Raw genomic sequence first — 57,671 nt, forward strand, 5'->3', positions numbered from 1 at the left:
ATTTTTTATATGTGTTTCAGGGCAACAAAGCTCCCTATGGGCCATAGGTGCTAACCAGTTCAGACTTTGAACTGGTCTACAGATTGGCGTAACTCTTCAGCTAAACGAGCCACTTCATGACTGGACTGAGAGGTTTGCTCTGCACCAGAGGCTGTTTGTTCAGCAATAGTGACTATGGATTCTAATAAGTGGCTGATTTCGTTTGATACCTGATTCTGCTCTTTTGCAGCATGAGATATTTGTTCGCTCATGTCATGAGCCAGATGCACCGCATTAGTGATAGATTCCAAGGCTTGTGCTGCCACTTCAGTTTGAGTCACACAGTTCTCTGCCTGCTTTTTGCCTTTGTTCATGGCTTCTACAGCCGCATGAGCACCGGTTTGCAAGACCTGAATCATGGCCTGAATTTCCTGAGTCGAAGCCTGAGTTTTGCTTGCTAATGAACGAACTTCATCAGCTACCACCGCAAAACCACGACCTTGCTCGCCAGCACGTGCTGCTTCGATAGCAGCGTTTAATGCCAGCAAGTTGGTTTGCTCAGCAATGCCACGAATAACATCAAGAATACTGCCGATTGAAGCACTGTCTTTATGTAATTTGTTGATCACGGTAGAAGCCTGATCCACTTCTTTAGACAACTGCAGTATGGTCTGTTTGTTGTTTTCAGAAATCACTTTGACGCGCTCAGCTTCACCGTCAGCATTTTTAATTTCAGCCAGAGCATCATTAGAGCTCTGCATCACGCCTTGGGAAGTGCTGCTCATCTCAGTGGTCGCTGTCGCGGCTTGAGTCACCTGAGACTTCTGCTCACGAATAGCAGCAGTGGTTTCTACTGTAATAGCCGATGTTTGTTCTGAAGCAGCTGCAAGCTGAGTAGAACGGGAAATAATGCCCTGAATTAACTGGCGTAAGTTGGTGATAACCTGATTACAGTTACGTGCCAGGTCGCCAAATTCGTCCTGAGCTTTATCATCCAGACGTTTGGTTAAGTCACCTGAAGCCACTACACCTAAAATTTCGTTCACTTTAGACAATGGAACTGTGATGCTGCGCACTGTTACCATGGCGATACCTACAGCCAAACCAATGGATATAAGCACTACAAGGAAAATGGTTGTAATAGCACCTGATACATCAGACTGAGCTCCGGCCTGGATCTCGCCAGCCACTGTGCGGGCTCTGGATAACAAGCGGTTTAAACCATCCAAGGCTGTTTTGTTATGACTTTCTGCCTGAGCCAGTAATTTTTGTGCTTCGGCAGAAGCTGCCAACATTTGTGATTTTAAGCCTAAGATACCTTCGTCACCAGCAAGTAACTCATTAATTGCAGTAACTTTTTCGTCTAAATCTGCGACCATATCAACAGTAGCACCAGCTTCAGTTCTGATAGCGTTCATCTGCTGATTTACGCCTTCTAAACGAGACGTTACTTCGTTAGAAATAGTCTCTGCCGTTGTTGCTGAGGTGGTACGGGTTAAATCAACCACTACGCTGACCAGAGTGTTTAAACCTGTTTCCAGTTCAGTTGCTGCTTTGCTCGCTTCAGGAAAACGACGGGTCACGTCTCTGACATCACTGAAATCCAATAGTAAAGAGGCTGAATCATCTGAATTTAATTCAACATCAGATAACTGAGAGGCAATTTGATCACGTAAGCTCAGACTTTTACTTAATTCAGCGAAAAGCTTTTTACTGATAGGAGTAAAGTCAGTGTAAGCGGCTGAAACTTCTTTAAAAGAGTTCGCCAGAGTCTCTTCTTCTGAAACTACAGTTTGTAATGCTTTTGCTGCAGTCTCATATAAAACCTGTTCTGCTCCGAACTGGTTCTCAAATTCTTTGACTTGTTTTACTTCAGTTGCATAAAAAGCCTGCAAACTGATCTTGCTCATTTTGACGAATTCACTTTGCAACACAGCACTATTCTCAAGTGCCGGTATAGAGATTTCATTTACTTGCGTGGTTGAGGCATTGATACTATTCAAGCTCATGTACGAGGTAATACCGATCACAAGCAGTAGTAGTGAAATAACACCAAAACCACCAATAATCCGAAGTGCTACCGTTAACTTCATAACTTTACTCCCAGTATCCAGGCTAAAAGGGCATCATTGACCCTGTCACCACACAATAAACAATTCAAAATAGAACATTTTGAAACAACGTCGCATTATAGCGTTATTTTTAGTCAGAAACACTATAACGCTGTGCCGTCTCAATACAATAGGCTGTTAAATAATTTCCCCAAACACAACCAGTATCCAGCGCATAAATTCCATTAACAGGGCTATATCCCATTAAGGCAGCCCAATGACCAAAAAAGATCTGTGGGTGTGGTTTGTGTTTCCAGAATTCATACCAAGGGATCAGCGTACTTACTTTTTCCGGATGGCGCTTTTCTTTGAGTTCAAGTGCTCCATTTGAAAGACAAAAACGCATTCGGGTACAACTGTTAATAGCGAAACGCCAGCGATCTTCATTGGTGCTAACTTCAGACCAAAGGGCTGGAGTATTGCCATACATAACTGCAAATAGTGTTTCGGGGCTTTCTCTTAACAGTTGGCTTACTTCTGCAGCTGTGTCCAATGCAGACTGTAAATCCCAATTCGGTGCCAACCCAGCGTGGACCAGCAAGAGATTCCGCTCTGGCTCAAAATGTAGCAGAGGCTGTTGCTGCAGCCAATCTACCAGTTCAGGCAGATCAGACGCCTGTAATAATTCGTCCAGTTGGTCTTTTGGATCTGTTGTAGCAAAACCATAAACGCAGGCCAAAAAGTGCAAATCATGATTTCCAAGCACTACTTTAGCTTTATCCCCCAAAGAACGAACGAAACGCAAGGTTGCTAATGAGTCTGGACCACGAGCCACCAAATCGCCACAAAACCATAATTCATCTAGCTTTGAATCAAACTGGATTTTAATTAACAGCGATTGCAACTGCTTAAAGCAGCCCTGAACATCTCCAATGACGTAACTTGCCATAAGATCAATTCAGAATATTGGGCAAAGCTAAACGAAACAAAGGTATGGCAGCTTTGAAGCTTAACTGGCTTTGGCTGGTCATTTCGTAATGACCTTGCATCGTGCCTACCGGAGTTTCCAGCACTGCACCACTGGTATAGCTGTAACTTGAACCTGGCGCCAGTTGAGGTTGCTCACCCACCACACCCTCACCATGTACTTCGGTTTCTTTGCCATTGGCGTCCGTGATAAGCCAATAACGTCTGAGTAACTGCACTGTTTCAGTGCTATGGTTTTTGATGGTAATGGTGTAAGCAAAAACATACCTGTTTAAAGCAGGATCCGATTGAGCGGCCACATAAAATGTCTCGACCGAGACAGGAATTTCAAAACTCAGACTCATAATTGTTGTTGCTCGTGCTGGTGCAGCCAACGGGCGATACCAATAAATTGCTCCACACTTAATTGTTCAGGGCGCAAGGTTGGATCTATTCCCATTTCGATAATTTGCTCCGCTGTTGCAAAGTTGCTAAAGCAGTTACGCAAAGTTTTACGGCGCTGGTTAAAGGCTTCCAGACAGACCCTGTTTAATACAGCAACAGGTACATCCTGGCGTTCTGAACTTGGTTTCGGGATAAGCCGCACCACGGCTGAATGCACTTTAGGAGCTGGTTTAAAGGCACCAGGACCCACTTCGACCACTGGCATTGCATGACAAAAAAACTGCGTCATGACAGATAAACGGCCATAAGTTTTGGAACCATGACCAGCGGTCATACGTTCGACCACTTCTTTTTGCAGCATAAAATGCATGTTCTCAATGTCGTCAGCATAGTCAAACAGATGAAACAACAGCGGAGTAGAGATGTTGTAAGGCAAATTACCGAATACTTTTAACTTCCTGCCAGGTTGTACTAACTGACGAAAATCAAATTTCATCGCATCAGCCTGATGGATAGTCAGCTTATCTGCCAGCACAGGGTGTTCCTGTAAACGCTGGGCCAGATCTCTGTCTAATTCAATTACGGTCAAATGTCCGGATTTTTCGACAACAGGCTCAGTGATCGCACCTAAACCCGGGCCGATTTCGACCAGTAGGTCCGTTGGTTTTGGGCTTATGGCTTTCACAATACGTTCAATGACGACAGGGTCGTGTAAGAAGTTCTGACCAAAACGTTTTCGGGCTGTGTGTCCCAGGTGTACTTTATCTGTCATGTGATAACTTGGCTCTTTGCGCTAAATAAATGGCTTGTTCCAGGGCATGGAATAAACTTCCGGGGTCGGCTTTTCCTGTGCCGGCTAAATCCAGCGCAGTGCCATGGTCGACTGATGTTCTGATTAAGGGTAAACCAAGGCTGATATTCACCGAACGGCCAAAGCCTTTATGTTTCAGCACAGGTAAACCCTGATCATGGTACATAGCTAAGACTGCGTCGGCATGGTCCAGATATTTAGCCTGAAACAAGGTATCGGCAGGCAAGGGACCTATCAGGTTCATGCCTTGTAAACGTAATTCTTCCAAAGCCGGGCTGATGATATCTATTTCTTCGCGGCCCAGATGCCCGTCTTCCCCGGCGTGCGGATTTAAACCGCAGACATAAATAACGGGAGAGGCGATGGCAAACTTGTTTTGTAAGTCGTGATGCAACACCGAAATCACTTTGTGCAAGCGTTCTTTAGTGATGGCTTTGGCTACATAGGCCAGTGGTATATGGGTTGTGGCCAGCGCAACTCGCAAACCTTCAGTGGCCAGCATCATCACTACATAAGGCGTATTCGACAGATGAGCGAAGTATTCGGTGTGACCGCTAAAGGGGATGCCTGCTTTATTAATAATACCTTTATGCACAGGGCCTGTGACTATGGCATCAAATTCGCCAGACATGGCCTTTTCACCTACGTATCTTAAGGTGTCTACCACATAACGCCCATTGGCTTCATTTAACTGTCCAGCGACCACCGCTGCTTCTGGCGTGAAATCAACACAAGTCAGAGTGCCAGCTTGCTGCGGCTGTGGGGATTGATTTGGCTCATAAGGTAAAAGCTGAAGCGGCAGGTTTAATGCTGCCGCTCTTTGTTGTAAAACTTCTGCGTTCGCACAGACGACCAGTTGCACTGGCCAGTCTTTTTGCGCCAACATCACCACCAGATCAGGGCCTATACCGGCCGGCTCACCTGGGGTGATTGCTATCCTTAATGTCATTCAGTGTCTGCCAATACTTCGATATAGGCCTGATCACGCAGTTCGCGCAAAAAATTGGCCTGTTCTTCGTTAAAACGGCGGTTAAACAACATGCGATACACTTGATCCTGCTTTTTCTCTGCAGTCATGTCTACCACACGTTTTTCTAATAATTGCACTACGTGCCAGCCATGTTCGGTGCGGAAAGGTTCGCTAACTTCCTGTAATTGCAGGTTGTTTAACGTATCGCGAAAAGCCGGAACGTACATAGCCGGATCAGCCCAACCTAAATCGCCCCCTTTTAACTTGGAACCCGGGTCTTCAGAGTTTGCGCTGGCGAACTCGGCGAAATCCGCTTTGCCTGCTTTAAAGTCGACAACAAATTGCTTCAAAGTGTCACGGGCTTTTTCTTCACTCATGATAATGGATGGTTTGATCAAGACATGGCGTGATTTCACTTCGTTCGCTTCAGCAACGTTAGCGCCACGAATATCAAAAATAGTCAGAATATGAAAACCAGCACCAGAGCGTAAAGGACCTATTACGTCAGTTTTCTTTTTGCCACGAATCGCATCGGAGAACAATGTTGGCATTTCGTTGATATTCATCCAGCCCATATCACCACCGTCCAGCGCAGTGCTGTCAGACGATGACGCTATAGCCAGTCTTTTGAAATCACTGCCTTCACGTAACAGCTTCATCACTTTGTCGGCGCGATCTTTGGCATCGGTAATTTCTTCAGTGCTGCCCTGATTTGGAATAGAAATCAGAATATGACCTATATTGTATTGCTCATTGGATGCGCCTTGTTCTTCCATCACTTTCATCAGGCTGTCTATTTCCTGTGGACTGATGTAGATACGGCGTTGCACGTTGGCTCGTAATACTTCACCTGTGGTGATTTCTTCACGGAAACGTTCACGGAATTGCTGATAGTCACCTTCTTCAGCCACTATGCGCTGACGAAATTGTTCCATCGTCAGATTTTCGCCGCGGGCAACGTTTTCCAGCGCCTGATCCAATTGTGGGTCTGTGATTTGCAGGCCCATACGGCTAGCCATTTGCATCTGTAAGCTATTGCTGATTAACCGTTCCAGTGCCTGAGTGCGTAAAGCCCGGTCTGAAGGTAAGGTCTGACCCTGGCTTTGCGCATTGCGCTTCACCTTGTTGACCATGTCTGTCACTTCAGTATCCAATACGACACCGTTGTTGACTATGGCTGCAACACCGTCGATCTTTTGTTCTGCCGCCTGGCTCGAAAAGACCAGAAATGCGGCCACAGAGCTGGCAATCAAAAGTTGTAACTTCATAGGTTCCTACATTAATTATTTAGTAAATATGGGCGTCTATAACCAAAAATTCCGTTCGATAACATGTCGTTGACTGAGAAACCAGCACCCTCACCAAAACCTTTTAATACAAATTGTACGGCTATACCGTTATCAAAAGTAGGAGGTTGGGACAAATCATTCAGTGCCAATTCAAGGTTGGTATTGATTTGGCGCTTAGCAACCACTCGAATTGCCCAGCAACAGGACTCATATTGCAAACCAAGGTTAGCTTCTATCATATGATGCTTGTTGATGTCACGATAATAACTGGCAATCAGTTTCCATTTATCATCAATGGGTGTGGTCCCCAAAAAGCCCAGCTGTGCAATTTCGTAGTCTGAGACCTCCCGACTATAGCGGTGGTTCAATTGGATCAGACTTTTATCATCTGCTATGTAATCCAAAGTGACGTTGCTTTTCACCATACGCTCATTGCTCGAATCATACTGCAATGCGGTATTTAAGTACCAGCCTTCACTCCAGTTCCACAATAGTTCAGAGGCCAGTACCGAATCAGCAGGTTGTTTGGCGTCCGGCAGTAAATTGTCTATGGGCTGCGGATCATCCAGAAATACAATCTGACCCAGACTGAAACGGAACAACTCTGTATCCTGTGAGTCATACAAACGAGTTGTCCAGCCTATAGTCAATTGATTGGTATCGGCAATTCTGTCGAGACCCGAATATCTGTTTTCACGGAATAAGCCATAATAATCGTCTTGCAAAGGTGCTGTGTCATACAGTCCAATCATCGATTGATCGCGATAGGGGATATAGAGGTATTGTATTTGAGGTTCAAAGGTTTGCAATGAATTTGCTTTTTTCCAGCTCAACTCCCTTTCCATATTCAGTTTGGCATTGATCTGGACTTTGGGCACTGTTCTGCTGATTTCTTTTTGAACCAATAAATTATCTTGGTCGGTATTCTGCTGATAACGGGTATGCAGCAAACTGGTTTCTGCGACTAACTCGACCGCTGGTGTGATTAAAGGCCAACGGATACTGGGTTCAAGATGTAAACGGTCTGCACTGTTGATCAGAGCACTGTCATTGCGAAAATGGGCGTATTGGCTGTGCCAGTTAAATTCAAAACCTGCAGCTAAATCCATTGGAGCAGCAGAGCTCAGGTCGATTTGTGGCAAGGCGGCGTAAGAGGGCAGATAGTTTCCAAGAATTTCAAAACCTTGCAGGCGAATTTCTGAGTTCAGATACTCACCGAAATAATTAAGGCTGGCTTGCCGGTAAAGTTGGGTATCGCTTTGGTTGTTGTAGTCAGACCCTAATTCAGACAAGTAAGCATCGTCGCTGACATCAGTAAAATCTACACTGGCACGCCAACGGTCTGACAAGTCACCACTGTGGCTGAAGTGGGTTAAATAGCGACTACCAAAGCCTGCGGGTTTGTCGTTATCATCGGGTAAAATTTCAAGTTGTAACCGGCCATTGTGATCTTCGGTAAGATAACGGAATTCGGTATTTAACTGAGCTCCTCTTTTACTCATAAAACGAGGGCTGATAGTGGCATCATAGTTGCTGGCCAGATTCAGGTAATAAGGAGTCTCAAAATCCACGCCTAATTTCTGTGAACTGCCAATCTTAGGAAACAAAAAACCACTTTTGCGTTTATCACTGACAGGGAAGGTCATGTACGGCAAATAGAAAACGGGTACATCCTGAATTTTAATGACCGAATGCCAGGCTTCACCCCAGCCATCATCGGCATTAATATTAATTTCATCAGCATGCAATGCCCAACTGCTGTCGTTGTATGGGCAGGTGGTAAAGCTGGCTTCGGTCAGATTGATTTGTTGTTTATCTGCGCTCATTTCTTTAGCAAAACCGCGACCAGACTGGCTGACCAACTGATAATCTGCTTCACCTAATATGGCTTTGTCTTCTTTGAGGTGAGCAGTGAAATGGCTACTGCTGACTTTTAAATCCGGGCTGTAGTACTGAATGCCGCCACTGGCCAGCAACGTCTGATTTTTCTGACTGACCTGTGCATTAGCGGCGTTTAACATAGTGTCGCGATAAATGATTTCTATATTGCCATCAAATAATGCAGTTTGGTCCTGCATCATGCGAATTCGGTCAGACAATATTTGCAGTCTGTTGTCTTTTGCTGATAGCTGACTCAACTTGGCCGGGATCTCCACAGCACTATAACATTGCTGAATAGGTTGAGGTGTTTGCTCTTCTGCATGGGCAAGATAAGGAATACCAAGCGCCATGATAATAAGGCGATAGATCAGAGAATGAGTCATGCAACCTACTTAATACAATACGTGAAACAGGTGAAAAGGACCAGAACACCTAGCCCGCTATAATAAATCAATTTTCCGGATCCTGCTAATCCGTTATAGTGCTGACTTTGACCAGTTGACGGGGTTTGAAGTGCCAGCTCGAATGCAGTTAATTCAAAGTTTTTTGACGGCGTGTTTTCCTGATGAGGTTATTCACCTCGATCCTATTACCGGAGATGCCAGTTTCAGGCGTTATTTTCGTTTTTCAGTAGCACAAAACAGCTACATTTTGATGGATGCTCCCACACCAGCGGAAGACTGTGGCCGTTTTGTTGCCACGCAGCAAGCATTTGTACAGGCGGGTTTACAGGTTCCCCGAATTATTGCCCAGGATCTTGAGCAGGGCTTATTACTGCTCAGTGATTTGGGCGACACTTTGTTGTTGTCTGAATTAACGCAGCATACGGTCAGCGACTTCTATCGTCAGGCATTGGCTCAATTGGCTCAGGTTCGCACCATCAGTGCTACAAGTGCAGGGCCTTTACCTGTTTTTGATCAAGCTTTTTTACTGCGTGAAATGCAGATTTTTATTGATTGGTTTTTACTTGAGCATTTGCAGCTGACACTGAATGAACAAGAGCAGGCTATGTTACAAAGGCATTTCCAGTTGCTGGCTGACACAGCGTTGCAGCAACCTCAGGCCGGTATGCACCGGGATTACCATGCCCGTAATTTGATGTTACAACAGGACGGCAGTCTGGCCGTGATTGATTTTCAGGATCTGGTTACGGGCCCTGTGACTTATGACGCCGTGTCTTTGCTGAAGGATTGTTATGTCAAATGGCCTCTTGAGCTTGTACAGTCATTAAGCCAGGAGTTTTACCACCACCTCAAAGCCACTCATGAGTTGCCTGCCAAGGTCAGTGCTGAGCAGTTTCAGCTTTGGTTTGATTGGATGGGATTACAACGGCATATTAAAGTCTGTGGTATTTTCTGCCGCTTGTACCACCGTGACGGAAAGTCGGGTTATCTCGCTGATTTACCTCGTGTCTTTGAGTATGTACTTGAGGTTACTCAGCATTACCCAGAGTTGTATGAGTTGGATCTGTGGCTGAAAAATAAAGTACAACCAGCACTGGAGGCTAAGGCCTGAGATGAAAGCAATGATACTGGCAGCTGGTCGTGGTGAGCGGATGCGACCTTTAACGGATCTGTTACCTAAACCCTTGTTAACTGTGGCTGGTAAAGCATTGATCCACTACCATCTGGAAGCGCTCCGTGCCGCCGCAGTGCAGGATATTGTCATTAATTCTGCATGGCTAGGACATTTGTTGCCAGAGCATTTAGGCACTGGTCAGCAGTTTGGTGTGAAGATCCGTTACTCAAACGAAGGTGCCGAAGGCCTTGAAACCGCTGGCGGTATCAAAAAAGCCTTGCCGCTGTTGGGGGATGAACCTTTTATGGTCATCAACGGCGATATATTCAGTGATTATCCTTATCAGCAACTGATGGGTAAATTAGCTCCTGACAGTCTTGCTCATCTGGTGTTAGTGCCTAATCCGCCACAGCATCCCAAGGGCGATTTTGGTATCGGTGAAACAGGTTTGGCTTTGGCTGAAGCAGCTCAGTGTTTTACTTTCAGTGGCATAGCGGTTTACCGCCCTGAGTTTTTTAGTCTGGTGGCTGAAGGTAAGCAAAAATTAGCGCCTTATTTACGCGATGCGATGGCACAACATCAAGTGACGGCAGAGCTTTATCAGGGGGTATGGCACGACATTGGTACTGTGCAGCGACTGACTGAATTATCGGCGCAACTGGAGTCTGAACATGTGGGGTAAAATTCTTGGTGCCTTGTTTGGCATGGCTCTGCTGAAGATCCCCGGTTTATTTATTGGTTTACTGATAGGTCACTGGTTCGATAAATCCTATGGCGGAGCATTCGCCAGTCGTGGTGGTTTTAACGGTTTTTCCCGCGACAAGTCTGAGGCTCAGGGGATTTTCCGTTACAACACTTTTGCAGTGATGGGCCATATCGCTAAATCAAATGGGGTAGTCACTAAGTCCCATATTCAGCAAGCTACTGTTTTTATGGACCAATTAGGTTTAACTGCAACACAGAAGCAAGAGGCGCAGGCCGCATTTAGGGATGGTAAGCAGGCGGATTTTCCGTTGTTGGAACAACTGGCTGAATTCAGGTCTGTTTATCGCTCCAGGTCAGATGTACTGCTGATGTTTTTAGAAATTCAAATCAGTACTGCTTATGTCGATTTGTATTTAAGCAGTGCAGAACAAAAGATATTGACTCAGGTGGCATCTGCATTAGGCATCAATGCGGTTCAGTTTGAACAGATGCTCAGTCGTTATGAAGCTGAAGCCCGTTTTGCTAAAAACAGTAGCAACGGACCTGGGGATGCAGGAAGCCGTTTGACGGATGCTTATAAAATTTTAGGGATCAGCGCCGACAGTTCAGAGGTGCAGTTAAAAAAGACTTATAAAAAGCTGATGGCACAACATCATCCGGATAAACTGATGTCGCAGGGTTTGCCGCCAGAACTGATGGATGTGGCTAAACAAAAAACTCAGGATATTCAAGCGGCTTACGAGTTAATTCGTAAACAGCGTGGCTAATCGCGGAAAAACATGAAATACACAGCGCCCAGCAGACACAAGCCAGCATAGACATAATTCCATTTAAAAGGCTCTCTCATATAGAACACTGCGAATGGAATAAAAACACTCAAAGTGATGACTTCCTGCAGAATTTTCAGCTGAGCCAGACTCAGCACCTGGTGACCTATCCGGTTGGCTGGCACCATCAGCATATATTCAAATAAGGCTATACCCCAGGATACGGCGATCGCTACATACAAAGCTGAGCTTTTAAAGTGCTTGAGATGGCCATACCAGGCAAAAGTCATAAAAATATTACTGGCGGTCAGCAACAAGACCGTCTGGAGCAGAGGCGACATAATCTGGTGTCTCCGGTGAAAAGGCTGGGAATAGCGGTGGTGAGTAGTTTAATAGATTTTTATCAGTGGAAAAATTAATTTAATAACCCTGATAGCTTAACCAGCCATAAATCTCTTTGAATACACGCTGTTGGGTTTCAGCCTGTGCGATTAGCCCACTGATTTCCCGCTGGCGGTACAATAATTTCTGCTGTTGCCTGGCCAGTTGTTTACGTAGTTTCCACTGCGCTGCCACTTGCTGATTACCTTGTTGTTGCATCAAGTCCAGAGTGGGAACCTGCTGTTTTGCTATCGCCAGAGGTAAGCTGCGTTGTTGATCTGCCGCAGGCAAATAGGCTTCGAGCAAAATCAGTGACTGAGGTTCCTGCAGTTTTTTATCGGCATAAAGCTGACTGATCAAAGCTGCGCTGCTGCCCTGGGCCACAACGATCACCGTACTGTTTTCTGCCATAGCGCTGGTCATTGCAACTTCAATGCGTTGTTGTAACTGGTTTTTGTAGTTTTCTAAGTCTTGTGTATCATCGCTTAAAGGAGCGTCGGGCACTGCTATTGCCAAAGTGTCCCAACCATAGTCATTAAACTCTTTTCGTAACAAATTCAGATTTTTAGGGCTAGACGCATGTTGTGACCAATCAGGAATAAACAACATAGTGCCTTTAACTTTTGCCGTAAATGCTGCTCTTTTTAATGCCAGAAAGCTTTTGTCACCAGCCAGCAGCTCTGTGATTTCATCTGCAGGTAATTGCCAACTCAGATCGGCCTTATGCCAGTCTTCCATAGACACAGCTTCAGTGACCTGAGCATACAGACTGAGTAACAGCAAAAAAGCTAACATTTTCGATGACATAAGACGTTACTCTGAAAGTCGGAACCTGAGCAGGGTATCGGCAAAGTGCGACTAAACTTTATCGGACAGACTGAGTTATAGCTGCAAAAGATGAGAATCAACCAAAAAAAAACCGCCTTGCGGCGGTTTTTCGAAGCGGAAGAGATTAACGCTCTACTTTTTCTTTGACAGTTGCGGTTACAACAGCTTCAATGCGGCGGTTAGCAGCGTGAGCAGCTGGAGTGTTACCTTCAACTTTTGGACGTGAAACACCGTAACCTTTTACTGTTACACGATTAGCACTGATGCCATGTTCGTTTAACAATACTTTAGCTACTGCATCAGCACGACGCTCTGATAATTTCAGGTTGTATGCAGCGCCACCTACGTTAGAAGCGTGGCCACCGATTTCAACATCAGTACCAGGGAAACGCTTCAGGAAAGCTGCTAAGTCAGCGATTTCTGAGCTGTATTCTGGTTTGATTTCAGCTGAGTCATTAGCAAACTGCGCTTTTAACGTGAAGTTCACTTCTTTTTCAGTGAAGATTGAGCAACCATTTGCATCTACTTTATCAGTAGACGGAGTGCCCGGGCACAGGTCGCTTGAATCAGGAACACCGTCGTTATCACTGTCAGCAACAACTACTACAGGAGCCTGTACTGGCTCCGGAGCCGGAGTAGGTTCTGCAACTGCTGGCGCTGAGCCAAACAGCATAGAAACACCAAGCTTGATGTTTGCATCGCCATAGCTGTCGTTAGTCAGACCCTGGAAACGGTTCATTTCAGCAAATAAAGACACACGTTCGCCAACATAGTGACGGTAACCGACACCAATGTTTACAGCCTGAGTGTCACGGCTGCCTTCAACTTCAAAATGCTTCAAACCACCAACAAGGTACATACCAGTGCCAGCGATGTTGTATAACGCATCTACACCAAAACGGTCTGCATCAAACTTGTTGTCAGAAATTAACTGTTCCAGACGGTCTCTTGCGTATTCAAAACGCACAGCCCAGGTTTCGTCGATGTTGTAGCCAAGCTCGAAACCGTAACCGAAACCCTTATCCAGGTAGTTCCATTCAAGAGATTCAGTCTTGTCACCGTCTGGCAGGTAGTATTCAGCGAAAACTGAACCAAAAGCACGGTCAGTTACAACTGGCTTTGAACTATTTGCTAAAACAGTGGTCGATAATAAAGTTGCCATAATGGCAATTGCGCTAGTACTTAGTTTCATCCATATCTCCTAAGAGTCAATTTCGGCGGCCATTCTGTTTGCTTAAAAAATTTAAGCAAAGTTAGTCGCTCGTTATTACAAGTTTTTGTCCGATATCCATCGGTTTACTCACATCGGTACCAAGTTTACCTTAAAAAACTGAACCTTAGGTTAACAGTTTTCTTCATTGCCTTTTTATCCTGATGCTAAAACGGGCAATCAACCTCAAAATATAGCTCAGTTCCTGAAGTGGGGTGTCTTAGCTTCAGAGAACTGGCATGTAATTGAAGTCGGGCTACTGAACATTTTCCTTGTTCAGTTCCATAAAACTTATCCCCAAGTATCGGATGTCCCAACCATAACATATGCACCCGCAGCTGATGCGAACGTCCTGTAATGGGAGTAAGTTCTACTTTCGTTTGGTGTGAAGTACGCTCCAGCACCTTAAAATACGTTAAAGAAGGCTTACCGGATCCAAAGTGCACCATTTGTTTGGGCCGGTTGGGCCAGTCACAGATTAAAGGCAAATCAACAACACCTGAATCGACTGAAACCTGACCTTCTAATCGGGCTAAATAGCGTTTTTTCGTCTGACGTAATTCAAACTGCCTGTTTAAATCACGCTGACTCTGAGCATGCATTGCCATTACAACCAGACCTGAAGTTGCCATATCCAACCTGTGCACTATTCGTGCTTGCGGCCAAACCAGACGTACGCGGTACTCGAGGCTGTCTTTATGTTCAGGCGCCTTGCCCGGCACTGTCAGCAAACCACTGGGTTTATTCAGGAGTAAAATATCATCATCCTGATACACTATGTCCAGATAAGGTTCTGTTGGTGGTTTATACTCAAGCAACATTATATTCACTTTTAGTCATGGCTGACAACCACGACCCTCAGCGCATCAAATTTTAACCTGGCTTTACTGATGTAATCTGTTAATTCTTGTTGCTGTTGTTGTAAATGTGCAATTTCTTCCGGCCGCACAGACGGATTCAGCTTCTGCAGTGCCTGTAAACGCTCTATTTGAGCCTTTAATTTCTGCTGCATTAATTCCTGGGCTTGTTGCTGTACTTCGATAAGGCGCACAGTGGCCTGCTCCACAGCTTTACCTATCAAAGGGTGAATAAAGCTTTGTAAAGCTTTCACCATCTTGGCTGCAGGTTGTCTGCCTACAGGCTTGAGTTGCTTATTAAACTGTTCAAAACCCACATTTGCAGCCAGATTTTTCCCATTTTTTTCCAACAACAAACGCACAGGAGTGACAGGTAAATAACGACCCAGTTGCAGCTCTTTTGGCGCGCTGGCTTCTACGATAAAGATGAATTCAACAAAATAAGTACCGGCAGGCAAAGCTTTATTTGGTAATAAAGCCACAGAGCTGTTGCCCATTTGCTCATTGGTCAGGATATCTAAAGTGCCTTGAACCATAGGGTGATCCCAGCTTAAAAACTGAATATCTTCCTGTGCCAAAGCAGTGGCCCGGTCAAAGGTAACGCTGACTCCATCGTCGTCCAGCATAGGGTAGTGGCTGTGTAAGTGTTCTGACATGGTCAGCACCATACTGTTTTCACCGCGGTCGTCCTGATTCACACCCAGCACATCCCATGCCCGCAACATAAACATCGGCAGGCGGGTTTCATCATCCAGAGTGGCAATAGCACTGGCCAGCTCGTCGGCTTTACCACGACCCGAACTATTGATTTCCAGCAGCTTGTCACGGCCTTGTTCCAGCTTTTGTTTGAGTTGCTGGTTCAACTCAGCACTTTTTGCGATTAGCGCCTGAACTGCTTCCTTGTCCATAACGTTGGCAGAGAGGCGTTCAAACAGTTCAGTGGATAGATGTTCAAACACTGAGCGACCAGTTTGACAGGTCTGGCTTAATGCTTGTAAACCTTGCTGATACCAGTCCAGCAGCACTTGCTGCGGATGATCGGCAAAATAAGGGATATGGATTTGAATATCCTGCGTCTGACCTATACGGTCCAGGCGACCTATTCGTTGCTCCAGTAAATCCGGGTTCAGTGGTAAATCAAATAACACCAGATGATGAGCAAACTGGAAGTTACGGCCTTCACTACCAATTTCTGAACAAATCAGCATTTGAGCGCTGTTATCTTCCTGAGCAAAATAAGCGGCAGCCATATCCCGCTCGACAATAGTCATGCCTTCATGAAATACCGATGCGCGAATACCTTCACGAACCCGAACTGCCTCTTCCAGTGCGATAGCTGTATCAGCATGAGCACAGATCAATAAAAATTTGCTGCGTTTATGTTGTTTCAGTAACGCAATCAGGTGGTCAACCCTTGGATCAAACTGCCACCAACTGCTGGCTTTGCCTTCAAACTCCTGAAATACCCGCTCAGGGAATAAACTGGCTTTGGCTTTTTGCTCGAGGCTTTGTTGTTTATTAAAGGCTTGCTGTACTTTTAACGCGTTTTTATATTGCTCAGGCAGTTCCATCGCAACGGTTTGCGGCTGGCGCTGTGGAAAGCCTGAAATAGCACTGCGACTATTGCGGAACAAAATCCGGCCTGTGCCATGACGGTCCAGTAATTGATTTAACAGCTGTTGCTTCGCCTGCTCTGTTTCATCTGGAGTACTGGCAGAGTTTTGTAATGTGACTAACGCCGCCTTAATATCACTTTCCGCCAACAAATGACTTAGAGCTTTAGCAGATATATCACTCAATGGATTTTGATCCAGTACAGCAGCAGCTAAATCAGCGATATGTTTGTAGCTTTGCTCTTGTGCAATAAACGCCTGATAGTCATGGAAACGATTCGGGTCTAACAAGCGTAAGCGGGCAAAATGGCTTTGATGGCCCAACTGATCCGGAGTGGCCGTTAGCAAAATTAAACCTGCGGTGCCTTCAGCCAGTTCTTCAATACGCTGGTATTCGGTGCTGGATGCTTCTTCGCTCCACTGCAAATGGTGGGCTTCATCCACCACTAATAAGTCCCAATCGGCGTCCACAGCTTTTTGATGATGGCTGCGTTTTTTCACCAGAAACTCAAGGCTGGTTAATACCAGTTGCTCGGTTTCAAACGGATTGCCGCCATCCAGAGAGGATTCAACACAACGTTCATCATCAAAAATAGAAAACTTCAGGTTAAAACGACGCAACATTTCCACCAGCCACTGATGTTGAAGTGACTCAGGCACAACGACCAGCACTCGTTTGGCTAAACCAGCCAGTACCTGCTGGTGAATAATCAAACCTGCTTCAATGGTCTTACCTAAACCCACTTCGTCAGCCAGCAGTACTCGGGGGGCATGACGTTTGGCTACTTCTTCAGCGATATAAAGCTGGTGTGGAATAAGGCTCATCCGGCCGCCCACTAAGCCTTGCAAGGTGCTTTGTTGTTGCTGGTGTAAATGTTGCCAGCTTTGAAAACGCAAAGGGAAAGTTTCAAAACGGTCGACCTGACCGGCAAATAAACGGTCCTGAGGCTGACTGAAACTGATGAAATGATCGAGGAATAATTCACGCAAAGCCACTGTTTCCTCTGTGTCAGTGCGGGTGCCATGATAGATAAAGCAGTCGTTTTTGCTTTCCACTTCACTGATTAATACTGAGAAACCTTCGGCACTTTTGACTGTATCGCCCGGGTTAAACTGTACACGGGTCAGCGGCGCTTCCAAAATAGAGTACAGACGGTTTTCACCACTGGCCGGGAACAGCAAAGTCAGCATCCTGCCTTCCTGCCCAATCACAGTACCTAAACCTAAATCCGACTCACTGTCGCTGATCCAACGTTGACCCAAAGCAAATTTTATCATCTTGTCCTCACTGCAGAAAATGGCGCGCCATGGTACAGCGAAATGCCTGAGACCGCATCAGCTGTGATGACGTATTTTTTCCATAGATTAAAAATCGTCATCTATTGGTCATACAGACAGTGCATTTTTGCTCTAAGCTTAGATCAAATGAACAAAAGCACTGACATCTTCCTTCCCACTGAACCAAAACATCAGGGAGCCAGTCAGAGTTGAAGTAAGGATTGTTGTATTTTGCCATGTACTTTCATGGTTTTTATTGTTGCTAAGGAGCTGCTTATGGCGCGAAGAAGAGCTAAAGATAAAAAAATATACGTTCTGGACACCAACATTCTGCTGCATGAACCTTTCGCCTTCTTAAACTTTCAGGAACACGACGTTGTCATCCCGATGACAGTGCTCGAAGAATTAGACCATATCAAAGACAAACACAAAGACGTCAGCCGTGAAGCCCGTATTGCCATTCGTGCGCTGGAAGATGTACTCAAAGACGCTTCACCTGAAGAGATGCTGCTGGGGGTTGCTTTACCTTGCCATCTTGAAGAAAAAAATGCCGGTCATTTGTTTATTATCAACGACCATCATATCAGTGACCAAATTCCAGGCTTGCCTGGTGGCGAAAACGATCATCTGATTATTAATACCGCCTTATTTTTACAAAGGGAAAAAGCGCCAACCAAAGTCATACTGGTGACCAAAGACATTAATATGCGCCTGAAAGCGAAAGGGGCAGGGCTGAAGCTGGTTGAAGATTACCGTACTGACCAGTTGATTGACGATGTGCGGTTTTTATACAAAGGCTATTACAAGTTTTCTGGCGATTTTTGGTCTGTAGTCAAAGATTGCCGCACCCACAACGAAGGTCGTGATACCTACCATTTTGTGCCTCGCTCCGTATTGCCTAATGCGTACCTGAATGAATACCTGATTGATGAAGCCGAAACTTTTGCGGGCCGTGTGCTGGAAATTAACGAACAGGAAATCAAAATTCTCGATTTAGGTTTTGAACGCCTGATGCACAAACACGCCTGGGGTATCCACCCGAAAAATATTTATCAGGCGATGGCGCTGAACGCTCTGCTGGACCCGGATATGGATCTAGTGATCCTGACCGGGCCTGCAGGTTGTGGTAAAACTCTGATTGCTTTGGCTGCCGCGCTGGAACTGGTGATTGAAAAGGGGCTGTACGACAAAGTGATAGTCACCCGTAATACACCGGAAATAGCTGAATCTATAGGCTTTTTACCCGGAACTGAAGAAGAGAAAATGGCACCTTGGCTGGCTGCTATTACCGATTCATTGGAAGTGTTGCATAAAACCGATGAGCACCCTCATGCCAGTGTGCAATACATTATGGACAAGGCTAATATCCAGTTTAAGTCAGTGAACTTTATGCGCGGCCGAAGTATTCAGAACGCGATAGTACTGTTGGATGAATGTCAGAACTTAAGTGCGGCTCAGCTGAAAACCATCATCACCCGTTGTGGTGAAGGCACTAAGCTGATTTGTTCGGGTAACCTGTCACAAATAGACAGCAACTACCTGACTGCCGTAACTTCCGGTTTAACTTACATCGTAGAGCGTTTCAAAAACTTTGAGGGCAGCACAACTGTTAATCTGAATGGGGTAGTGCGAAGCAGGTTGGCATCTTTTGCTGAGGCTAATTTGTAAAGGATTTAAAAAAGCCCCGCTTTGTTGCGGGGCTATTCTTTATTAAACGACTTTAAGTTTGCGCCTGCTCAGAGCTATACCAACCAATGCCACCAGACTTAACCAGCCCAGACTGCCGCTGTCTTCTTTGATTATCACAACTTGTGGTTTGTCATAAGAATAATCTTCCAGCGGAAGTTCTGCTAAAGCGGGTTCGTCGAATCCCGAAATTTCGGCTAACAAATCGTTGTAATCCGCATCATAAATCCGGATCACCAGATCGTAATAGGCTGGTGGCAGGCTATGCAGTAGCTCACTTTCTATCGCAAACCAGTCGTCTGCACTGGTGCCGTATAAAGTAAATACCGAACTGGTATGAATAATAACTTCCGGGGCTCCGGCGCGTTTCAGTGCAAAATGGGCATAGACAGGCACAGAGTTGTAGTTAGTGTCGGCGTCAAAGCGGACATAGAGGCTATGATAAAAGCCGTTATCATTTAAATCTGCATCAAACGAAATATCTATGCTATCAAACCATACATTGTTTTCGACACGTTGAATTAAGGCGCCGCTGCTGCGCAGTGTCGCTTTAGGTTTGGCTGTCGCCGCCACTTGTGATGGCAGCTTAAATGACTCTTTAGTGGATGCGACTTCTGCAGGCGCGGCCAAAGTAACAAAGGGCATTACAGCAAATAAACTGACCAGAAAAAATTTACGCATACACAGAGCCTCCTTAGCTTTGGTATCATTACAGGCCAAGGGCCATGAATACTGGCTGAACTCTTTTTTAAGTGAAAATATTTTGAAACTGACAAAAAAGCTCCAAATCACCGAAGCACAACAAGCTATTGAAGCTTTGGTTGCGGCTGCGCCACAACTAAGTAAAGGCCGGCTGAAAGACGCAATGAACAAAGGTGCAGTGTTGTGGCGCCGGGGTAAACAAAATAAAAGAATGCGGCGTGCTCAGGCCGATTTATTACCAGGTGACAGTCTGGAGCTGAATTACGACGAACAATTGCTGCAGCGCAGCTGTGATCCTGCAGTTCTTATTCACGAAGCTCGTGGTTACAGTGTTTGGTTTAAGCCAGCAGGTATGTTGTCGCAAGGCAATGAATGGGGAGACCATCTGGCTTTACTGCGCTTTGCAGAGCTGCACTGGCAAGGCAAACGTCAGGTGTTTTTATTACACAGGCTGGACCGTGAAGCCAGTGGTTTAGTCTTGATTGCTCATACCAAACAAGCCGCTGCAGCTTTTAGTCTGATGATACAACAGCATAAAATTGAGAAAGAGTATCGGATTGAAGTCAAAGGTCAGCTTTCAGATGAACTGCTGGCAGCAGGTCAATTAACTGCAGTATTGGATGACAAAGCCTGTACCACTGAATTTGAACTCGAATCTTATTCAGAAGAACGTCGCAGCAGCATCATCAGGGTAAAACTTATCACGGGTCGTAAACACCAGATCCGCCGTCATTTTGCACTTGCAGGGCACCCTGTGATGGGCGACCCGGCTTATGGTTCCGGCAACAAAAACGAACAAGGTTTGATGCTGCAGGCGGTGAAGCTGAAGTTTATTTGTCCATTTCGAAAAACTACCATGGAGTTTGAACTGCCAGCACACTTAGTACAGCTTTAAATCTGCGCCAGTTGCTGCTGTAGTTTGTCACTTAATGAAATGCCGTTCGCCTGAACTTCCAGTAAGCCCAGGCTGATGGCATTAAATAAATCCTGTCGCAGGTTATCTGTTTGCCAGGCGCAAGGTCGATTCTGATTGCACTGGTAGTGGAATTCCAACGCGCCTTGCAGCCCTTGTTGTTGTGCCAAAAACAGGCTGTACCAAATCAGTTCCCGCAGTGCATCTAAGTCCTGCTCGCAAATACGTTGAGACAATAAAGCATGCAGCGGTAAAACTGCAGAATAAGGCTGATAGTCGGAGGGCAAGCTCTGCAACAATTGCTGTTGCACCTCATAAGCGCTCTGCTCTGAAGCATAATACATCCAGAACTCTTGGTCCTGCTCAACCCAAAATAACGCCTGATCCAAAACGGCCCTGAATTGAACAAGATCTGTGTTGACTTGTTGTATACCTTTGTTCATCAGCGCTGTAGCTTGCGCCGGAATAACCACCAGCAAATGTCCCTGAGTTTTAACCCTATGATGATGCGTTAGTAGTTCAGTAAAACTGCGCCATTGAGGTTGCTGCACTATGCTACCGGTACGACTTTTTTTCTGTTTGCTCCATGACAGAATTAAACCAAAAAGTGCAATAGCTAACAGGGCTAAACTAATCAGCAGCCATTGCTGCAATTGTTTATGCCGGGCTATATGCAACTGCTGTTGTTTTTCTTGCTGCATCTGCAGCTCAAGGCTGCTTTGCAGACTGTCCAGCTGTATTTTGCTGTCGTCGTTTAATTGAGCTATTTCCAGTTGATTGGCCGACTTCTCTAACTGATAGGCTTGTTGCCATTGTTGTTCCAGGGCTGCCAATTCAGCGCTTAAAGTTAAGTGTTTGTATTTCAGATAACCTGGAAGTTTATCCGGTTGTGGCGCCGCTTCATCCAGCAATTGTTTTGCGGCACTGTAGTTTTGTTTTTTGATAAACACATTAACAAGGAACAACGCGGTTTCGGATTTGATGGACTGTGCTGAGACCTGACTGGCTAGCTGATGGGCTTTGATCAGCAATTGCTCGGATTGATCCAGATCGTTTTGCTCTAATGCCAGCTCTGACAAACTGACATAAGCTGAGATCAACATGTGGGGATCCTGACTATCCATTGCTAATTTCAGAGCATTGGTGTAGGTGACTTTCGCTTTATCTATTTGTTTCAGCACCAGCTGGCTGTCGCCAATATTAATCAGAGCGTTTACCTGGCTGCTTAGGCTATCTGACTGCTGATAAAGCCTGCCTGCTTCTTCAAAGTGCTGCAACGCCCGCTCGTGTTGTCCAAGCTTTTGATAGGCCATACCCAAACGCATATTGATCGAGGCAATGGCTTGTTGATCCGCCAATTCAATAGCAAGCGGCAAGGCCGATTTAAAATGCTGATAGGCTTTAGTCAAATGATTGTTTTGTAAATGCAGGCGGCCCAACATGATCATGGAATCCAACTGACGCTGTTTATCTGCTGCCTGGGTCGCAAGAGTCAGACTTTTTGCAGCGGCTTCCATCGCTAACTCTGTTTTCCCTTGCTGATTGTAAGCTTGCGAAAAACTTTCCAGAATGTCCATCCGTAAGGCCAGCAGCATAGGGCTATTTTCCTCGGGCAAAATAGCCTGTGCCAGTTTTAGTTTTTCAACCGCAAGGGCTGTGTCACGATAAAACACACCAAAAGTTAAAGCCTGCATTAATAAAATACGAGCTGCAAGCTCAGCGTCAGGCTCTAAAGTCAGAGCTTTATTACTGAACTCTAACGCAGCTTCTTTATTTTTCAGCACATAATGGCTGTAAGCTAACAGGAAATACTCTGTCGCAGTGCTTGCAGCTTTAGTTTGCTGTGCAGCGATCCGGGCCTGGGGGTTGGCTTTGGTTTGCTCCAGTAATTGGGTTAGATCCGCCGCATAAGTGCTGGTCGCAAATAACAGCAGAAAAAAGCAGAAAGCAAAGCGCATGCGGAAGTTCTCCAAAAAATAGTCAACGCAGTGTAACTGAAAGAAAATCAGACAGCCAGACGAAAACGACGAGGTGCTTAGTGACTGAAAATGTTAGCAATTTATGGCTAAAACAGTGGCTTTTTTATAGCCTGAAAGCTCAAATGGTTAGCCAGATTTTAACAAATAAACAGCTCAGCAGATTAAGTCATCTGCAACCGTCAACGCCTTTCATTATAGGCATCAGTGGTGCTCAGGGCAGTGGAAAAAGCAGTCTGGCAGTCGCTTTGCAACAGTTATGGTCAGGATTGGGTGTTCAGGCTGAAGTGGTGTCTTTGGATGATTATTATCTCGAACCTGCCCAAAGGCTGAAGCGGGCCGGACTCTGGCATCCACTTTTTGCCGAACGTGGAGTACCTGGTACTCATGACACTGAACTGTTGTTATCACAGTTGCAGGGATTTAAACGAGCAGAACCGCAGCACTGGCGTCGTTATGACAAAGGTCTGGATAAAGTGGCTACAGCAACATCTGCAACAGAGGCACGATTGCTGATCCTGGAAGGCTGGTGTATCGGGCTGAAACCACAGTCGGATACCGAACTGCAACAGAGTATCAATGAGTTGGAACAACAGCAGGACCCTGATGCTTTATGGCGGTATAAGGTGAATCAACAACTGGCTGGGGATTATCAATTGGTCTGGCAGGAGCTGGATCATCTGATTTGGCTGAATGCACCGGATTGGCAGGCTGTTTGTCGCTGGCGGGCCTGGCAGGAACAGCCTTTGCAACAGTTGGGCAGAGGAAAAAGCCCTGCACAACTGGAAGGGTTTATGTTGTACTTCCAACGTTTGACGCAAGAGAGCTGGCGACAACTACCACAGTGTGCAGATTTTATTCTGGAGCTGGACTTGCAGCATAACTTTATCCGTCTCACACCTGACGAACAGGTTGTTGACGGATAAAGGCCTGTAGGTTATCCGATAGTTGCCCCACCAGACGTTGCATCGCCTGACGGCTGGCCCAGGCCACATGTGGCGTCACAATCAGATTAGGAATGTGCTTGTTTAGCAGCACATGGCTGGCAGTTGGTGGTTCAACACTGAGCACATCCAAAGCGGCTCCGGCCAGACGGCCTGTTGTTAAAGCGTCAGCCAGTGCTTTTTCGTCAATCAGCCCACCCCGGGCAGTGTTTATCAACAATGCTGTGGGTTTCATCCAGCTTAAGGTGTTGGTATTCATCAGCTTTTCTGTAGCTGCATTAAGCGGGCAATGCAAAGACAACACATCGGCCTGGCGAACTGCGTTTTCAAAGGCGGTTCGGCCCGGGCGTATTTCTGTGGCATTTGGCCGTTCAGCAATCAATACCTTCATACCAAAAGCTTCTGCCAGACGAGCTGTGGCCTGACCTAAATCACCATAACCCACCAGAGTCATGGTTTTTGCAGCCAATTCTTCTATAGGGTGCAGATGCAGGCAGAATTGCGAGCTCTGACTCCACAGCCCTTGTTGTACAGCCTGATTATATGACTGGATATGGTTGGTCAGTTGTAGCAATAATGCAAAAACCTGTTGGGGTACTGCGGTGCCCGCATAACCCTGAACATTACAGACCACTATGCCCGCTGCTTTGGCCGCAATTAAATCGACCATATTCACACCTGTGGCTGCCACAAGAATACAGCGTAGTTCTGGCAAAGCCGCTATAGCTTTCGCATCCAGAGGCACTTTATTGCTGATCAGCACCTGAGCGTCTCTGGCATGAGTTAACAATTGTTCAGTGCTGGTTTGAGGATAAAGGGTCAGAGTGACATCAGGCAGCTGTAAAGGGCTCAGATCGGTTGCTGCCATAGTGGCTGCATCAAGAAACACTACCCTGGTCATCAGCGATACACTACGTCTTTGTACATAGGAGCTAACATAGCCAGAAATTCATTCTGGGCTTCGATAGCCACATTTTGCTGCTGCATAGCGGTAATCAGATGATTGACCAGTGCATCAAAGTGCGCCTGAGTGATCTGAAAACCTGTATGGCTTTCCTGCATGGAGACGCCGCTGTATTTGCAGGGCCCGCCTGAGAGTTCACAAAACTGCTCTATCAGCAAACGACGAAATCTGGGGATGTCGGTGTCGGCAAAATGGTGCACTATGCTTTGATCATGTTCGATGCCATACAAAACACCATCGACAATTTTTTCAACGCCGGTTTCTGCACCTAAACGTTGGTACAAGCTGGTTTCCGGCTTTTGCTGGCAGGCGGTTAAGGTTAAGGTCGCTATTAGCAACAGGTACTTCACCATGTGCCCTCCACTGATAGATAAAAGCCCGTCTGTTCTGTAAGGCCCGCTATATCACCTAAGTCGACATAACCCAAAACCACAGATGCATTTTTATTAATAAACCAGGCGGCGAATAAATCCCGCCAATGTTGTTCGTCAGCAAAACCCAGTTGGTTGGGTTTTTGTTTAAATTCAGTGCCAACAGCAAGATTGTAATTCAGCAGCAAAACGGCTGAGCTTTCAAACATCAGTTTATGACCAAGGCCCTGACCACCAAAACCCAATAACCCTGTTTGATGCGCATCCGTAGAGCGCACTGTGGCGTTGAGTAACAAGTTACGGCCTGCTACAGCATCAAAAAATACTTTGGTGGCGGCAATATAAAACTCATAACCTGAATCATCGCCAGCACCTACTGCCGAAGGTAAAGCAAAATCACGGTTTTTCTTAAACTGCAGACCCAGACTGATTTGCGGCATAGCGGTATACAATAATTCGCCTGCCACTTTGTATTTTATGCCCAGAATGTCCTGCCGCAGTTCACCGCCTATGGTGTCGAGACCTAGCTTTTGACGCGCAAATGACAGTTCCCACTGGTTATTAAAACTGGCACCCACACCATAACTGTCCAGCGTAAAATCATCCACGCCCACTCTGGCTGCAAAGGTATTAACTGACCATTCATCACTGCTGCCGTAGCCGTTGATAGTTGCCCATGGCACTATGCCGCCCCCCGAATTTCCTTCGATGTTAGTGGCGCCTCCTGTGGCTATAACTTTAGAACCAGCCATCAGACTACCGCTGGCTAACAATAAGCACAGTGCAGTTAAAATTGTTTTCATTGGCTTATCTCTTGTTCGAACCACTGCTGGCTCTGTTCTTCAAACTGTTGAAGCCATTCGCTGAAGTGCTCGCATGTTAAAGGCTTGGAGAAAAAGTAGCCTTGCACCTTATCACAATGATATTGCTGCAACTTCGCAAGTCCAGCTCTGTTCTCCAAACCTTCGGCTGTTACTTTTAAACCTAAACTATGGGCCAGCTGAGTGGTCGCGCTGACAATTAAAGCGTCATCCTGATTGTGCTCAATGTCTTTAATAAAAGCCCGGTCAATTTTTACTTCGTGCACTGGCAGTTGTTTTAAATACGCCAGAGACGACTGGCCTGTACCAAAGTCATCAATCGCCAATTCTATTCCCATAGTACGAAGTTCAGTGAGTATCTGGATCACCTGTTTTGGATCCTGCATCACTGCACCTTCCGTAACTTCGAGCGCTAAAACTGAAGCCGGCAGCTGATGGCGTTTTAAAAGAGCGGCAATGTCTGAGGGTAACTGTGGATTGGTTAAGTCATGGGCCGACAGGTTAACGGCCACAGTAATATGTTTACCTTGTTGATACCAAAGGGCCAATTGAGCAGCCACAGTGTCGAGTATCCATTCGGTAACCAGCGCTATATTGCCAGAATGCTCAGCCAACTTAATAAACTCATCCGGGGGCACAAAGCCCAGTTCCGGATGTACCCAGCGTATTAATGCTTCGGCCGAACTGCACTTTCTTTGGCCCAGTTCTACTTTGGGCTGATACACCACAAAGAGCTGGTTTTGCTGCAAGGCTGTTGGCAAGTCGCGCAGAATAGTCAGCTCACGCTGATGGCTCTCATCCTGACCTTGCTGATAAAAGGCAAGCATTCCTGGCAGCTCTTTAGCATGGCTTAACGCAATATCCAGCCGTCGAATCGCATCGTTGGCATGTACGCTGCCAGGTGCAATGTTATAGGCGCCCACTGACACTTTTAAACTCAAAGGTGAATCAGCCAATAAATAACCTGAATGCAGTTGCAGCCTCAACTCTTCTACTTGCGAGGCATTCAGATGCTGGTTGTACAGCAATAAAAACTCATCTCCACCCAAACGGGCGGCAAGCAAAGGGGGTGGAGTAAGCTGAGCCAGACGATGTGCCATTTGCTGCAATAAAGAGTCTCCATTGGCAAAACCTAAAGCATCATTAATATGGCGAAAGTTTTTTATATTCAGCAGCAGTAAGCCCACATCTTCAGTGGGCAGAAGCTCGGCCAGCTTGCGTTCGGCAGCACCGCGGTTTTTTAACGCTGTCAGGGAATCATGTTCAGCCTGATACAGCAGTTCAGCTTCACGGCTGCGTATATCCAGTTGCATCTTATGTAAGGTGTTTCCCAGTACCCCTATTTCGCCTTTGGCTGCTGGTACATCTGCAGTGGTCAGGCCCTGGCCTATCTGGCTGGCAAAGTCGGATAATAAACGTAATGGCTGAGTAATGCTGCGGGCTATCACAAAAGCCAATAACAGAGCAAGTGTTAAACTTACACCAAAAATGAATAACAATTGATGGCGGATTTGCTGGTAACTCTCCTGCCAGCGGGCACTGGGATAATGCAGCACGGCCCATAGCATTTGCTGTTGATCTAAGGCTAAAGCTAAAGACAAAAACTCACCTTCATTACTGCTGAAGGGTTGTTGAGCTGTGCCTGCCAGATTAGGCAATAAAGGCAACAGGCTCTGTTGTGTTGCTGCTGACAGAGTGGAATGTAAGGTCTGATTGCCTCTGTCGCTGTTGGTGGTAAAACTGATATCAAGGCCCGTAATGCCTTTGATTTGTTCAGCCAGTTCCTTGTTTAAGCTAAAGCCCATACCTACCCAGGCTATGGTTTGTGGAGCCCTGACAGGGACTAATACTAATTGATAGGAATTACCAGCTAATACAAGAATATCGTTTAATGTGCTGGACTGACTGGCTTTGCTTTGTAAAAACACAGGTTTCACATCGGCACTGTCTAAATCTGTGCTGGTACTGGCCAATAAATCTCCGTCAGGAGATAAAAGCAACACCAAATCGGCATTGACTCTGCTGCCATGGTTTTCCAGTACGGATAAAATCGTTTCCTGCTCAGCTGTTGCTACAGCACGACGAAAACCAAAGTCGCTCGCCAGAATGCTGACAGAGTTAGTGAGCTGACTGGCTCTGTTTTCCAGCGCCTGTAAAAACACATTAGCTGCAACCCTTAATACTTGTTGGGCTTGCTGCTCACTGTCTTTTTTCATCGCATTTAACGTTGCCAAACCACTGGCTAAAGCCAGAACAGTTAACAAGCTAACCAGCGATACCACCAGACGACTACGCAATGATTCGAACATTTGACCTCGTTGTGGCAGCGAATTGTGAATGCTGTCATAGTAGATAAATAAGAAAAGTATCAGAGCCGGAGTGTCGGCAGCTTCAAAAATATCAATGAATACTGAAAGCCCGGACAAGCGTGATGAAACCTTAGCAACAACTCGGAAAGGACTCAACTCTAAAGCGTTAAAACCAAAAAATAACCCGATTATTCAACTTTGTATTTAATGATATTTGTAGTGACGGAAGAGTAAAACAGAGGAGCTGTGCATGAAGGCAAAGTGGGGACTGTGGATTGTTGTACTTTTGTTCAGTGAGCTGTTGTTTGCCGCAGAGTCTGAAGTCACAGGGCAGGAGCCTTGTGCCAGAGTCAAAAACCGGCCTTGTATTGCTTTAGTTTTAGGGGGGGGCGGTGCTCGTGGCGGTGCTCATCTTGGTGTGATCCGGCAACTGGAACAGCAAGGTATACCTGTGGACCTCATAGTAGGTACCAGCATAGGTGCCTTTATTGGTGGTTTGTATGCTACAGGTCACAGTCCGGATGAAATCCAGACGATCCTCGATCATTTGGAATGGAGTACAGGCTTTCGCGATAAAGTGCATCGTGATGAAATGCCTGTGCGACGCAAACAGCAGCAGGATCAGTATCCTATCCGGCTGGGTCTGGGCTTAGGTCGCTCAGGCGTGAAAATCCCTAAAGGTGTGTTGTTAGGTCAGGCTATGGCTGAGCTGATTTTAGAAGCTTATGGTGCCCAGTTAAATCATAGTCATTTTGACCAGTTGCCAATTCCATTTCGTGCTGTGGCTGCAGACTTAACCAACAGAGAAACTGTGGTCATGAGTCAGGGCAGCTTGTTACAAGCCGTGCAGGCTTCTATGTCGATCCCCGGAGTAGTGCGGCCTATGGAACTTAACGGCCGGGTGTTGGTGGATGGTGGTGTGGCAAACAACTTACCTGTCAGCATTGCAAAAAGTCTGGGCGCAGACAGAGTCATAGCCGTCGCTATTGATGCTCCCTTGCTAAGTAAAGAACAGTTGGATTCTGCTTTTGCCGTGACTGATCAGTTAACCAATTTTTTAGTGCGTCAGGTGGTTGACCAACAAATTGCTTTGTTAGGACCAGAGGATTTATTGCTCCATCCGGATGTAGCAACCATTGGTACTCTGGATTTTGATAAGTTACCCCAATCCGTCGAAGCTGGCCTATTGAGTGCACAACAGCAAGCCGAAGCATTAGCCGGTTTTTCCTATCCAGAACATTTTCCGGTGTGGCTGGCGGCTCACAGAGCAAAACAAGCAACCAGCGTTCAGGTTGATCGGATTGAGCTGGATAATCAAAGCCTGTTGTCCGATCAGGTGTTGTTACACAGGCTGGCGTTAAAAGAAGGCCAAAGTTACAACAGTAAAAAACTCAAAGAAGGTCTGCGACAGGTGTATGGCGTCGATACGCTGGAGCGGGTGTCTTTGCAGTTGGAGCAAAATAAACAAGGTGAAGACACCAGATTAAAAGTTCGGGCTGTGGAAAAAGGCTGGGGGCCTGGTTACCTGAATTTCCGTTTTACTATGGAAGATGACTTCCGTAATAAAAGATATTACCAACTGGCGGCGTCCTATACCTACACTAATATTTCTGAGCTGGGTGCAGAGTGGCACAATGAATTGGCGCTGGGTACAGATAAACTGATTAGTTCAGAGTTGTATTGGCCCATCTTTACCCCTGCCACTTTTGTCAGTGCACAAATAATGCGCGATACCACTATTTTGGCTTTGGAGGATAGGGAAGGATTATCTCTGGGGGATTTATCCAATAAAGAAACTACAGTGACAGCCAAAGCGGGCTGGAACTTGTCTGATCATGCCAGATTAAGTTCGGGCTGGACTGACAAAGATGGCTACTTCCGTATTCCAGTGTCAGGGGTGGAAGAGTTAGGTTTTAGCAAGCTGGGGTATCAACGTGAGGGACCAGTGTTGGATTTTGTCTGGGATAGATTAGATAACCCGGCTTTTCCAAGCAGGGGTTTTCGTATTAGTGCCAACTGGCAGTGGCTGGATGACAGCGCTTTTGGACAGACCTACCGCAGCCGAAGTCATGCTGTTGAATTTCTGGCGGCCCGTAGTTTCTTTGAACGCCATATTTTGCGCACCCGTTGGCGTCATGAAAGTTATAAGCCTGGCGATCCTGATGTGGCAATGGAACAGTTTTCGTTGGGTGGTTTATTAAACCTGTCTGGTTATCCGAAAAACTATCTGTTTGGCAGCGAAGTGAAATTTGGCAGCCTGGTGTACTTGTATAAAATGAGTGAAAACAGATTCAGTATCATTAATTCACCTTTTTATCTGGGCGCTTCACTGGAAAAAGGTTTGGTGCATGGCAATATGATCCAGCTCGAACGCCTTGCCAATGAAACCGACTGGATTTGGGCCGGCAGTATATTTGCAGGCTGGGATAGTCCTTTTGGCCCTGTCTATCTGGGGTACGGTCGGGCGGAAGACGATACGAATGGCAGGGCGTATCGCTACTACTTATCTTTGGGGCACAATTTCTGAGCAGGGTGGAATAATGAATAAGATCAGTGGCTGGTTAGTGGTGCTTTTGTGTTCTTTTCCTTGCCTGGCAAGCTCAGTGCAAACAGAGTTGAGGGTCGGTTTGAGTCAAAACACCGCACCACAAAAACAAGGCAACACCCTGCATTTTGAAACTGAATTGTTTCGACAGTTACTGAATGAGCTTGGCTATCGGGTGAAGTTTGTTGCCGTTCCACACGCCAGACTCAGCCGCATGTTACAAAATAACCAACTGGATATGGCAGCACGACAAAGTGAAAAGCCTGTTACCGGGATGTTTTATAGTCAGCCTTATCTGGAGTTTCATAACCTGGTATTTGCGTTGTCCGATTTTCCAGACTCGCTGCAGAATATGCATGAGATGAGTCGTTATTCTGTGGTCAGTTTTCATAATGCGGCCACAATTCTCGGTACTGAATTTAATCAGGTGATTCAGAATTCACCTTCTTATAGAGAAGTGGTGGATCAGGAACAGGCCATTGACATGCTGCTGCAACAGCGCACTGCGTTGCTGGTGCTGGATAAGGTGACGTTTTATCGGCGCTGGGCCGAGAGAGGCTTGGCTGTCAATCAGGTGAAAAGTTTTGATTTATTTCCAAAAGCCGAGTATCACATTGGTTTTACTGATCAGAAGTTACAACAACAGGTGAGCCAACTTCTGCAAAAATGGCAGGATTCTGGCCGGGTTGAACAACTGCAAAAACAAACCCGGCAGTTGAGTCAGTCTTTGAATTAGCCTTGTTCTGTCAGCTTTTTCGCACTTTCTTTGATCAGTTGTTCTTTTTGTTTTTGCAGTATTTCCAGCTGAGTTTTCTCAGCTTGCGTCAGTTCGCCTTCTTTACTGAGCAGCGCTTCAATTTTCTTTTCTATTTCTTCCAGTTTTTTCCTGTCTATGCCCATTTTGGCATCCAGCACTTGCAACATCAAAGTATCGAGCCTGTCCGGCTCTTCTTTATCAGGCTTGTTATTGGTTTCATTATTTTTTTGAGTTGTGCCCTCTGATGCAGGGGTTCTGTTGCGTGTTGCCAGATGTTGATAGGTCATATCCGGAACGGGTTTGCCAGCCGATAGACTGACTTTGTCGGTAGAAGGCTCTTCACTAAATATTCTGTCTTTGCCAAAAGAGGGGGACTTCACCAGTTGACTATCCAGTCCAGGCGACTGTGTTACACCGGAAATACCGAACATGCTAATCTCCTGAGCTTTATGCCGGGTCATCTGAAGCGACCTGTTGCTTAAACAGGAGCAAATTTGGTGCCATAGTTGTGTGGTATAAAAACGCAGGAAAATAGCGGATTATGGCTCGAATTACGGCAAAATCTGGCCGTTTTTCACATCTTTTTACATGAAACTTGCCGTCAGCTATGCCGCAGCTTACAACTGATTGCAGCTGAATTGGCGTTGATACTGACGGGGGCTTAACCCTAATTGCTTTTGAAACTGCTGACGCAGGTTCAATGCTGAACCAAAACCTGTCAGATCACTAATTTGTTCTATCGAATGTTGACCTTGTTCCAGATAATGCTGCACCAGCTGTAATCGCTGCTGCACTAACCACTGCAGTGGGCTTAACCCTGTACTGGCTTTAAAATGCCGATCAAAACTGCGTCTGGACATACCCGCTTGATCGGCCATTTGCTCAATAGCTATAGGTTGATCCAGATGTAATAAAGCCCAGTCCATGGTGGTGCTGAGTAAATTGGTTTTTTTCTGTAGCGGTTGTGCGACAAATTGCGCTTGTCCACCTTGGCGATGAGCGGAAATGACCGCTCTTTTGGCCACCTGATTGGCGATTTCAAAGCCAAAATCCCGCCGGATCACGGCCAGGCCTAAATCCAGAGCCGCCGCACTGCCCGCCGAGCAACCTATCTGGCCATCAAAGCAATAGAGCACATTTTGCTGATACCTGCTGTCGGGGTAACGCCGTTGAAATTCATCGGCATAGCGCCAGTGGGTCGTGGCCGCTTTGTCTTTAAGTACACCAAGTTCTGCCAGCAAAAATGCGCCTGAACAAAACGAAATCAGCCGGACACCCCGCTTATAAGCTGCAATTAACTGACTGCGCAGCACAGCTGGGGGTTCAGGCTGCGACACGGACCAGTTTGGGATCAAAATCGTATCGTAGCCTGTTAAATCCTGCACCTGAGGTACCAGCAATTGCAGGCCACCTGTTGCCATGAAAGGCCCCTGATGAAAACTGATGATATCGGTCTGATACCAGTTTGGGTATTCAGGCCGGCTTAATGCAAACAACTCTGAAGCGCAACCCAACTCAAAAGTAGCTACTGCAGGGCCTAATAAAATAGCAACTTTATGCATGAGAGCGCTCCGAAGCAGCTTGAACACCAGATTTGGCTTAATACTATCTTATTGTGTCTTTTCAGCCAATGGTGTTGGCTGTGCCTGCGGACTAGAGTACTGCTGAACATCATCAAGGCTTTGATACAAAGCATTTCATACAGGAATCATACTTATGTCATCTATGGTATCCAGACCAACAGCAGCAGGATCTGAGCAGGCTGTGGCCCATTTTAGCGCTTTATTACAGTTTGAAACCGATTGTTGGGATCTGCACCATGCCATCAGCAATAAGCGGCAGGATTTTATATTGCTGGATGTGCGGGGAGAGGCGGCTTATCAGCAAGGCCATTTGCCTGAAGCTGTGTCCTTTCCACATAGCCGGATTTCTGCTGAAAGCCTTGCGCTTTATCCGGCTGATACCTTGTTTGTTGTCTATTGCGCTGGGCCACATTGTAATGGTGCAGACAAAGCGGCGTTAAAACTGGCTCAATTACAGAGGCCTGTTAAAAAGATGATAGGTGGAGTGACGGGGTGGTTTGATGAAGGTTTTGAGTTGGTCTGTTAAATAGACCACCAGTACAGCAGGTGACAGATCACAACCACAGTCGTCAACTGATTTCTCAATCTGTGATAGGCAGGGCTGTAATTTAACAGGCTGCCTTGTCTGAGCTCAATCAGCCGCACTGCGATATAAGCAGCAGCAAGAACCAGAAGTTGGTGTTGTGGTAACAGCAGGCTACTAAACCAGCCAACCAGAGCGATACTCACCACCCAAACAGGCAAAGTGAGTCCGGATTGCCGATAAAACACAGGCCAGAGTACCCCAGCCATAAAGGCCAGGATAATCTGGCTATAACTTTGGAATGCAGTAAAGGGCAAGCTGAACGCTAAAAGTTGAGGCCATAGCTGTAAAGAAGTCAGGCCGATAAAAGGCAGCAAGCCTGCATAACCTAGAATGTGGATCAGTCGCATGAAAAAGTACCAATAAAGAAATGAACTTCTTATACGCAGCAAAAGATGTTATGGATGAAAAGCAAAAAAAAGAGGGAGAACCACAGGGGTTTCCCTCATAAAAATCCAGGACAATCCAGAGAGTTAAAGCAACACGTTGACAGGGTTCGCACTTAACTGGGGCTCATTATCCGGCTGAACCGTGGCATTTTTATGACAAGTTGATAAAGCTTTCGCGACACTTGCCAAGCCGCTTGCTTTACGGTTCACTGCTAGCAGAAGCAAGCCAAAGCTGCAGTAGGAGCGTGAATGTTAAAGAAATACCTGCAACAAATTCGTCAGGGCAAGCCTGTGCATTATGGTCGTATGCTGGAATTGCTGCCGCCGCTGTTTTATCAGAAAAAGTCAGAAATCTTTAAAGTGCGACAGTTAGGCTCGGGTCGCTGGCAGGTGAGTATTGTATCTGAAACCTTATTTCGCCAGCTTGAACTGCAGGCGCTGCAGCCTGCATCACGCAAAGAAGCGGCTCAGACTGGCAACTCGCATCAGGTGAATACCTCTTTTGGTTATCAATTGGTGTATCACCAGTTGTGTCAGAACCGGCAACCTGAAGTGGTGGTGCTGGATGGCACTGATCACTATCAGAGTTATCAGGTGAAACCGACCTTGCTGCTGATTGAAAATGAAGAATGTTTTTTCCGTTACCAGCAGTTACTTCCGGTCTGTGGTCAGATGCTGGCGCTGGATTTTTCTCTGCACAACACTGATATTGGTTTTGCCTCTGGCAGCAAAGCCAGCAGTGCTTTGCTGATGCCCTTTTATCAGCAATACCAGCAAATTTATTGCGCTTTTGATTTTGATGCTGCCGCTTTAGAGCTTTTTGATTTATTAAAACAGCGGCTGGGTGACAAACTGATTTTTGTCACTCCAGCAGATTTCAGCCCCTGGATGGCCTTGTTTAACAATAAACCCAGGCATCCAAATCAGTTGGCCAAAGCCATAGAACTGGCTGAAAAACACCACTTTTATGGCTTACTGGACGCCTTGCAACAAAAAGGCTGTTTTTTAGAGCAAGAGGCACTGTTAAGCTGAGGCTGCCTTGTTTTGTGGCTAAGTGGTTGTTTCAGCTCGTTGTAAACGCTGAAACAGCCAGCCAAGTAACACCAGACTCAAACCTAACCCGATAAAAGACAGGGCTCTGAGTACCCCTGTTAAGTCGTTTAAATCCACCACAAAAACTTTCAGCACCACAACACTTAACAATACAAAACCTGCTTTGCGGGCTCTGGCTTTGTTTTGCCATTGCGCCAGTAAGACAGTGGTGATGGCAATGACTAAAAACACCAGCGAATAACTGTATTGTTCTGCGACTGACGTTGGCAAACTCAGCAGTAGTTGCCCATCTTGCCAGAAATGCCGGATAGAGCCCGTCAGATACAAAGTTGCAGTGCCAACCGCTGTGTATAAGGCAGATGTGGTCAGGCGAGCGGATAACGGTAAGCGACTAAAAGCCCAGAATATCAAAGCCGGTAAACCCCATATCAACAGCAACAGGTTCAGCAGGGGGAATGAGCCCAGAGGCGCTGCATGCCAGAACGGGTTTTGTGCCAGACTGAGCTGCAGATGCGCCAGCGCAACCAATACCACTAAAGTTGAAGCCGCAATACGATAAAGAGAAGCTGTGCTGCCAGCCCTGCTACTGCGCCACTGGTATACCCAGGCCAGTAATAGCCAGTTAAAGGCCTGAATACTCAGGGTCTTGAAGTTCATGTCGGTGAAATCAACCACAGCATCATTGAGCCAGAATTGGGTTTGTACTGTGATAAACACTGCAACTAAATGCAATAAAGCCCCTTCCAGATAACTGCGAAGTGTAGTCGAAAACCATAAATACCAACTCAGTGCAAAACAGAAAAGGGCAACAGGGTAGACCACAAAAGACCAGTGCAATCCCAGTAAAAACTCATTCTCATAGCGCCCCATCAGAGGTGCTGTGGTCAGACGAATTAACACTGCAGCACCAATCAGCTTCATCAACCAGTGTGGCACCGGCATCCTGAGCTTGATGCCAAGAAGAGTCAGCAGCACCAGTTGAGCCGCTATAGCTAAAGTTAAAGCGGCATCGGCAAGCCATAAGGTAAAACATAAGGTCAACGCAAAATTGGCACCAGCCATCTGAATAAAAGCAGCAGCTTTATGGCTGGTTTTAAGCGCCATAGCACTTTGAGCTGCAACCAGCACCAAGGCCAGTACAGTCCAGAATAATTGGATCTGTTGTTGCACTTCAGGCTTTGCCTGGCCGTGACTTAAACCCAATAACAACACGGGCAGGGCTGCCAAAACGCTGCTCCATTGCAGACGCTCTGGCCACTTCAGCGCGACACTGACCATTGGCACTGTAAATACAGCCACCAGCAGCAAATGTTGATTTAGGCTGGTGCTGCTCAGCACATAAGGGTCTGCAGATAAGGTCAAAGGCTCCAGTAAAAGCCAGCACAAGGCGGGTATAAAACTAAGCCAAAGCAGTAGTTCTGATTTGCTGTCCGTGGCGGCGCAGCACTGCAGTAGCAAAATGAACAGCAGCATGCCGCTAAAACTGATGAGATCTGCGGTATGAAGCAGGGCACAGCACGCCAATAGCAGCAACGCCAGAGCCAGTATCAGCTCGCGGCTGAAGGGCCACCACTGGCGCATCGGCTGAGGGCTCAATTCCAGATGCTGTGCTTTAAAGCCGATACGGGGTAACCAGACGAGCAACACAAAGCTGCCACAAAGTACCAGCCAGAAGGCCCATAACTGATCCGAAGTCGCAATCCAGATAGCAGCAAAAAGCCACAAAAGATGGGCCGACATGGGTAGCCACCAAAGCCATGGTCTTTTTACTTTCTGCTCGACCAGCACCGAAGAGGCCGTCACCAGCGAAATATAAGCCAGTAAAGCCGGTACATTGCCCGAGTCTGTGGATACCAGCACAGGCACAACATAAGCGCCAACAATACCAATGAACGCCAATAAAGGCCCTTGCCGCAAGGACAACCAGGATGCAGCTAAAGCAATAATAGCTAAGAATGGAAAAGCAACGGCAGGGCTAATCAACTGATACCAGTCGAGAGCAACCAGCACAGCAGCGTAAAGGCTGATAAAACCACCGCTGGACAAAGCAGCTGGCGCATAGTTGTTCAGCGCATGCCCCTGACTGCGTTTATGCAGCCATTCGCTGCCGATAATTAAAGCCAGACCAAAAGCCATGCCGGAGGCAATACGTAAAGAAGGGGATAACCAGCCAGCGTCCAATGAATGTTTGACTAAAAAGATACCACCTAAAGCCAGGGCTAAAGCACCAAGCCAGACCATACCTCTTTTAATCAGTTGTTGTTCTATCCAGCCCGATACAGAGGAGAAAAAATCATCAGAAGGCGATGCTGTGTGTTTTTCTGTTAGTGGAGCAGGCCGGGCTTGAGGCATAACAGCTAAGGGGTTGAGTGGATTCAAAGCTGCTGCAACGACTGGCTGACCCATAGATGGTGCCGCCACAACGGGTGCTATTGCAACAGACTCTGGATCCTGTTTTATCTCAGAGGTGGATGGGGTTTTGCCATTGAGCTGCTTTTTCAGTGCTGCCAGTTCAGCTTTGATTTGGTTGAGCTGCAGCAGGGCGCCGATACCACAAAGTGCACCAATAATGACAATAATACTGACTAAAAAAAGCAGACTTGTCATACATCAGCCCTGAACATGGATAGATGAAAAGCCATCCGGACACTCCATTGTATAAGTGATTAACATCAAAGAAACATCAGCTTAAACCAGCTGGAACAGAAAAGGAATGCAAAGGCGGGATAGTCAATGGACAGGCCGCGACTGAATGCCGCGGCCTGAACAGAGTATTAGGGCGTGTTGACGTTTCGAGATTAAATTTTGTTCGTTCTGGCGCCGCTTTGAGCGCGAAAGGAGGAGCGAAGTTTAGTTATTCTAAATGAGCGACGAGTGACAAAGCTCAGGGCGCCGCCAGACGAACCTGGAGGGCAGCGCCTGGACGGCCTTTCTGCTGCGTTAGCACTCGTTTGTGTAGAATAACTACACCGCACTCGCGCTGCCTTGCATAAAAACCGGCCAGACTGCTGCAAAAATAACCCTGAAACGTCAACACGCCCTAGTGGTTACGTTGTTTCAGCTCTTCTCTTAACGCTTTCAACTCTTGCTGAATATCAGCCAGTTGCTGGTGCATCAGTTGTTGTTCGGCCAGCTCAGCTTTTTTGTCTTCAGCCCGTTCGGCTGCATGCTCCTGATCGGTAAAGGTTTGCATGGTGTTGACGATAATGGCGATAAAAAGGTTCAGCATAGTAAAAGTGGCGATTAAGATAAAAGGCACAAAAAAGGCCCAGGCATAAGGGAACTGCTCCATCACAGGACGGGAAATACCCATAGACCAACTCTCCAGGGTCATCACCTGAAACAGCGTATAAAAGGAAGCCCCGATAGAGCCAAACCATTCAGGGAAAGCGGCGCTGAATAACTTAGTGGCAATGACAGCAAAGACGTAATAAATCAGCAGCAACACCATAGCGATGGAGCCTAAACCCGGTAAAGAGCCTAACAGAGCTGAAACTACGCGGCGCATCGATGGAACTATCGACAGCAAACGTAAAACCCGCAGCACCCTTAAAGCCCGCAGTACCGAGAACTGACCAGTCGCCGGCATCAAAGCTATAGCCACTACGGCAAAATCAAACAAACTCCAGGAGTCTTTAAAAAAACTCATGCGGTAGGCAAAGATTCGCAGCAGCAGTTCGATGACAAAAATCGTCAGCAAAACTTTATCCGCCAGCAGTATCACTGAGCCAAAATCCTGCATCAGTGAAGCCGAGGTTTCCAGGCCTAATAAAATAGCGTTGATTAAAATCAGCACTAAAATACCGTGGTTAAACCAAGGTGTCTCGACCAGCTGCAGCACTTTTTGTTGCATATTGTGTGGTTTCATTTTTCTCTCATAACTGGAGCAACTAAAAAATTTGCCGCATTGTAGCTGCGTTCAGATGAACTTGGTAGCTGTCCTTAAACCGGCGTAACAGAGCTGTCAAAGGAATGACTTTTAGCGCTGGCCTGTATCTTGCTTTGGTACGACTTGAGTCAAAGAGGGCAAGGAATAAAGGACATAGTTTATGAAGCTGGATAACAGCAATCTTTTTGAGACATTAAGCCAAATACGCTCAAACCAGTATTCAGCTTTGTATACAGCTGTGGCGAAAAAAGAACCCCAATCCGCCACCGGAACAGTGGAAAAACCCGCAGAGGGCAGTGCTGAGCAGACTGCGCAACCCAAAACTTTAGCTTTTGACCATATGAGCCGTAAGCAATTATCTGACTGGCTGAGCAAGGGGCTGGACAGCGGAAAAATTCCGGCAGAGCAGGAACAGGCATTTCGGGTATTGTTGTATTCAGGTAAAACCGAAAGCTCAGACGAGCAAGCTACTACGGATAACCAGGCCATAGATTTTACTGCAAAAGCCAAAGATGCTTTAAGTAGCGCAGTGCAGCGTAATGATAAAAGCTCAATCCTGTTTTGGGCCAATGCGATGGCCACTATGAATCAGTTTCAGGGCAAAGAAAAATAAGGCAGCAGCTACTGCCTTATTAGTTTTCTACTCAAAGGGTGACAATAAAGTCCGCAGTGCAGGGCGCAGAGCCAGTAATATGGTGTCTTTTTGTAACTCCGGGTATAAAGTCCGGCGCATCGCCAGGCCACCTATCATGGCAAAAATAACATTGATACGGGCATCCAGTTCTTTGTCTGTTGCATCTTTCACCAGACTACGTTCAGCTGTCAGTAGACGTCTCATTCGGGCTCTGGCATGGGTGTCTGACTCTTGCATCAAAAAGGCGACTTTTTGATTGCGGGCAGCTTCTGCCAACATTTCCAGATCCAGTGCGTTCTTTTCTTTATCTGTATGGCGTTCAACACCTTGATCCGCACCATCGAGCATAGTGGTTAAAAGATCGCCCGGGTGATCTTCAAACTGCTGAAATATAGAAAACATTTCTTCCATATTTTGCTGAATAATAGCTTCGATAATGGCTTCTTTGCTGTCGAAATAATTGTAAATATGACCAGCACTCATCCCTGCAGTTTTTGAGATCTCAGCCATGCCAGCACCATGGTACCCTTTGCGACGGAAGCAATCTGCTGCCGCGGTCAGGACCTGGTTTCTGCGTGCTTCTGCTAAAGCCGGATCTGTATGTCGTTTTTGTTTTTCTGTCATAGGGCACTCCAACGCCGGGCTTTCAGGCCCGGCGACTGCTTGTTATTCCACAGGACTGGTGTTGCTCTGCCAACCACCGCCGAGCACTTTATACAAACTAATCTGGCTGGCAAGCAAAGCTTGTTGGCCGCTGATCAGTTGTTGTTGTGCGCTGTACCAGGAACGCTGAGCGTCCAGTACCTGCAGATAGCTGTCAACACCTTGCTTAAAGCGTGCTTCGGACAAGGTAAAACTTTGTTGGTTGCTGTTCGCTAAGTCTTGCTGCGCCTGCAACTGAGCTGCATAACCTTCACGATCCGCTAAAGCATCAGAGACTTCACGAAAGGCCTGCTGAATTTTTTGCTGATAAGTGACTAAAGCCACTTGTTGTTGTGTTTCTGCCACATCCAGATTGGCCTGAGTGCGGCCCATGTTAAAGATGGGCAGGTGAATAGATGGCATAAAACTCCAGCTACCCGAACCCCCTTTAAACAGATTATCCAGTTCACTTGAGGCTGAACCCGCATTGGCGGTTAAGTTGATGCTGGGGAAAAAGGCTGCTTTGGCGATGCCTATATTGGCATTGGCTGCCAATAAATCATGTTCTGCTGCTTTCAGATCCGGTCTTTGCTGCAATAAATCCGAAGGTAAACCTGCTGGTAGTTCAGGTAACTGCACTACTTTACTCAGCGGCTGATCCGGCAACAGATCTGCAGACACTTGTGCACCAGTCAGCAGATCCAAAGCGTTTTTGTCGCGCTGCAATAAACGCTGGTAACGGGCTATATCCACTTTGGCTGTGGCTACAGTACTTTTCACTTGCTGCAGTGTTAAGGCTGAAGCTGCACCTAAGTGGTAGCTTTGTTCTGTCAGTTCCAGTGTTTTTTGTTGGCTGTGTAACGTATGGGTTGCCAGCTCCAGCAACTGCTGATCGGCAGCATAGCTCAGCCAGGCATTGGCCAATTCGGCCACCAGACTGATCTGGCTGCTTAATTGGGCCTGCTCTGTTGCATACAACTGCTGCAATGCTTGTTCTGACTGATTACGCACTTTGCCCCAGAAATCCAGCTCATAGGAGGTAATACCCACAGTGGCGCTGTATTGCTGATTAATTTGCGCACTGCCTGTACCTGTTAAATCGGCAGGTAAACGCTGGCGTGTGCCTGAAGCATTTAAATTCAGCGCCGGATACAAAGCTGAGTCTTCAATCTGATACAAAGCCCTGACTCGCTGCACATTTAAGGCCGCGATTTGTAAGTCTTTATTCTGAGTAAGACTGAGCTCTATCAACTGCTGTAGCTTAGGGTTGCTGAAAAACTGCTGCCAATGCAATTCTGTGGCTTTGACTCCAGCATCCCCTGAAACAAGGGCATAGTTGTGTGGCACAGGGAGTTCAATGGCTTGTTGCTCCGGCGCCAGCTGGCAGGCGCTTAATACCAGCAGGGCCAGACTGCTTAAACTCAGTGTTTTGAAATTCATACTGTTTTCTCCTGTGCTTCTTTTTGTGTGCCAGGAAAAATCCGGCGTACTAACACAAAAAACATCGGCACAAATACCACCACCAGCACAGACGAAGCTAAAGTACCGCCTATCACTGAAATACCAAGGGCGTTCTGGGCACCAGAGCCAGCACTGGAGGCAATGGCCAGAGGCAACACACCACAGATAAAGGCCATAGAGGTCATAATGATAGGGCGCAGACGTAAACGTACAGCTTCAATAGCAGCTTCAACCAAACCTGAGCCCTGATCCATACGGTGGATAGCAAACTCCACTATTAAAATGGCGTTTTTAGAGGCTAAGCCTATAGTGGTTAACAAACCCACTTGCAGATAGATATCGTTTGATAAACCGGCCAGCAGCGCAGCCAAGGCAGCACCAAACACACCTAAAGGCACTATCATCATCACAGCAGCAGGCACAGACCAGCTTTCATACAAAGCTGCTAAACAGAGGAATACCACTAACAATGACAAGGCATAAAGTAAAGGAGCCTGACCACCACTTAAGCGTTCTTCATAAGAGATACCTGTCCACTCGTAGGCAAAGCCCGGAGGTAACTGTTTAGCCAGTTGCTCCATTTCGTCCATGGCCTGACCCGTGCTGTAACCCGGTGCTGCAGCGCCCTGAATTTCCATAGACGAGAAACCGTTGTACCGCTCCAGACGAGGAGACCCATAGGTCCAGTGTGAGCTGGCAAAGGCAGAGAAGGGCACCATATCGCCATTGTTATTGCGCACATACCATTTAGTTAAATCTTCCGGCACCATGCGGCTGTCTGCTGAGCCTTGTAAAAACACTTTTTTCACCCGGCCTCTGTCAATAAAATCATTCACATAGCTACTACCCCATGCGGTGGATAAGGTGCTGTTGATCGAAGCCTGACTGACTCCTAAAGCTTCAGCTTTAGCTAAGTCGATATCCAGTTTCAACTCTGGCATATCTTCCTGACCATTAGGGCGTACACCAGCAAGCACAGGGCTTTGCGCCGCCATACCTAACAGCTGATTGCGGGCCGCTAACAATTGCTCATGGCCTAAGCCTGCTCTGTCCTGTAAATGCAGGTTAAAGCCGTTGGCAGTGCCCAGTTCGACTACGGCTGGCGGCGGGAATGCAAAGACAAAAGCTTCTTTAATAGTAGAGAAATAGCCCATGGCTTTGCCAGCGACAGCACCTACAGATAAACCATCACCCTGACGTTCATCCCAGTGTTTTAAATTCACAAAACCTAAGGCTGCGTTCTGACCTGAACCTGCAAAGCTGAAGCCTGTAACAGTAAAGATAGACTTCACTGCTTCGCCTTGTTCCTGCAGGAAATGGTTTTCCATTTTTTCTACCACTTTAAGCGTTTGTTCAGTGGTAGAGCCTGCAGGCAGCACCACCTGATTAAACAAAATACCCTGATCTTCGTCTGGTAAAAAGGCCGAAGGCAACTGGCTGAAAATGTACACCATGCCACCAAAAATCAGCGCGTAACAGAGCAGGTAACGCTTGCTTTGCTGGATCATACGACCAACAAAACTCTGTGCGCCTTTGTTGGTTTTATCAAAACCACGGTTAAAGCCTGAGAAAAATTTACCTAATACAGAGCTGTCGTCATGCACATGGCTTGGTTTTAATAAAGTGGCACAAAGAGCGGGCGTCAGAATTAAAGCCACCAGCACCGACAGCGCCATAGCAGACACCAGGGTGATAGAAAACTGACGGTAAATCACACCAGTAGAACCACCAAAAAACGCCATGGGCACAAATACCGCTGACAACACCATAGCTATACCTACTAAGGCGCCTTTAATTTCGTCCATGGATTTACGGGTGGCTTCAAGTGCAGATAAACCTTCTTCTGTCATCACCCGTTCGACGTTTTCGACGACCACTATGGCGTCATCGACCAATAAGCCTATTGCCAGCACCATAGCAAACATGGTCAGGGTATTAATGGAATAACCAAAGGCCGATAAAATGGCAAAAGTACCCAGCAATACCACAGGCACAGCTATGGTTGGAATTAAGGTAGCGCGGAAGTTTTGCAGGAACAGATACATCACCACAAAGACTAAAACCACAGCTTCAATTAAGGTATGTACTACTTTTTCAATCGACAATGAAACAAAAGGCGTAGTGTCGTAGGGCACCACAGCTTTTAAGCCTGCAGGGAAAAAGGGTTCCAGATCGGCAAGGGCTTGTTTCACACCAGCTGCAGTATCCAGCGCATTAGCACCACTGGCCAGTTTTACGCCAATACCAGAGGCCGGTTTACCGTTAAAGCGGGCTACAACACCATAGTTTTCGCCACCCAGTTCCACTGTGGCTACATCAGCTAAACGCACCACAGAGCCGTCGCTGTTGGTTTTTACCAGTATGTCGCGGAACTGTTCCGGAGTTTGCAAACGGCTTTGCGCTGTGACTGTGGCATTTAATTGCTGACCTTCAATGGCAGGCATACCGCCTAATTGTCCGGCAGACACCTGAGCGTTCTGTGCACTGATAGCGGCGCTGATATCTGCAGTTGTTAATTTGTAGTTTTGCAGTTTGGCCGGGTCTAACCAGATACGCATCGCATACTGGGAACCAAAGAGCTGAACTTCACCCACACCATTAACACGTGAAACTATGTCCTGCACGTTGGACGCAACATAATCGCCTATGTCGATATTGGTCATGCTGCCGTCTTCTGACACAAAACCTGCCACTAACAAGAAGTTACGTGCAGACTTAGCCACAGAGACCCCCTGACGCTGCACTTCCTGCGGTAACAGCGGAGTGGCCAGAGCCAGTTTGTTTTGCACCTGTACCTGAGCTATATCCGGATCGGTATCGGCACTGAAGGTTAAGGTTAAAGAGACGGAACCATTGGACTCAGAAGTAGATGACATATACATCAGGCCATCTAAGCCTTTCATTTTTTGTTCTATCACCTGGGTGACAGTGTCTTCCAGCGTACGGGCCGAAGCACCAGGATAACTGGCACTGACACTGATAGCTGGCGGTGCTATGGATGGATACTGTGCTATAGGCAAAGACTGGATGGCTAATACACCAGCCAGCATCACCACTATGGCCAACACCCAGGCAAAAATCGGCCTGTCGATAAAAAATCGTGACATTCAAATTCTCCGTTGGCGTTACTGTGGGCTGGCCTGAGCTGCTGCATCGGCAGGAACTGCCTGAACTGGTGCACCAGGACGTATTTTTTGTAAGCCTTCAACAATCAGCTGATCGCCTTCATTTAAGCCACTGCTGACCAGCCAGTTCGAACCTATAGTGCGGTTTGCCTGTAAAATGCGGGCTTCGACTTTGCCTTCTTTGCCAACCACCATGGCGGTGGCTTCACCTTTGCTGTTGCGGCTGATGCCACGTTGTGGTGCCAGAATAGCCCCGGCTTTCACGCCTTCCACTACTTCGGCCCGCACATACATGCCAGGCAGTAATAACTTTTCAGGGTTAGGAAACTCTGCTCTTAAGGTGACAGAACCAGTACCCGGATCCACAGTCACTTCTGAAAATTGCAAAGTACCTTTATGTGGATACACAGAACCATCTTCCATTTTCAGTTCAACCTGGGTCTGAATAGCGGCATCTGAACCTAAATCGCCAGAGGCCAGGGCTTTTTTCAGTTGCAGCATCTCGTTGCTGGATTGAGTCAGGTCAACATAAATGGGGTCCAGCACAGTTACAGTAGCTAAAGCTGTGCTTTGGTTAGCGCTGACTAAAGCACCGGCAGTTACGGCAGATTTGCTGATCTGGCCATCAATAGGGGAAAGCACTTTGCTGTAATTTACATTGATTTGGGCTGTTTTTAACTGAGCCTGAGCTGTTAATAAATCGGCCTGAGCTTGTTTATAGCTGGCGTCCGCTTCATCAAACTCTTGCTGACTGACGGCTTTAATTTTTAATAATTCGGTATAACGACCAGCTTTAGCTTTGCTGCTGGCGATGCTGGCCTGCGCTCGTGCCACTGCTGCTTTAGCGCTGGAGAGCTGTGCATCAAAAGTAGCAGGGTCAATCTGATACAGAGCCTGACCGGCTTTGACTTCACTGCCTTCAGTAAATAAACGTTGCAGCACTATGCCGTTCACCTGAGGGCGGATTTCAGCAATTTGTGAAGCGGCAACACGGCCTGGCAATTCTTTAGTCAGGGTGACGGCCTGACTTTTCAAAGTAACGACACCAACAGGCACGGCCTGTGCAGCAGGGGCTGCAGGGTGTTCAGCCTGGCCACAACCGGCCAAAGCAACAGAGCCCGCCAGGGCTGTCAGGGCAAAAAATACAATGCGGGAATGCTGCATCTTTAAAATCTCCATTTAGAGTGAACGTTCATTCTAATTTGTTTTTCCCTATTTAGCCAGTTCACTTTGTCGCCGTTTTGCAGGTTTTGGTCGTGAAAAGTGGATTGCAGTGCAGGAAAAGCAAGCTTTGTTATTTCAGATCAAGAGACTGCGAGCCTGAGTCTTTTACACTCTGTTTAATTTTGTTGCAGGGGAAATAATGATGGACTTAGCACCACAGCCTTTATGGTCTTCCGAATTAATACAGAAGTATTCTGTGAATGGACCACGTTACACTTCTTACCCTACGGCTTTGTCTTTAGTGCCTGATTTTCCGGCCTCTGCGGTACAGGCGGCTTTGGCGGGTTCTGCTACACAATTGTGTTTGTACCTGCATATCCCCTTTTGTCAGCAGCTTTGTTACTACTGTGGCTGCAATAAAATAGTGACCCGCCACAGTAGCAAAGCTGATCTGTATCTGCTGGCGTTGGAACAGGAAATGGGCTTGTATCAGCATTTGCTGGCAGAAAAAACAATTTCTCAGCTGCATTTAGGCGGTGGCACTCCCACCTTTTTAACGGAAGAGCAGTTGTCATTATTAATGCAGCTGTTGCGGCAGCATTTTGTATTTAAAGCGGATGCTGAGCTATCGGTAGAGATAGATCCACGCAGTTGCACCCTGGATAAACTGGCGCATTTGCGTGAGCTTGGTTTTAGCCGGCTCAGTTTTGGCGTGCAGGATTTCGACGAACAGGTGCAAGTTGCGATTAACAGGGTGCAAAGCGAGGAGCTGGTGCGGGTTTTAGTTTTGCATGCCCGTGCTTTGGGATTTAGCTCTATCAATCTGGATTTGGTCTACGGTTTGCCTTATCAGCAAGCTGCGCGTTTTTCAGAGACTCTGGATAAAGTACTGGAGCTGGATCCGGACAGAGTGTCGTTATTCAGTTATGCCCATATGCCGACCCGTTTTGCCGCACAGCGTAAAATTCCAACCCAAAGCCTGCCACAGGCGGAAAATAAATTAGCCTTGCTGCAGTTAGCGATAGAACGTTTTAGTCAGGCGGGCTATCAGTGTATTGGTATGGATCACTTCGCCAAAGCCACAGACAAGCTGGCAATAGCTCAGCAGGAAGGCAAATTACAGCGTAACTTTCAGGGCTATACCACAGCAGGACAAGACGCTTTGGTGGGCTTAGGAGTCTCCTCTATCAGTCAGGTCAACGGCGTGATCTGGCAAAATCAAAAAGAGCTGAAACAATACCAGCAGCAATTGGCCTTAGGCCAATGGCCAGTGGATAAAGGGCTGAGTTTAACTCAGGACGATAAAATCAGAGCCGCTTTAATCAGCCAGCTGATTTGTCATTTTGAATTGGACATCCCCGCCTTTTGTCAGCGTTTTGGCCTGACGGATTTCTGGGATTATTTCGCTGATGTGTTACCTAAACTTGAACCTTTGTGTCTTGATGGCCTGGTCAGTTATTCCAACGAGCATATTCAGGTAACGGCACCAGGCCGTTTGCTGGTGCGGGTGGTCTGTGCCTGCTTTGATCGTTATCTGGCTAAGAGTGACAATTTAAGTTATTCCAAAGTGGTTTGATCCAACGCAAAACACTGAACTGAGCAGGCGCTAAGATGCGCCTCTTATTTTTGCATGATCTGGATTGCGGCTATGAATGCTCCTGAACTTTTATCCCCGGCTGGCAGTTTAAAAGCTATGCGAATGGCTTTTGCTTATGGTGCTGACGCTGTGTATGCAGGTCAGCCGCGTTTTAGCCTGAGGGTGCGTAATAACGAATTTGACCTTGAAACTCTGGCTATTGGCATCTTTGAGGCCCATCAACAGGGAAAAAAATTCTATCTGGTAGTCAATATTGCGCCGCATAACAGCAAGTTGCAGCGTTTTGTTGAAGATATGGCTCCGGCTATAGCACTGGGGCCTGATGCTTTGATAGTGTCTGACCCTGGCGTGGTCTATTTATTGCGTCAGCATTTCCCTCAGGTGCCACTGCATTTGTCAGTACAAGCCAATACGGTGAACTGGGCCGCAGTCTTATTCTGGCAGCAGCAAGGTATAGAAAGGGTGATCTTATCCCGTGAGCTGGCGCTGGAAGAAATAGCTCAAATCCGCGAAAAAGTACCGTCTATGGAGCTGGAAGTTTTTGTGCATGGTGCGCTTTGTATGGCCTATTCAGGCCGCTGTTTATTATCAGGTTATATCAATAAACGGGACCCTAATCAGGGCGCCTGCACTAACGCCTGCCGTTGGTCTTATCAAAGCCATCTGGCTGAGGAAGATGAAGCAGGGCAATACAAACCTGTAGCTGCAGCATTGCCAGATCCTGTGCTGGTGGAAGAGCAAGGCAGGCCCGGTGAGCTGATGCTGCTGGATGAAGACGAGCATGGCAGTTATATTTTTAACTCCAAAGACTTACGTGCAGTACAGCATGTTCAGGCGTTGACCGCTATGGGCGTGCATTCACTCAAAATAGAAGGCCGTACTAAGTCGCCTTATTATGTCGCCCGCACTGCACAAGTGTATCGTCAGGCTATAGATGATGCGATGGCGGGTAAGGCGTTTGACCCTATATTGCTGCAGCAACTGAATGGCATGGCGAATCGTGGTTTTACCGAAGGTTTTTTGCGCCGGCATGTGCCTGCTGATTTGCAAAACTATCAAACCAGCCACAGTGAAGGTGAGCAATTGCTGGTGGGCGAATTCAGTGGCGAAATCAATGCTCAGGGCCTGGCTTTAGTGCAGGTCAAAAATCGTTTTAGCTTTGAGGATCAGCTGTTGCTGATGACACCAGCGGGCGTCACGCCTGTGGATGGCGTTTTTTATGCCGAAGATGGCTGCCAGTTGCTGATCGCGCCCGGTTCTGGTTATCAGGTTTGGTTGCAGCTGCCTGATGGCATCAGTCCGCAGCATGCTTTTTTACTGAAACAGCAAAAAACGCAGCCTGAGCAGAGGTGTGGGGAAAGTGTATGTCAGTGTGGATAACACCGGACTGTATTCATTGTGATCTTTGTGCACCGGAATGCCCGAATACAGCCATTTACAGAGCGGAGCAGCAGTATCAGGTGGATTCTGAACTTTGTACTGAATGTGAAGGTTTTTATGACAAAGCTGCTTGTATTGAGGTTTGCCCACTGGATTGTATTGAATTTGTTTCAGCGTAAAACCGCAGGATAAACATTTTTTTAAAGCATTCTTTCCTCCTTTGCAGATTTTATCACTAAACTGTTGAAACAGAGCCACAAGCTTCACTGAGTTGTGGCTGATTTCAGATGAGATGCAGGATGGTGTGAATGACTGACCCTTTTATGTTAGCCGCTATAGAACAGGCCAAAAAAGTTTAGCTGAAGGGGGGATCCCCATAGGTTCTGTGCTGGTGATCAATGGCAAGATTGTGGGCCGTGGCCATAATCAGCGGGTACAAAAAGGCAGCTGTGTTTTGCACGCAGAAATGGATTGCCTGGAAAATGCCGGTCGTTTAACGGCCAAAGACTACCAAAGCGCAGTTTTGTATTCCACTTTATCCCCTTGTGATATGTGCAGTGGCACAGTGTTGTTGTACGGTATTCCTAAAGTAGTGGTAGGCGAAAACCGTACTTTTCAGGGACCTGAAGCTTATGTTCAAAGCCGGGGGGTTGAGCTGGTGATCCAGGACAATACCGAATGTGTGCAGCTGATGCAGGACTTTATCGAGGCTAAACCAGAACTATGGCATGAAGATATAGGGGAATAACGTGAAGGCATGCTGCGTTATGCTCAGTGTGCTGATGGCCGCTACTCAGGTCTCAGCTCAGGTATCGGCAGGTGAAAACACTAGCTTTGGCTGGCTGTTTTTGGCTGCCGCTGCACTTTGCATTATTCCTGCTGCATTGGCTTTTCTGATTTTTGTAGTGCGGGTCAATCGTAAACTCAAAGCTATTGTCATTTCAGGTCAGAGATCCGCCCTGATGCAGCAAAACCGTAGCAGGGTGCTGGCGATGATTGTTGAGCAAGTTCCATTGGAACAAGTGTTGGATGCTCTGGTGGAAGGGGCTGAACAAATGGATCCTTCAGCCAGCTGCACTGTATTATTACTCGATGAGCAAGGGCTTTTACATGTAGCCTCAGCGCCACATTTACCTGCTCAATACAATGCAGCTATCGACGGTCTTGCGGTGGGAAATGGGGTGGGCTCCTGTGGTACAGCAGCCTACTCGGGCAAACGGGTGATAGTGGAAGATGTGCGGGAACATCCTTACTGGCTGCCTTACCAGGCTCTGGTGGAGTTAGCAGGTATCCGTTCCTGTTGGTCTGAACCTATTAAAAACCGTCAGGGTAAAGTGCTGGGCACTTTTGCTATTTATCATAAAGAAGTGACAGTACCCTCAGAGCAGGACATCCAGCTTATTTGTGAAAGTGCAGCTTTAGCAGAAATTGTGATTGAACGCAGCAATGCCATTGAAGCGCTTAAACGCAGTGAAGAACGGCACAGGTTATTGGCGGATCATGCCACTGACGTGATTTGGACTATGGATCTGGGCGGGCATTTTACCTATATCAGCCCTTCAGCGGAAAAACTAACGGGTTATCCGGTGACAGAATTGATGCAACAACAAATGCAGCAATTGGTCACGCCTGATTCTTATGCTCAGATCAAACTGCAAATGAAGAAAGCCGCAAAAGCTTTGCAAGAGGGAGAAGCTTATCCGAATTATGTTGGAGAAGTGGAACAGGTATGCAAAGACGGACGCAGAGTCTGGAGTGAAGTGAAAATCTCCGGTATGTATGATGGTGAAGGCAAGTTTGCAGGCATTTTAGGGGTCAGCCGAGATTTAACAGAGCGACGTAAAATAGAAGAACGTATGCGTTATATGGCGCAACACGACACCCTAACAGGACTTCCTAACCGCACTTTGTTTGCCGACCGCTTACAAAAAGCCTTGCAATACGCCATGCGGCACCAAAAATCTCTGGCTTTAATGTTACTCGACTTGAACAAATTTAAACCTGTGAACGATACCCATGGTCATGCAGTGGGTGACTTGTTATTACAACAAGTGGCAGAACGTTTGCAGTGTGTAATACGGTCTTCCGATACAGTGGCCCGTATAGGAGGGGATGAGTTTATCATTTTGTTGCCGCAGATTGATGAATCTCATCATGGCGCCATGGTGGCCGAAAAAATTCAGCAGGCCATAGCCAGACCTTTTGATATTCACGGTCTGGAAATCCAAATCAGCTGCAGTATAGGCCTGGCCTGTTACCCACAGGATGGTGAAACTGATCTGGCTTTGAACAAAGTAGCAGATCAGCGTATGTATCAGCAAAAAGCGGCTGTGGCGCAGGCGCGTATGAACCCTTTAGATCTTCAAGCCGAGTAAAGGCCGCAGGCTTTTTTCCAGTTGTTCTCTGGATAACTGGTCGGTAATAAACACCAGTTTGCTTTGCCTGTCGTCATTGGGCCAATGTGTCAGCACAGCTGTTGGGTGCAATAGCTGCTGTACCCCATGGATCACTACAGGGCCGGGAAATCCTTCAACGTTTAAAATTGCTTTTACACGCAGTAACTGATGGCCCATCTCTGGCAATAAGGCGTCCAGCCAGAGTTGGATAGCAAACAAAGTTACAGGGCGGGTTATCTGATAGCAGTAGGTGTTGATCGTATCCTGGTGTGAGCTTATTTCATTGCTAGTTGAAGCTGGAAATGATGCCACCGGGTCGGAATTCAAGGGTTCAAACTGCGCGGAACCAAAATTCAGCCAGTGGGTCAGTGGGGTGACAGACTGAACGGGTTCTACATGATCCAACTCCAGCAGAGCAGAGAGAGCAGTGACGCCCTGATCAGAGGGCTGCACAGGGGCAGTTGGGTTGAGCTGACGAATGTGCTGCAGCACCTGGGTTAGAGTGTCCTCATCAGCCAGATCCTGTTTGGTTAACAGGATCAAGTCGGCTACCGCAACCTGACGTTTAGCTTCCCGGTACTGACTTAAAGTATGCAGCGCATTCACTGCATCTACCGTAGTCACAGTGCCCTGTAATCTGTATTGCTGAAAAATTTTCTCGTTGGAAATTAGCGTGCTGAGTATAGGGCTTGGGTCTGCCAGACCTGTAGTTTCGATAATAACCCGGTCAAAACTTTTGATGCCGTTGCGGCTGAAGCGCCAGCTGATGTCAGTCAGGGTTTTCACCAGATCGCCTCGTGTGGTGCAGCAAATACAGCCATTGGACAGTTCGACAATTTGCTCTTCTGTGCTGCGGCTGACTAACAAATGATCCAGGCTGGTTTCGCCAAATTCATTGATAATCACCAGGGCTTTACTGAAGGCTGGATCTTTTATCCACTGGTTCAGTAAGGTGGTTTTGCCACTGCCTAAAAAGCCGGTCAGCAGATAAAGCGGAATACGCTGTGAGCTTATGGTCATTCTGTATGATCCTTTTGGCAAGATGCGCATATGCCATGAAATTCAACAGGCTGTTGATTTAACTTAAAACCTGTGGCTGCTATTTTGCGTTTTTGTTGTTGCAGTGGATTTGAACTGGCCGAAAACATCACGGCCTGACAAATTTCACAGATCAGGCACTGCCCAGGTTCCGTCAGGTCACCGGGCAAAGCGACAAATTTATTGACCGACACCAGCTTCACCACCAACTGCTTCGCCAGTAAAAAATCCAGACAGCGGTACACCAGCATAGGGTGAATGATCCGCCCTATTTGTGGGCGCAACAGGTCAATAATTTCATAAGCAGACAAAGCACGTTGTTGCTGTTGCATCAACATATACACGGCTTTGCGGTTGCCGCTGAGCTTCAGCTCTGTTGGTGCTTGCTCTGTTGTGGCGGTCTGCATAGGTCAGTTCAGCGATAGCTGGCGGTCAGCGGGCGTTAAAGTGGCAGCGGACTGCCCCTTTTCAGTGATCCAACTGCTATGGATCTGCTGCAAGTCAGGGAACAGACTAAACAAGTTCACCTTTAGCGTCACCGACTCTGTTACCGCCTTGCAGCTGAACTGATAACTGGCTTCTATATCGGAATGACCTGCATGCTTGTGGTCATGGTCATGGTCATGGTCATGGTCATGGTCATGGTTATGGTCATGTGAGTGTTTGTGTTCAGCCTTTGTATGCTGTTGTAGTTCGGCCAAATTTGATTGATGGTGCTTCAACTGACAATCTGCCCCTGCAATCTGAAATAGCTTGTCAGGTTGAGCCAGCAGAATTTTGGCTTTTTTTACAGCATCAAGTTCAGTCTGTGTTTGTGGCTGATGCTCAAAACCCAGAATATCTGAGCCTGTGGCATAAAAGCTGATCTGTAAATCTGTCGCCAGTTTAAATAGCTCAAGCCGGGCTACTCCATGCTGATGGGCTCTGGTGTCAGGCTGTTCTGCCTGAGTGCAGACACTAAGCAGGGTGCAGCAACTGGCGAAAATAAAAGGTAAGCGCATAGACATTCTCCGGATATAGATTATTCGCCTACTGGATCCAGGCTCAGCAGCAAGCGGGGTTGATCGGTATTAGGGGAACGATGCCAGATGGCTCCGTCTTTATTGCCAGTCCAGCCAGACCCTTTTAATAGCGCAACCTCACCGGTACGGATCTGCTGGTAAGGCTGTTGGCTTTGTGCTGTGGTTCCGGCATGCCATTCTGTGGCAGGACCTGAATAAGTGACCAGTAAACGTGCTGCTACATGGTCAGTATGAAAACGGGGGCACATCGCTTTTTCCAGTCGTTTTAGCCGAACTCCTACTGCAGAGCAATCCATCAGGCAGGTCAACATCTGGCTCAGCAACGCCAGATCGGCAATAAACTCGGCTTTCCCTTCAGCGTCCGGCAAACGATTCTGCAGCAATCTTGTCAGCTCTTCAGGTTCAGCGACCAGTTGCAGATCTGCAAATTTGCTTAGACCAGCAGCATAAGTCCGGATGCGCTGACTGAGTTCACGCTGCCAAATCACCAGATTAACATCAGGCTGAAACAGCTCAGTCAGTATGTCGCTGGAACTGCTTTGCAGCTGTTTCATCTGGGGTAGAAGTTGAAAGGCCGCCAGCATCAGGCAAATTCTGCCTGAAAAGGACTGGTGAACGTTTTCCATTCGTTGATGGATAAAGCCAGTTCTTGCTCTGTCAGCAGGCACTGCTCTAATTGTTTCAGCACCTGTGCCTGATCCAATTGCTGGCCAATAAACACCAGTTCTTGCCGGCAATCCCCAAAAGGCCCGACAAAGCTGCTTTGAATACTGTGCACAGCTTCTGCGTCATCCGGCCATTCATCTTGTGGTACTGCATGCCAAAACAAACCTGCCATACCATAACGGGCAATGCCGCCAGCCTGATGCCATTGCCATGCATAGTCAGGTTCACTGGCCAGCCAGAAATAACCTTTGGATCTCAGCAGTTTACCCTGAGGCCATTCCTGATGTAGGAAGTCATAAAACCGTTCTGGATGAAAAGGGACACGGGCCTGAAAGGCAAAACTGCTGATGCCATATTCTTCCGATTCGCTCTGATGTTCGCCCCGTAACTCTTTTAACCAGCCTGGTGCTTGCTGAGCTTTTTCAAAATCAAATAAGCCTGTTCCGAGCACTTTGTCGATGTCTATTTTGCCCTGACTGGCCTGATGAATTTGCGCCGTACTATTCAGTTTGCGCAGTATGGCTTTGAGTTCCTGCAAATCGTGCTCACTGACCAAATCTGCTTTGCTGATCACTAACAGATCACAAAACTCGACTTGTTCGATCAGAAGATCCGCCACACTGCGCTCGTCTTCTTCACCCAGGCTTTCGCCTTTCTCCTGCAAGGAACTGGCCTCGCGATAGTCTTTTAAAAAGTTCACTGCATCCACCACTGTCACCATGGTATCAAGCCGTGCTATGTCGGATAAACTCTGGCCCTCTTCATCGGAAAAAGTAAAGGTTTCAGCTATAGGCAGGGGCTCTGAAATACCTGTTGATTCAATGACTAAATAATCAAAACGGCCTTCGCGGGCTAAGCGGCCCACTTCCAGCAATAAGTCTTCGCGCAAGGTGCAGCAAATACAGCCATTGCTCATTTCCACCAGTTTTTCTTCAGCACGATTCAGACTGACTTCGTTTTTCACTGTAGCGGCGTCAATATTCAGCTCGCTCATATCATTAACGATCACCGCCACTCTGCGGCCCGCTCTGTTGTTAAGGATTTGATTCAGCAAAGTCGTTTTGCCTGCGCCTAAAAAGCCGGAGAGCACAGTGACGGGTAATCTTTTATCTAAGGAGTTATTCATAGTTAATTCGCCAATGCAGCAGGAATATGGCTATTCAACAGGCGTCTGTTCAACAGATGCGCTGCTATCAAAATAAATCCACCTAAAACCGCCAGCACAGGCTCTGCAGATTCAGGCACAAAAAGAGAGATCAGCAACAAGCTAAAACCCAGACCGCCAATCAGTAACGGCTTCATATTGCGATGCTTCACCCATGACAGCGGCAGACTCCAGGCCAGGATCAGACTGATTGGAGCGAGCAATAAATAATGCACCCACTCTGAACCCAACCAGCTTCCAATCATCCCAACACCACCCAATGCCAACAGCACAGGGGTAAACAGGCAATGCAGAATGCAAAGCCCTGATAAACACACTCCTAACAGATCTTTCATGATGTTCGCCTTATTTGATGCAACAGAGACTTGCCAACAAACCTTGTTTTCGTGATATGTTATATTATCACGAAATGTGAAAGCAACCGAAACTGAATTTGTTTTTTGGGGAAGTGCATGCGTAGAAAAACTATAGTGGCCAGTCTTATTGCGGCCAGCCTGAGCGGTCAGCTTTGGGCTCAGTCTGTGCAAGGGACTGTGGTAGACGAGCAAGGTCAACCTGTGGCGGAAGCCTGGGTGACAGTGGTTGGGCAAAACAAAAAAGTGAAAACTGATGCCTCAGGTCGTTTTGAATTCACTGATTTGCAGAGTAAACAAGCCGAACTGCATATTGAAGCCAGCAGTTTTGCCCACCGTAATTTCCGTCTGGATTTACCAGCTCAGGGTGTACAAGGTATTCAGTTGGCGTTGAGCTCTACAGCGCTTGAAGTCATTGATGTCAAAGCCAGTCCATTTCATGCTTCCAGCACAGAATCTGCTTTGCCTGTCAGTGTGCTGGCTGGTGATCGGCTGAAAATGAATCAACAGTCTACTTTGGGCGATACGCTGAAAAACGAAGTAGGGGTGCACAGTAACTTTTATGGCTCTGTGGCCAGTAGCCCTATTATTCGTGGTTTAGATGGCCCACGGGTTTTGATCACGCAAAATGGTTTGGATGCTGGTGATGCCTCTCGCGTTGGGCCTGATCACAGCGTGTCGGCTGAAGCCAGCACCGCCAGTCAGATTGAAGTATTACGTGGCCCTGCCACTTTGTTTTACGGCAGTGGCGCTATTGGTGGTGTGGTCAACGTGGTGGATAACAGAATTCCCACTGAGCAAGTCACCAAAGGCGAATGGATGCTGCAGCGTGAGTCGGTGAATAACGAAAAACTGGCTTCAGGTTCAGCTCAGACTTTTATTGGTCAAACTGGTTTATATGCCGACGTATTCTGGCGTGATAACGATGATTACAGCATTCCGGGTGAAGCAGAAGTGCATCACGACGACGAAGATGAAGATCATGATCACGAAGCAGGCGCTTCAGGCAAAGTCGCCAACACAGCAGCAACAGCCAAAGGTTTTAGCTTAGGCAGCAGTTACCTGCTGGAAAATGGTTTTGTGGGTTTGTCTTTTGGTCAGTTAAAACGTGAATATGGTATTCCGGGCCATAGCCATGGTGGTCATGCTCACGAAGGTGAAGAGCATGCCGAAGAGTCTGTGTATGCCGATCTGAAACAGGACAGAGTGCAGTTTTTAAGTGAACTGGATCTGGATTTGCCCTGGCTGCAGCAACTGAACAGCCGCATTGCTTACACAGACTATCAACATATGGAAATTGAAGAGGGCTTAGTAGGTACCACTTTCAAAAACCAGAGCGAAGAAGCCCGTTTTGAATTGCTGCATCCGGTGATTGCCGATTGGCGCGGTGGGGGCAGCCTGCACTATAAACACAGTGATTTTGAGGCTGTAGGAGCTGAAGCTTTTACCCCTCCATCCAGTACAGAAATGCTGGCAGTCGCCCTGATGGAGGAACGGCATTTTGGCCCAGTGTTATTGCAACTGGGTGCCCGTACTGAGCAGGTGACTATCAATGCAGCTGATGTATTGTTACCCCCATTGGCGGCACATTCGCATGACGACGATGCGCATGATCACGACCACGACCACGGCCACGACCATGGTGCAGAATTTATCCGTGTTTTTGATGTAGAGCATAAGTTTAAACCCTACAGCTTGTCCGCTGGTGCTGTCTGGGATTTTACTGAAGGTTACAACTTAGGTGTGTCAGTGTCCCGTTCAGAGCGCGCCCCTTCAGCTTCTGAGTTATTGTCATTTGGCCCTCATATTGGCACTGCTTCTTATGAAATTGGTGCGTTATTCAGCCTCAATGACGACCCGCACGCAGAACAAGCCATAGTGCTGAATCGCCAGCCGATAGAAATGGAAGTAGCGAACAACCTGGACCTGACTTTCCGTAAAATCAGCGGTGATATTGGTTTGGTATTTAATGCCTTCTACAACAAAGTAGATAACTACTACTACCAGCAAAACACAGGTTTATTCGCTGAAGAC

The 57,671-nt window shown here is 47.0% G+C and carries 49 protein-coding genes and 1 pseudogene (1 of these 50 running past the window's edge); 17 read left to right on the top strand and 33 right to left on the bottom strand.

The window, feature by feature from the left end; all coding sequences use genetic code 11:
* Positions 1–59: 59 nt before the first annotated feature.
* The 7 genes from RHEIN_RS12275 to RHEIN_RS12305 all read right to left on the bottom strand — a co-directional run bounded on the left by RHEIN_RS12275 (position 60) and on the right by RHEIN_RS12305 (position 8,735).
* On the bottom strand, positions 60–2,072 hold the full coding sequence (locus tag RHEIN_RS12275) for a HAMP domain-containing methyl-accepting chemotaxis protein (protein WP_008899290.1): 2,013 nt from the start codon (positions 2,070–2,072) through the stop codon (positions 60–62).
* A gap of 109 nt (positions 2,073–2,181) precedes the next feature.
* Positions 2,182–2,979, bottom strand: coding sequence for a symmetrical bis(5'-nucleosyl)-tetraphosphatase (locus tag RHEIN_RS12280; RefSeq protein WP_008899291.1), 798 nt, complete (start codon positions 2,977–2,979; stop codon positions 2,182–2,184).
* A 4-nt stretch (positions 2,980–2,983) separates the two neighbouring features.
* Positions 2,984–3,361, bottom strand: a complete 378-nt coding sequence (apaG, locus tag RHEIN_RS12285; protein WP_008899292.1) for a Co2+/Mg2+ efflux protein ApaG — start codon at positions 3,359–3,361, stop codon at positions 2,984–2,986.
* Positions 3,358–4,173 carry a 16S rRNA (adenine(1518)-N(6)/adenine(1519)-N(6))-dimethyltransferase RsmA gene (rsmA, locus tag RHEIN_RS12290; RefSeq protein ID WP_008899293.1) on the bottom strand — a complete coding sequence of 272 codons (816 nt, stop codon included), beginning with the start codon at positions 4,171–4,173 and terminating at the stop codon, positions 3,358–3,360. Before rsmA ends, apaG begins: the two co-directional genes overlap by 4 nt.
* Positions 4,163–5,161, bottom strand: coding sequence for a 4-hydroxythreonine-4-phosphate dehydrogenase PdxA (gene pdxA, locus RHEIN_RS12295; protein ID WP_008899294.1), 999 nt, complete (start codon positions 5,159–5,161; stop codon positions 4,163–4,165). The genes rsmA and pdxA overlap by 11 nt, the downstream gene beginning before the upstream one ends.
* Positions 5,158–6,450, bottom strand: a complete 1,293-nt coding sequence (surA, locus tag RHEIN_RS12300; RefSeq protein ID WP_008899295.1) for a peptidylprolyl isomerase SurA — start codon at positions 6,448–6,450, stop codon at positions 5,158–5,160. The genes pdxA and surA overlap by 4 nt, the downstream gene beginning before the upstream one ends.
* A gap of 11 nt (positions 6,451–6,461) precedes the next feature.
* A complete protein-coding gene (locus RHEIN_RS12305) occupies positions 6,462–8,735 on the bottom strand; it encodes an LPS-assembly protein LptD (RefSeq protein ID WP_008899296.1) in 2,274 nt (757 codons plus the stop codon).
* Between the two features lie 142 nt (positions 8,736–8,877).
* Between RHEIN_RS12305 and RHEIN_RS12310 the strand changes: the two genes are divergently transcribed.
* Genes RHEIN_RS12310 through djlA form a run of 3 tightly spaced genes read left to right on the top strand, consistent with a single transcriptional unit; the run spans position 8,878 to position 11,342 of the window.
* The gene (locus RHEIN_RS12310) at positions 8,878–9,867 is read left to right on the top strand and encodes an aminoglycoside phosphotransferase family protein (protein ID WP_008899297.1); all 990 of its coding nucleotides are present in this window, start codon (positions 8,878–8,880) and stop codon (positions 9,865–9,867) included.
* 1 nt (position 9,868) lies between these two features.
* Positions 9,869–10,552, top strand: coding sequence for an N-acetylmuramate alpha-1-phosphate uridylyltransferase MurU (murU, locus tag RHEIN_RS12315; RefSeq protein WP_008899298.1), 684 nt, complete (start codon positions 9,869–9,871; stop codon positions 10,550–10,552).
* The gene (gene djlA, locus RHEIN_RS12320; protein ID WP_008899299.1) at positions 10,542–11,342 is read left to right on the top strand and encodes a co-chaperone DjlA; all 801 of its coding nucleotides are present in this window, start codon (positions 10,542–10,544) and stop codon (positions 11,340–11,342) included. Before murU ends, djlA begins: the two co-directional genes overlap by 11 nt.
* On the opposite strand, the gene RHEIN_RS12325 is transcribed toward djlA, so the two are convergent.
* The 5 genes from RHEIN_RS12325 to rapA form a co-directional block, all read right to left on the bottom strand.
* Positions 11,339–11,683, bottom strand: coding sequence for a DMT family protein (locus tag RHEIN_RS12325; protein ID WP_008899300.1), 345 nt, complete (start codon positions 11,681–11,683; stop codon positions 11,339–11,341). The two genes, djlA and RHEIN_RS12325, sit on opposite strands and share 4 nt — an antisense overlap.
* Before the next feature lie 79 nt (positions 11,684–11,762).
* A complete protein-coding gene (locus RHEIN_RS12330; RefSeq protein WP_008899301.1) occupies positions 11,763–12,530 on the bottom strand; it encodes a DUF3530 family protein in 768 nt (255 codons plus the stop codon).
* Between the two features lie 145 nt (positions 12,531–12,675).
* Positions 12,676–13,743 (bottom strand): OmpA family protein, encoded by a 1,068-nt coding sequence (locus RHEIN_RS12335; protein ID WP_008899302.1) that lies wholly within the window; start codon positions 13,741–13,743, stop codon positions 12,676–12,678.
* Positions 13,744–13,928: 185 nt separating this feature from the next.
* The gene (locus RHEIN_RS12340) at positions 13,929–14,582 is read right to left on the bottom strand and encodes a pseudouridine synthase (RefSeq protein ID WP_008899303.1); all 654 of its coding nucleotides are present in this window, start codon (positions 14,580–14,582) and stop codon (positions 13,929–13,931) included.
* Between the two features lie 11 nt (positions 14,583–14,593).
* Positions 14,594–17,509 (bottom strand): RNA polymerase-associated protein RapA, encoded by a 2,916-nt coding sequence (gene rapA, locus RHEIN_RS12345; RefSeq protein ID WP_008899304.1) that lies wholly within the window; start codon positions 17,507–17,509, stop codon positions 14,594–14,596.
* A 276-nt stretch (positions 17,510–17,785) separates the two neighbouring features.
* Here rapA and RHEIN_RS12350 point away from each other — a divergent pair, with 276 nt between their 5' ends.
* Positions 17,786–19,177 carry a PhoH family protein gene (locus tag RHEIN_RS12350; RefSeq protein WP_008899305.1) on the top strand — a complete coding sequence of 464 codons (1,392 nt, stop codon included), beginning with the start codon at positions 17,786–17,788 and terminating at the stop codon, positions 19,175–19,177.
* Positions 19,178–19,219: 42 nt separating this feature from the next.
* Here RHEIN_RS12350 and RHEIN_RS12355 read toward each other — a convergent pair whose 3' ends face one another.
* Positions 19,220–19,876, bottom strand: a complete 657-nt coding sequence (locus tag RHEIN_RS12355; RefSeq protein WP_008899306.1) for a choice-of-anchor H family protein — start codon at positions 19,874–19,876, stop codon at positions 19,220–19,222.
* 82 nt (positions 19,877–19,958) lie between these two features.
* Here RHEIN_RS12355 and RHEIN_RS12360 point away from each other — a divergent pair, with 82 nt between their 5' ends.
* On the top strand, positions 19,959–20,792 hold the full coding sequence (locus tag RHEIN_RS12360) for an RluA family pseudouridine synthase (protein WP_040555147.1): 834 nt from the start codon (positions 19,959–19,961) through the stop codon (positions 20,790–20,792).
* On the opposite strand, the gene RHEIN_RS12365 is transcribed toward RHEIN_RS12360, so the two are convergent.
* Complete coding sequence (locus RHEIN_RS12365) at positions 20,789–22,768, bottom strand: tetratricopeptide repeat protein (RefSeq protein ID WP_008899308.1); 1,980 nt, start codon at positions 22,766–22,768, stop codon at positions 20,789–20,791. The genes RHEIN_RS12360 and RHEIN_RS12365 overlap by 4 nt on opposite strands.
* A gap of 80 nt (positions 22,769–22,848) precedes the next feature.
* Here RHEIN_RS12365 and RHEIN_RS12370 point away from each other — a divergent pair, with 80 nt between their 5' ends.
* Complete coding sequence (locus tag RHEIN_RS12370; RefSeq protein ID WP_008899309.1) at positions 22,849–23,712, top strand: Putative kinase; 864 nt, start codon at positions 22,849–22,851, stop codon at positions 23,710–23,712.
* Here the strand turns inward: RHEIN_RS12370 and RHEIN_RS12375 are convergent.
* Genes RHEIN_RS12375 through RHEIN_RS12390 form a run of 4 tightly spaced genes read right to left on the bottom strand, consistent with a single transcriptional unit; the run spans position 23,681 to position 28,195 of the window.
* Positions 23,681–24,631: a D-2-hydroxyacid dehydrogenase gene (locus RHEIN_RS12375; protein ID WP_008899310.1), complete on the bottom strand. Its 951-nt coding sequence runs from the start codon at positions 24,629–24,631 to the stop codon at positions 23,681–23,683. The two genes, RHEIN_RS12370 and RHEIN_RS12375, sit on opposite strands and share 32 nt — an antisense overlap.
* Positions 24,631–25,047, bottom strand: coding sequence for a group I truncated hemoglobin (locus RHEIN_RS12380; protein ID WP_008899311.1), 417 nt, complete (start codon positions 25,045–25,047; stop codon positions 24,631–24,633). The genes RHEIN_RS12375 and RHEIN_RS12380 overlap by 1 nt, the downstream gene beginning before the upstream one ends.
* Positions 25,041–25,868, bottom strand: coding sequence for a DUF3034 family protein (locus RHEIN_RS12385; protein ID WP_008899312.1), 828 nt, complete (start codon positions 25,866–25,868; stop codon positions 25,041–25,043). Before RHEIN_RS12385 ends, RHEIN_RS12380 begins: the two co-directional genes overlap by 7 nt.
* The gene (locus tag RHEIN_RS12390) at positions 25,865–28,195 is read right to left on the bottom strand and encodes a bifunctional diguanylate cyclase/phosphodiesterase (protein WP_008899313.1); all 2,331 of its coding nucleotides are present in this window, start codon (positions 28,193–28,195) and stop codon (positions 25,865–25,867) included. Before RHEIN_RS12390 ends, RHEIN_RS12385 begins: the two co-directional genes overlap by 4 nt.
* Before the next feature lie 250 nt (positions 28,196–28,445).
* Between RHEIN_RS12390 and RHEIN_RS12395 the strand changes: the two genes are divergently transcribed.
* Complete coding sequence (locus RHEIN_RS12395) at positions 28,446–30,722, top strand: patatin-like phospholipase family protein (protein ID WP_008899314.1); 2,277 nt, start codon at positions 28,446–28,448, stop codon at positions 30,720–30,722.
* 13 nt (positions 30,723–30,735) lie between these two features.
* On the top strand, positions 30,736–31,476 hold the full coding sequence (locus tag RHEIN_RS12400) for a substrate-binding periplasmic protein (RefSeq protein WP_008899315.1): 741 nt from the start codon (positions 30,736–30,738) through the stop codon (positions 31,474–31,476).
* Here RHEIN_RS12400 and RHEIN_RS12405 read toward each other — a convergent pair.
* Complete coding sequence (locus RHEIN_RS12405) at positions 31,473–31,928, bottom strand: hypothetical protein (protein ID WP_008899316.1); 456 nt, start codon at positions 31,926–31,928, stop codon at positions 31,473–31,475. The two genes, RHEIN_RS12400 and RHEIN_RS12405, sit on opposite strands and share 4 nt — an antisense overlap.
* A 186-nt stretch (positions 31,929–32,114) precedes the next feature.
* Entirely contained in the window at positions 32,115–33,059 is a 945-nt protein-coding gene (locus tag RHEIN_RS12410) for a helix-turn-helix domain-containing protein (protein ID WP_008899317.1), read from the bottom strand.
* A gap of 154 nt (positions 33,060–33,213) precedes the next feature.
* Between RHEIN_RS12410 and RHEIN_RS12415 the strand changes: the two genes are divergently transcribed.
* Positions 33,214–33,606: a rhodanese-like domain-containing protein gene (locus tag RHEIN_RS12415; RefSeq protein WP_008899318.1), complete on the top strand. Its 393-nt coding sequence runs from the start codon at positions 33,214–33,216 to the stop codon at positions 33,604–33,606.
* On the opposite strand, the gene RHEIN_RS12420 is transcribed toward RHEIN_RS12415, so the two are convergent.
* Positions 33,603–34,013: a DUF3429 domain-containing protein gene (locus tag RHEIN_RS12420; RefSeq protein WP_008899319.1), complete on the bottom strand. Its 411-nt coding sequence runs from the start codon at positions 34,011–34,013 to the stop codon at positions 33,603–33,605. The genes RHEIN_RS12415 and RHEIN_RS12420 overlap by 4 nt on opposite strands.
* Before the next feature lie 288 nt (positions 34,014–34,301).
* Between RHEIN_RS12420 and RHEIN_RS12425 the strand changes: the two genes are divergently transcribed.
* A complete protein-coding gene (locus tag RHEIN_RS12425; RefSeq protein WP_008899320.1) occupies positions 34,302–35,084 on the top strand; it encodes a hypothetical protein in 783 nt (260 codons plus the stop codon).
* An 18-nt stretch (positions 35,085–35,102) separates the two neighbouring features.
* Here the strand turns inward: RHEIN_RS12425 and RHEIN_RS12430 are convergent, their stop codons facing one another.
* Together RHEIN_RS12430 and RHEIN_RS12435 are read right to left on the bottom strand one after the other, a co-directional pair.
* Positions 35,103–37,712: a DUF2339 domain-containing protein gene (locus tag RHEIN_RS12430; protein ID WP_008899321.1), complete on the bottom strand. Its 2,610-nt coding sequence runs from the start codon at positions 37,710–37,712 to the stop codon at positions 35,103–35,105.
* A 433-nt stretch (positions 37,713–38,145) separates the two neighbouring features.
* Positions 38,146–38,973: an ion transporter gene (locus RHEIN_RS12435; protein ID WP_008899322.1), complete on the bottom strand. Its 828-nt coding sequence runs from the start codon at positions 38,971–38,973 to the stop codon at positions 38,146–38,148.
* Between the two features lie 181 nt (positions 38,974–39,154).
* Between RHEIN_RS12435 and RHEIN_RS12440 the strand changes: the two genes are divergently transcribed.
* Positions 39,155–39,607 carry a hypothetical protein gene (locus tag RHEIN_RS12440; protein WP_008899323.1) on the top strand — a complete coding sequence of 151 codons (453 nt, stop codon included), beginning with the start codon at positions 39,155–39,157 and terminating at the stop codon, positions 39,605–39,607.
* A gap of 27 nt (positions 39,608–39,634) precedes the next feature.
* Here the strand turns inward: RHEIN_RS12440 and RHEIN_RS12445 are convergent, their stop codons facing one another.
* Genes RHEIN_RS12445 through RHEIN_RS12460 form a run of 4 tightly spaced genes read right to left on the bottom strand, consistent with a single transcriptional unit; the run spans position 39,635 to position 46,020 of the window.
* Positions 39,635–40,252, bottom strand: coding sequence for a TetR/AcrR family transcriptional regulator (locus tag RHEIN_RS12445; RefSeq protein WP_008899324.1), 618 nt, complete (start codon positions 40,250–40,252; stop codon positions 39,635–39,637).
* Between the two features lie 42 nt (positions 40,253–40,294).
* Positions 40,295–41,710, bottom strand: coding sequence for an efflux transporter outer membrane subunit (locus RHEIN_RS12450; RefSeq protein WP_008899325.1), 1,416 nt, complete (start codon positions 41,708–41,710; stop codon positions 40,295–40,297).
* Positions 41,707–44,838: an efflux RND transporter permease subunit gene (locus RHEIN_RS12455; protein WP_008899326.1), complete on the bottom strand. Its 3,132-nt coding sequence runs from the start codon at positions 44,836–44,838 to the stop codon at positions 41,707–41,709. The genes RHEIN_RS12450 and RHEIN_RS12455 overlap by 4 nt, the downstream gene beginning before the upstream one ends.
* Positions 44,839–44,856: 18 nt before the next feature.
* Positions 44,857–46,020, bottom strand: a complete 1,164-nt coding sequence (locus RHEIN_RS12460) for an efflux RND transporter periplasmic adaptor subunit (RefSeq protein WP_008899327.1) — start codon at positions 46,018–46,020, stop codon at positions 44,857–44,859.
* Positions 46,021–46,219: 199 nt separating this feature from the next.
* Between RHEIN_RS12460 and hemN the strand changes: the two genes are divergently transcribed.
* From hemN to RHEIN_RS20445, 5 genes and pseudogenes are all read left to right on the top strand, one after another.
* Positions 46,220–47,596, top strand: coding sequence for an oxygen-independent coproporphyrinogen III oxidase (gene hemN / locus RHEIN_RS12465; RefSeq protein ID WP_008899328.1), 1,377 nt, complete (start codon positions 46,220–46,222; stop codon positions 47,594–47,596).
* A 72-nt stretch (positions 47,597–47,668) separates the two neighbouring features.
* Positions 47,669–48,997, top strand: coding sequence for a prephenate-dependent tRNA uridine(34) hydroxylase TrhP (trhP, locus tag RHEIN_RS12470; RefSeq protein ID WP_008899329.1), 1,329 nt, complete (start codon positions 47,669–47,671; stop codon positions 48,995–48,997).
* The gene (locus tag RHEIN_RS20715) at positions 48,982–49,176 is read left to right on the top strand and encodes a 4Fe-4S binding protein (protein WP_008899330.1); all 195 of its coding nucleotides are present in this window, start codon (positions 48,982–48,984) and stop codon (positions 49,174–49,176) included. Before trhP ends, RHEIN_RS20715 begins: the two co-directional genes overlap by 16 nt.
* Before the next feature lie 129 nt (positions 49,177–49,305).
* Positions 49,306–49,745: pseudogene (locus tag RHEIN_RS12475) on the top strand (nucleoside deaminase).
* 19 nt (positions 49,746–49,764) lie between these two features.
* Entirely contained in the window at positions 49,765–51,372 is a 1,608-nt protein-coding gene (locus RHEIN_RS20445) for a sensor domain-containing diguanylate cyclase (RefSeq protein WP_008899332.1), read from the top strand.
* Here the strand turns inward: RHEIN_RS20445 and RHEIN_RS12485 are convergent.
* Genes RHEIN_RS12485 through RHEIN_RS12510 form a run of 6 tightly spaced genes read right to left on the bottom strand, consistent with a single transcriptional unit; the run spans position 51,352 to position 55,619 of the window.
* Positions 51,352–52,413 carry a CobW family GTP-binding protein gene (locus tag RHEIN_RS12485; protein ID WP_008899333.1) on the bottom strand — a complete coding sequence of 354 codons (1,062 nt, stop codon included), beginning with the start codon at positions 52,411–52,413 and terminating at the stop codon, positions 51,352–51,354. The two genes, RHEIN_RS20445 and RHEIN_RS12485, sit on opposite strands and share 21 nt — an antisense overlap.
* On the bottom strand, positions 52,410–52,838 hold the full coding sequence (locus RHEIN_RS12490) for a Fur family transcriptional regulator (protein ID WP_008899334.1): 429 nt from the start codon (positions 52,836–52,838) through the stop codon (positions 52,410–52,412). The genes RHEIN_RS12485 and RHEIN_RS12490 overlap by 4 nt, the downstream gene beginning before the upstream one ends.
* Before the next feature lie 3 nt (positions 52,839–52,841).
* Positions 52,842–53,432: a ZrgA family zinc uptake protein gene (locus RHEIN_RS12495; protein ID WP_008899335.1), complete on the bottom strand. Its 591-nt coding sequence runs from the start codon at positions 53,430–53,432 to the stop codon at positions 52,842–52,844.
* A gap of 20 nt (positions 53,433–53,452) precedes the next feature.
* Complete coding sequence (locus RHEIN_RS12500) at positions 53,453–54,037, bottom strand: DUF1826 domain-containing protein (protein ID WP_008899336.1); 585 nt, start codon at positions 54,035–54,037, stop codon at positions 53,453–53,455.
* A complete protein-coding gene (gene zigA, locus RHEIN_RS12505) occupies positions 54,037–55,245 on the bottom strand; it encodes a zinc metallochaperone GTPase ZigA (RefSeq protein ID WP_008899337.1) in 1,209 nt (402 codons plus the stop codon). Before zigA ends, RHEIN_RS12500 begins: the two co-directional genes overlap by 1 nt.
* Before the next feature lie 2 nt (positions 55,246–55,247).
* On the bottom strand, positions 55,248–55,619 hold the full coding sequence (locus RHEIN_RS12510) for a MerC domain-containing protein (protein ID WP_008899338.1): 372 nt from the start codon (positions 55,617–55,619) through the stop codon (positions 55,248–55,250).
* Positions 55,620–55,736: 117 nt separating this feature from the next.
* Here RHEIN_RS12510 and RHEIN_RS12515 point away from each other — a divergent pair, with 117 nt between their 5' ends.
* Positions 55,737–57,671, top strand: the 5' portion of a protein-coding gene (locus tag RHEIN_RS12515) for a TonB-dependent receptor (protein WP_008899339.1). Its footprint extends 501 nt past the window's final position; only the first 1,935 of its 2,436 coding nucleotides appear in the window; it begins with the start codon at positions 55,737–55,739; the stop codon falls past the right edge of the window.

The sequence above is a fragment of the Rheinheimera sp. A13L genome (genome assembly GCF_000217935.1).
GTDB lineage: Bacteria > Pseudomonadota > Gammaproteobacteria > Enterobacterales > Alteromonadaceae > Pararheinheimera.

Excerpts from the sequence above, each read along its gene's own strand:
- pdxA (WP_008899294.1), bottom strand. The coding sequence starts at position 5,161 with ATGACATTAAGGATAGCAATCACCCCAGGTGAGCCGGCCGGTATAGGC.
- RHEIN_RS12390 (WP_008899313.1), bottom strand. The coding sequence starts at position 28,195 with ATGTTCGAATCATTGCGTAGTCGTCTGGTGGTATCGCTGGTTAGCTTG.
- RHEIN_RS12485 (WP_008899333.1), bottom strand. The coding sequence starts at position 52,413 with ATGACCATAAGCTCACAGCGTATTCCGCTTTATCTGCTGACCGGCTTT.
- RHEIN_RS12340 (WP_008899303.1), bottom strand. The coding sequence starts at position 14,582 with ATGTTGCTTGAGTATAAACCACCAACAGAACCTTATCTGGACATAGTG.
- RHEIN_RS12395 (WP_008899314.1), top strand. The coding sequence starts at position 28,446 with ATGAAGGCAAAGTGGGGACTGTGGATTGTTGTACTTTTGTTCAGTGAG.
- RHEIN_RS12445 (WP_008899324.1), bottom strand. The coding sequence starts at position 40,252 with ATGACAGAAAAACAAAAACGACATACAGATCCGGCTTTAGCAGAAGCA.
- RHEIN_RS12405 (WP_008899316.1), bottom strand. The coding sequence starts at position 31,928 with ATGTTCGGTATTTCCGGTGTAACACAGTCGCCTGGACTGGATAGTCAA.
- apaG (WP_008899292.1), bottom strand. The coding sequence starts at position 3,361 with ATGAGTCTGAGTTTTGAAATTCCTGTCTCGGTCGAGACATTTTATGTG.
- RHEIN_RS12280 (WP_008899291.1), bottom strand. The coding sequence starts at position 2,979 with ATGGCAAGTTACGTCATTGGAGATGTTCAGGGCTGCTTTAAGCAGTTG.
- zigA (WP_008899337.1), bottom strand. The coding sequence starts at position 55,245 with ATGAATAACTCCTTAGATAAAAGATTACCCGTCACTGTGCTCTCCGGC.
- RHEIN_RS12305 (WP_008899296.1), bottom strand. The coding sequence starts at position 8,735 with ATGACTCATTCTCTGATCTATCGCCTTATTATCATGGCGCTTGGTATT.
- RHEIN_RS12435 (WP_008899322.1), bottom strand. The coding sequence starts at position 38,973 with ATGAAACCACACAATATGCAACAAAAAGTGCTGCAGCTGGTCGAGACA.
- RHEIN_RS12275 (WP_008899290.1), bottom strand. The coding sequence starts at position 2,072 with ATGAAGTTAACGGTAGCACTTCGGATTATTGGTGGTTTTGGTGTTATT.
- hemN (WP_008899328.1), top strand. The coding sequence starts at position 46,220 with ATGATGGACTTAGCACCACAGCCTTTATGGTCTTCCGAATTAATACAG.
- RHEIN_RS12455 (WP_008899326.1), bottom strand. The coding sequence starts at position 44,838 with ATGTCACGATTTTTTATCGACAGGCCGATTTTTGCCTGGGTGTTGGCC.
- surA (WP_008899295.1), bottom strand. The coding sequence starts at position 6,450 with ATGAAGTTACAACTTTTGATTGCCAGCTCTGTGGCCGCATTTCTGGTC.
- RHEIN_RS12450 (WP_008899325.1), bottom strand. The coding sequence starts at position 41,710 with ATGAATTTCAAAACACTGAGTTTAAGCAGTCTGGCCCTGCTGGTATTA.
- RHEIN_RS12510 (WP_008899338.1), bottom strand. The coding sequence starts at position 55,619 with ATGAAAGATCTGTTAGGAGTGTGTTTATCAGGGCTTTGCATTCTGCAT.
- RHEIN_RS20445 (WP_008899332.1), top strand. The coding sequence starts at position 49,765 with ATGCTCAGTGTGCTGATGGCCGCTACTCAGGTCTCAGCTCAGGTATCG.
- RHEIN_RS12460 (WP_008899327.1), bottom strand. The coding sequence starts at position 46,020 with ATGCAGCATTCCCGCATTGTATTTTTTGCCCTGACAGCCCTGGCGGGC.
- RHEIN_RS12420 (WP_008899319.1), bottom strand. The coding sequence starts at position 34,013 with ATGCGACTGATCCACATTCTAGGTTATGCAGGCTTGCTGCCTTTTATC.
- RHEIN_RS12495 (WP_008899335.1), bottom strand. The coding sequence starts at position 53,432 with ATGCGCTTACCTTTTATTTTCGCCAGTTGCTGCACCCTGCTTAGTGTC.
- RHEIN_RS12365 (WP_008899308.1), bottom strand. The coding sequence starts at position 22,768 with ATGCGCTTTGCTTTCTGCTTTTTTCTGCTGTTATTTGCGACCAGCACT.
- RHEIN_RS12350 (WP_008899305.1), top strand. The coding sequence starts at position 17,786 with ATGGCGCGAAGAAGAGCTAAAGATAAAAAAATATACGTTCTGGACACC.
- RHEIN_RS12385 (WP_008899312.1), bottom strand. The coding sequence starts at position 25,868 with ATGAAAACAATTTTAACTGCACTGTGCTTATTGTTAGCCAGCGGTAGT.
- RHEIN_RS12375 (WP_008899310.1), bottom strand. The coding sequence starts at position 24,631 with ATGACCAGGGTAGTGTTTCTTGATGCAGCCACTATGGCAGCAACCGAT.
- RHEIN_RS12430 (WP_008899321.1), bottom strand. The coding sequence starts at position 37,712 with ATGACAAGTCTGCTTTTTTTAGTCAGTATTATTGTCATTATTGGTGCA.
- trhP (WP_008899329.1), top strand. The coding sequence starts at position 47,669 with ATGAATGCTCCTGAACTTTTATCCCCGGCTGGCAGTTTAAAAGCTATG.
- RHEIN_RS12410 (WP_008899317.1), bottom strand. The coding sequence starts at position 33,059 with ATGCATAAAGTTGCTATTTTATTAGGCCCTGCAGTAGCTACTTTTGAG.
- RHEIN_RS12335 (WP_008899302.1), bottom strand. The coding sequence starts at position 13,743 with ATGAAACTAAGTACTAGCGCAATTGCCATTATGGCAACTTTATTATCG.
- RHEIN_RS12400 (WP_008899315.1), top strand. The coding sequence starts at position 30,736 with ATGAATAAGATCAGTGGCTGGTTAGTGGTGCTTTTGTGTTCTTTTCCT.
- RHEIN_RS12330 (WP_008899301.1), bottom strand. The coding sequence starts at position 12,530 with ATGTCATCGAAAATGTTAGCTTTTTTGCTGTTACTCAGTCTGTATGCT.
- RHEIN_RS12500 (WP_008899336.1), bottom strand. The coding sequence starts at position 54,037 with ATGCTGGCGGCCTTTCAACTTCTACCCCAGATGAAACAGCTGCAAAGC.
- rsmA (WP_008899293.1), bottom strand. The coding sequence starts at position 4,173 with ATGACAGATAAAGTACACCTGGGACACACAGCCCGAAAACGTTTTGGT.
- RHEIN_RS12490 (WP_008899334.1), bottom strand. The coding sequence starts at position 52,838 with ATGCAGACCGCCACAACAGAGCAAGCACCAACAGAGCTGAAGCTCAGC.
- RHEIN_RS12440 (WP_008899323.1), top strand. The coding sequence starts at position 39,155 with ATGAAGCTGGATAACAGCAATCTTTTTGAGACATTAAGCCAAATACGC.
- rapA (WP_008899304.1), bottom strand. The coding sequence starts at position 17,509 with ATGATAAAATTTGCTTTGGGTCAACGTTGGATCAGCGACAGTGAGTCG.
- RHEIN_RS12355 (WP_008899306.1), bottom strand. The coding sequence starts at position 19,876 with ATGCGTAAATTTTTTCTGGTCAGTTTATTTGCTGTAATGCCCTTTGTT.
- RHEIN_RS20715 (WP_008899330.1), top strand. The coding sequence starts at position 48,982 with ATGTCAGTGTGGATAACACCGGACTGTATTCATTGTGATCTTTGTGCA.
- RHEIN_RS12425 (WP_008899320.1), top strand. The coding sequence starts at position 34,302 with ATGTTAAAGAAATACCTGCAACAAATTCGTCAGGGCAAGCCTGTGCAT.
- RHEIN_RS12325 (WP_008899300.1), bottom strand. The coding sequence starts at position 11,683 with ATGTCGCCTCTGCTCCAGACGGTCTTGTTGCTGACCGCCAGTAATATT.
- RHEIN_RS12310 (WP_008899297.1), top strand. The coding sequence starts at position 8,878 with ATGCAGTTAATTCAAAGTTTTTTGACGGCGTGTTTTCCTGATGAGGTT.
- RHEIN_RS12415 (WP_008899318.1), top strand. The coding sequence starts at position 33,214 with ATGTCATCTATGGTATCCAGACCAACAGCAGCAGGATCTGAGCAGGCT.
- djlA (WP_008899299.1), top strand. The coding sequence starts at position 10,542 with ATGTGGGGTAAAATTCTTGGTGCCTTGTTTGGCATGGCTCTGCTGAAG.
- murU (WP_008899298.1), top strand. The coding sequence starts at position 9,869 with ATGAAAGCAATGATACTGGCAGCTGGTCGTGGTGAGCGGATGCGACCT.
- RHEIN_RS12380 (WP_008899311.1), bottom strand. The coding sequence starts at position 25,047 with ATGGTGAAGTACCTGTTGCTAATAGCGACCTTAACCTTAACCGCCTGC.